Source organism: Streptomyces typhae (assembly GCF_009755605.1).
GTDB classification, from domain to species: Bacteria; Actinomycetota; Actinomycetes; order Streptomycetales; family Streptomycetaceae; genus Streptomyces; species Streptomyces typhae.
Window position 1 is genome coordinate 48,184 of record NZ_WPNZ01000002.1, and the last position, 56,321, is coordinate 104,504.

General features: G+C 73.1%; 50 protein-coding genes (1 of these 50 running past the window's edge). 23 read left to right on the top strand and 27 right to left on the bottom strand.

Annotated elements, in window-relative coordinates; genetic code table 11:
• Positions 1-319: 319 nt before the first annotated feature.
• Together GPA10_RS04190 and GPA10_RS04195 are read left to right on the top strand one after the other, a co-directional pair.
• The gene (locus GPA10_RS04190; RefSeq protein WP_241845324.1) at positions 320-1,363 is read left to right on the top strand and encodes an ATP-binding cassette domain-containing protein; all 1,044 of its coding nucleotides are present in this window, start codon (positions 320-322) and stop codon (positions 1,361-1,363) included.
• On the top strand, positions 1,360-2,214 hold the full coding sequence (locus tag GPA10_RS04195) for an ABC transporter permease (RefSeq protein WP_198351502.1): 855 nt from the start codon (positions 1,360-1,362) through the stop codon (positions 2,212-2,214). Before GPA10_RS04190 ends, GPA10_RS04195 begins: the two co-directional genes overlap by 4 nt.
• 85 nt (positions 2,215-2,299) lie before the next feature.
• Here GPA10_RS04195 and GPA10_RS04200 read toward each other — a convergent pair whose 3' ends face one another.
• Positions 2,300-5,758: an AfsR/SARP family transcriptional regulator gene (locus GPA10_RS04200; protein WP_343040304.1), complete on the bottom strand. Its 3,459-nt coding sequence runs from the start codon at positions 5,756-5,758 to the stop codon at positions 2,300-2,302.
• A gap of 398 nt (positions 5,759-6,156) precedes the next feature.
• Between GPA10_RS04200 and GPA10_RS43305 the strand changes: the two genes are divergently transcribed.
• Positions 6,157-6,279, top strand: a complete 123-nt coding sequence (locus GPA10_RS43305; RefSeq protein ID WP_281364737.1) for a hypothetical protein — start codon at positions 6,157-6,159, stop codon at positions 6,277-6,279.
• Positions 6,276-7,073 carry a site-2 protease family protein gene (locus GPA10_RS04205; RefSeq protein ID WP_058850387.1) on the top strand — a complete coding sequence of 266 codons (798 nt, stop codon included), beginning with the start codon at positions 6,276-6,278 and terminating at the stop codon, positions 7,071-7,073. Before GPA10_RS43305 ends, GPA10_RS04205 begins: the two co-directional genes overlap by 4 nt.
• On the opposite strand, the gene GPA10_RS04210 is transcribed toward GPA10_RS04205, so the two are convergent.
• The 3 genes from GPA10_RS04210 to GPA10_RS04220 form a co-directional block, all read right to left on the bottom strand.
• Positions 7,063-7,266 carry a hypothetical protein gene (locus GPA10_RS04210; RefSeq protein WP_157164306.1) on the bottom strand — a complete coding sequence of 68 codons (204 nt, stop codon included), beginning with the start codon at positions 7,264-7,266 and terminating at the stop codon, positions 7,063-7,065. The genes GPA10_RS04205 and GPA10_RS04210 overlap by 11 nt on opposite strands.
• Positions 7,267-7,370: 104 nt before the next feature.
• Positions 7,371-8,075: an NADPH-dependent F420 reductase gene (npdG, locus tag GPA10_RS04215; protein ID WP_157164307.1), complete on the bottom strand. Its 705-nt coding sequence runs from the start codon at positions 8,073-8,075 to the stop codon at positions 7,371-7,373.
• Between the two features lie 46 nt (positions 8,076-8,121).
• Positions 8,122-9,198, bottom strand: a complete 1,077-nt coding sequence (locus tag GPA10_RS04220; RefSeq protein ID WP_241845320.1) for a sialidase family protein — start codon at positions 9,196-9,198, stop codon at positions 8,122-8,124.
• Between the two features lie 132 nt (positions 9,199-9,330).
• Between GPA10_RS04220 and GPA10_RS04225 the strand changes: the two genes are divergently transcribed.
• Together GPA10_RS04225 and GPA10_RS04230 are read left to right on the top strand one after the other, a co-directional pair.
• Positions 9,331-9,933 carry a hypothetical protein gene (locus tag GPA10_RS04225; RefSeq protein ID WP_157164308.1) on the top strand — a complete coding sequence of 201 codons (603 nt, stop codon included), beginning with the start codon at positions 9,331-9,333 and terminating at the stop codon, positions 9,931-9,933.
• A 105-nt stretch (positions 9,934-10,038) separates the two neighbouring features.
• Entirely contained in the window at positions 10,039-11,307 is a 1,269-nt protein-coding gene (locus GPA10_RS04230; RefSeq protein ID WP_343040305.1) for an MFS transporter, read from the top strand.
• Between the two features lie 194 nt (positions 11,308-11,501).
• Here the strand turns inward: GPA10_RS04230 and GPA10_RS04235 are convergent, their stop codons facing one another.
• Positions 11,502-11,741 (bottom strand): hypothetical protein, encoded by a 240-nt coding sequence (locus GPA10_RS04235; RefSeq protein ID WP_157164309.1) that lies wholly within the window; start codon positions 11,739-11,741, stop codon positions 11,502-11,504.
• Positions 11,742-11,799: 58 nt separating this feature from the next.
• On the opposite strand from GPA10_RS04235, the gene map reads away from it, so the two are divergent.
• Together map and GPA10_RS04245 are read left to right on the top strand one after the other, a co-directional pair.
• Complete coding sequence (map, locus tag GPA10_RS04240) at positions 11,800-12,657, top strand: type I methionyl aminopeptidase (protein ID WP_157164310.1); 858 nt, start codon at positions 11,800-11,802, stop codon at positions 12,655-12,657.
• A 199-nt stretch (positions 12,658-12,856) separates the two neighbouring features.
• Positions 12,857-13,534, top strand: a complete 678-nt coding sequence (locus GPA10_RS04245; protein ID WP_157164311.1) for a biliverdin-producing heme oxygenase — start codon at positions 12,857-12,859, stop codon at positions 13,532-13,534.
• A gap of 103 nt (positions 13,535-13,637) precedes the next feature.
• On the opposite strand, the gene GPA10_RS04250 is transcribed toward GPA10_RS04245, so the two are convergent.
• The 3 genes from GPA10_RS04250 to GPA10_RS04260 all read right to left on the bottom strand — a co-directional run bounded on the left by GPA10_RS04250 (position 13,638) and on the right by GPA10_RS04260 (position 17,789).
• Complete coding sequence (locus GPA10_RS04250) at positions 13,638-14,306, bottom strand: PhzF family phenazine biosynthesis protein (protein ID WP_425505674.1); 669 nt, start codon at positions 14,304-14,306, stop codon at positions 13,638-13,640.
• Between the two features lie 184 nt (positions 14,307-14,490).
• A complete protein-coding gene (locus tag GPA10_RS04255; RefSeq protein ID WP_157164312.1) occupies positions 14,491-16,107 on the bottom strand; it encodes an HtaA domain-containing protein in 1,617 nt (538 codons plus the stop codon).
• A gap of 92 nt (positions 16,108-16,199) precedes the next feature.
• The gene (locus GPA10_RS04260) at positions 16,200-17,789 is read right to left on the bottom strand and encodes an HtaA domain-containing protein (protein WP_343040307.1); all 1,590 of its coding nucleotides are present in this window, start codon (positions 17,787-17,789) and stop codon (positions 16,200-16,202) included.
• Positions 17,790-17,880: 91 nt separating this feature from the next.
• Between GPA10_RS04260 and GPA10_RS04265 the strand changes: the two genes are divergently transcribed.
• The 4 genes from GPA10_RS04265 (at position 17,881) to GPA10_RS04280 (ending at position 21,929) form a co-directional block, all read left to right on the top strand.
• Positions 17,881-18,888 carry a heme/hemin ABC transporter substrate-binding protein gene (locus GPA10_RS04265; protein ID WP_343040308.1) on the top strand — a complete coding sequence of 336 codons (1,008 nt, stop codon included), beginning with the start codon at positions 17,881-17,883 and terminating at the stop codon, positions 18,886-18,888.
• Entirely contained in the window at positions 18,885-19,982 is a 1,098-nt protein-coding gene (locus GPA10_RS04270; protein WP_425505663.1) for a FecCD family ABC transporter permease, read from the top strand. The genes GPA10_RS04265 and GPA10_RS04270 overlap by 4 nt, the downstream gene beginning before the upstream one ends.
• The gene (locus GPA10_RS04275) at positions 19,979-20,863 is read left to right on the top strand and encodes a heme ABC transporter ATP-binding protein (protein ID WP_157164313.1); all 885 of its coding nucleotides are present in this window, start codon (positions 19,979-19,981) and stop codon (positions 20,861-20,863) included. Before GPA10_RS04270 ends, GPA10_RS04275 begins: the two co-directional genes overlap by 4 nt.
• A 91-nt stretch (positions 20,864-20,954) precedes the next feature.
• Positions 20,955-21,929, top strand: coding sequence for an SCO2278 family lipoprotein (locus GPA10_RS04280; protein ID WP_058850375.1), 975 nt, complete (start codon positions 20,955-20,957; stop codon positions 21,927-21,929).
• 12 nt (positions 21,930-21,941) lie between these two features.
• Here GPA10_RS04280 and GPA10_RS04285 read toward each other — a convergent pair whose 3' ends face one another.
• A complete protein-coding gene (locus tag GPA10_RS04285; protein ID WP_058850374.1) occupies positions 21,942-22,700 on the bottom strand; it encodes a bifunctional DNA primase/polymerase in 759 nt (252 codons plus the stop codon).
• A 170-nt stretch (positions 22,701-22,870) separates the two neighbouring features.
• Between GPA10_RS04285 and GPA10_RS04290 the strand changes: the two genes are divergently transcribed.
• The gene (locus GPA10_RS04290; RefSeq protein WP_157164314.1) at positions 22,871-23,701 is read left to right on the top strand and encodes a glycerophosphodiester phosphodiesterase; all 831 of its coding nucleotides are present in this window, start codon (positions 22,871-22,873) and stop codon (positions 23,699-23,701) included.
• Here GPA10_RS04290 and GPA10_RS04295 read toward each other — a convergent pair.
• On the bottom strand, positions 23,688-24,320 hold the full coding sequence (locus tag GPA10_RS04295) for a TetR/AcrR family transcriptional regulator (RefSeq protein WP_058850372.1): 633 nt from the start codon (positions 24,318-24,320) through the stop codon (positions 23,688-23,690). The genes GPA10_RS04290 and GPA10_RS04295 overlap by 14 nt on opposite strands.
• Before the next feature lie 165 nt (positions 24,321-24,485).
• Here GPA10_RS04295 and GPA10_RS04300 point away from each other — a divergent pair, with 165 nt between their 5' ends.
• Positions 24,486-24,716 carry a DUF6243 family protein gene (locus GPA10_RS04300; RefSeq protein WP_246258763.1) on the top strand — a complete coding sequence of 77 codons (231 nt, stop codon included), beginning with the start codon at positions 24,486-24,488 and terminating at the stop codon, positions 24,714-24,716.
• A 128-nt stretch (positions 24,717-24,844) separates the two neighbouring features.
• Positions 24,845-25,672, top strand: a complete 828-nt coding sequence (gene ddaH, locus GPA10_RS04305) for a dimethylargininase (protein ID WP_343040310.1) — start codon at positions 24,845-24,847, stop codon at positions 25,670-25,672.
• Positions 25,673-25,859: 187 nt separating this feature from the next.
• Here the strand turns inward: ddaH and GPA10_RS04310 are convergent, their stop codons facing one another.
• From GPA10_RS04310 to GPA10_RS04325, 4 genes are all read right to left on the bottom strand, one after another.
• Positions 25,860-26,870, bottom strand: coding sequence for a small ribosomal subunit Rsm22 family protein (locus tag GPA10_RS04310; RefSeq protein WP_343040311.1), 1,011 nt, complete (start codon positions 26,868-26,870; stop codon positions 25,860-25,862).
• Between the two features lie 9 nt (positions 26,871-26,879).
• Positions 26,880-28,010, bottom strand: a complete 1,131-nt coding sequence (locus tag GPA10_RS04315; protein WP_425505675.1) for a serine hydrolase domain-containing protein — start codon at positions 28,008-28,010, stop codon at positions 26,880-26,882.
• Positions 28,011-28,021: 11 nt separating this feature from the next.
• Positions 28,022-29,350, bottom strand: coding sequence for a multidrug effflux MFS transporter (locus tag GPA10_RS04320; RefSeq protein ID WP_425505676.1), 1,329 nt, complete (start codon positions 29,348-29,350; stop codon positions 28,022-28,024).
• 416 nt (positions 29,351-29,766) lie between these two features.
• Positions 29,767-31,395: an alkaline phosphatase D family protein gene (locus GPA10_RS04325; protein WP_157164315.1), complete on the bottom strand. Its 1,629-nt coding sequence runs from the start codon at positions 31,393-31,395 to the stop codon at positions 29,767-29,769.
• A 133-nt stretch (positions 31,396-31,528) separates the two neighbouring features.
• Here GPA10_RS04325 and GPA10_RS04330 point away from each other — a divergent pair, with 133 nt between their 5' ends.
• The 3 genes from GPA10_RS04330 to GPA10_RS04340 all read left to right on the top strand — a co-directional run bounded on the left by GPA10_RS04330 (position 31,529) and on the right by GPA10_RS04340 (position 33,985).
• The gene (locus GPA10_RS04330) at positions 31,529-32,359 is read left to right on the top strand and encodes an SDR family oxidoreductase (RefSeq protein WP_157164316.1); all 831 of its coding nucleotides are present in this window, start codon (positions 31,529-31,531) and stop codon (positions 32,357-32,359) included.
• A 182-nt stretch (positions 32,360-32,541) separates the two neighbouring features.
• The gene (locus GPA10_RS04335; protein WP_058845768.1) at positions 32,542-33,006 is read left to right on the top strand and encodes a lamin tail domain-containing protein; all 465 of its coding nucleotides are present in this window, start codon (positions 32,542-32,544) and stop codon (positions 33,004-33,006) included.
• A gap of 94 nt (positions 33,007-33,100) precedes the next feature.
• Positions 33,101-33,985: a PhzF family phenazine biosynthesis protein gene (locus GPA10_RS04340; protein WP_157164317.1), complete on the top strand. Its 885-nt coding sequence runs from the start codon at positions 33,101-33,103 to the stop codon at positions 33,983-33,985.
• Between the two features lie 119 nt (positions 33,986-34,104).
• Here the strand turns inward: GPA10_RS04340 and GPA10_RS04345 are convergent, their stop codons facing one another.
• Positions 34,105-34,431, bottom strand: coding sequence for a hypothetical protein (locus GPA10_RS04345; protein WP_058845770.1), 327 nt, complete (start codon positions 34,429-34,431; stop codon positions 34,105-34,107).
• Positions 34,432-34,515: 84 nt separating this feature from the next.
• Between GPA10_RS04345 and GPA10_RS04350 the strand changes: the two genes are divergently transcribed.
• Positions 34,516-34,929 (top strand): MazG-like family protein, encoded by a 414-nt coding sequence (locus GPA10_RS04350; RefSeq protein WP_246258765.1) that lies wholly within the window; start codon positions 34,516-34,518, stop codon positions 34,927-34,929.
• Positions 34,930-34,940: 11 nt separating this feature from the next.
• Positions 34,941-35,831 (top strand): SAM-dependent methyltransferase, encoded by an 891-nt coding sequence (locus GPA10_RS04355; protein ID WP_157164318.1) that lies wholly within the window; start codon positions 34,941-34,943, stop codon positions 35,829-35,831.
• A 166-nt stretch (positions 35,832-35,997) separates the two neighbouring features.
• On the opposite strand, the gene GPA10_RS04360 is transcribed toward GPA10_RS04355, so the two are convergent.
• Both GPA10_RS04360 and GPA10_RS04365 read right to left on the bottom strand, forming a co-directional pair.
• Positions 35,998-36,921: a phosphotransferase family protein gene (locus tag GPA10_RS04360; protein ID WP_157164319.1), complete on the bottom strand. Its 924-nt coding sequence runs from the start codon at positions 36,919-36,921 to the stop codon at positions 35,998-36,000.
• A 156-nt stretch (positions 36,922-37,077) separates the two neighbouring features.
• Positions 37,078-37,554 carry a hypothetical protein gene (locus tag GPA10_RS04365; protein ID WP_157164320.1) on the bottom strand — a complete coding sequence of 159 codons (477 nt, stop codon included), beginning with the start codon at positions 37,552-37,554 and terminating at the stop codon, positions 37,078-37,080.
• Positions 37,555-37,895: 341 nt separating this feature from the next.
• Here GPA10_RS04365 and GPA10_RS04370 point away from each other — a divergent pair, with 341 nt between their 5' ends.
• The gene (locus GPA10_RS04370; protein WP_058845772.1) at positions 37,896-38,780 is read left to right on the top strand and encodes a glycosyltransferase family 2 protein; all 885 of its coding nucleotides are present in this window, start codon (positions 37,896-37,898) and stop codon (positions 38,778-38,780) included.
• A 16-nt stretch (positions 38,781-38,796) separates the two neighbouring features.
• Here the strand turns inward: GPA10_RS04370 and GPA10_RS04375 are convergent, their stop codons facing one another.
• From GPA10_RS04375 to GPA10_RS04420, 10 genes are all read right to left on the bottom strand, one after another.
• A complete protein-coding gene (locus tag GPA10_RS04375; RefSeq protein WP_157164321.1) occupies positions 38,797-39,351 on the bottom strand; it encodes a hypothetical protein in 555 nt (184 codons plus the stop codon).
• Positions 39,352-39,433: 82 nt separating this feature from the next.
• On the bottom strand, positions 39,434-45,694 hold the full coding sequence (locus tag GPA10_RS04380) for a DNRLRE domain-containing protein (RefSeq protein WP_157164599.1): 6,261 nt from the start codon (positions 45,692-45,694) through the stop codon (positions 39,434-39,436).
• A gap of 282 nt (positions 45,695-45,976) precedes the next feature.
• Positions 45,977-46,630 carry a response regulator transcription factor gene (locus GPA10_RS04385; protein WP_343040314.1) on the bottom strand — a complete coding sequence of 218 codons (654 nt, stop codon included), beginning with the start codon at positions 46,628-46,630 and terminating at the stop codon, positions 45,977-45,979.
• Complete coding sequence (locus GPA10_RS04390; RefSeq protein WP_157164600.1) at positions 46,627-47,610, bottom strand: sensor histidine kinase; 984 nt, start codon at positions 47,608-47,610, stop codon at positions 46,627-46,629. The genes GPA10_RS04385 and GPA10_RS04390 overlap by 4 nt, the downstream gene beginning before the upstream one ends.
• Positions 47,611-48,032: 422 nt before the next feature.
• Positions 48,033-49,022 carry a thioredoxin-disulfide reductase gene (gene trxB / locus GPA10_RS04395; RefSeq protein WP_343040315.1) on the bottom strand — a complete coding sequence of 330 codons (990 nt, stop codon included), beginning with the start codon at positions 49,020-49,022 and terminating at the stop codon, positions 48,033-48,035.
• Positions 49,019-50,263, bottom strand: a complete 1,245-nt coding sequence (locus GPA10_RS04400) for a S8 family peptidase (protein ID WP_157164322.1) — start codon at positions 50,261-50,263, stop codon at positions 49,019-49,021. Before GPA10_RS04400 ends, trxB begins: the two co-directional genes overlap by 4 nt.
• 113 nt (positions 50,264-50,376) lie before the next feature.
• Positions 50,377-50,826, bottom strand: coding sequence for a thioredoxin family protein (locus GPA10_RS04405; RefSeq protein ID WP_058845777.1), 450 nt, complete (start codon positions 50,824-50,826; stop codon positions 50,377-50,379).
• Positions 50,827-50,908: 82 nt separating this feature from the next.
• Positions 50,909-51,262 (bottom strand): rhodanese-like domain-containing protein, encoded by a 354-nt coding sequence (locus tag GPA10_RS04410; protein ID WP_343040316.1) that lies wholly within the window; start codon positions 51,260-51,262, stop codon positions 50,909-50,911.
• A gap of 1 nt (position 51,263) precedes the next feature.
• Positions 51,264-52,637, bottom strand: a complete 1,374-nt coding sequence (locus tag GPA10_RS04415) for a purine-cytosine permease family protein (protein WP_157164323.1) — start codon at positions 52,635-52,637, stop codon at positions 51,264-51,266.
• A 113-nt stretch (positions 52,638-52,750) separates the two neighbouring features.
• A complete protein-coding gene (locus tag GPA10_RS04420; RefSeq protein WP_157164324.1) occupies positions 52,751-53,521 on the bottom strand; it encodes a tRNA-dependent cyclodipeptide synthase in 771 nt (256 codons plus the stop codon).
• Between the two features lie 749 nt (positions 53,522-54,270).
• On the opposite strand from GPA10_RS04420, the gene GPA10_RS04425 reads away from it, so the two are divergent.
• Together GPA10_RS04425 and GPA10_RS04430 are read left to right on the top strand one after the other, a co-directional pair.
• A complete protein-coding gene (locus GPA10_RS04425; RefSeq protein WP_157164325.1) occupies positions 54,271-55,269 on the top strand; it encodes a LysR family transcriptional regulator in 999 nt (332 codons plus the stop codon).
• A gap of 155 nt (positions 55,270-55,424) precedes the next feature.
• Positions 55,425-56,321: the 5' portion of a LysR family transcriptional regulator gene (locus tag GPA10_RS04430; protein WP_058845781.1), read on the top strand. It continues 78 nt past the right edge of the window; 897 of the gene's 975 nt are visible here — the first part of the coding sequence; the start codon lies at positions 55,425-55,427; its stop codon lies beyond the right edge, outside the window.

Here is a 56,321-nt window from a genome sequence, read left to right on the forward strand (position 1 = left end):
CCCCCCCCCCCCCGCGGCGGGGGGCCCCCCCGCCCCGGGGTGGGGTGCCCCCCCGCCGCGGCCCGGACCATCGCGGCACCAAGGGCAGCCCGCCGACCGTCCCCCGTCGGCGGGCTGCCCTCCTCCTCTCCCGACGCCTCCCGGAACCCGTTCCTCCTGGGTGACTTTCCGCCATCCCGGTCCCGGGGCGCCTTGTGCCGCTTCATGGCGTTCTCCACCGACCTGTCACCGTGCTTGTCGGCCTGTTGTCGCCTCTCGCTCCCGCCGCTGTCGGTCGGCTGTCGGCGGATTGTCGGTGGCGACTGCTCTCATGTACGGCATGACAGAAATCGACAACAAGCCCCAACGGGGAACCGGCGGAACGGCGACCGCCGTCTCGGTACGGGGGCTGGTCAAGCACTACGGCGAGACCAAGGCGCTGGACGGCGTCGACGTGGACGTCCGCGAGGGCACGGTCCTCGGCGTCCTCGGGCCCAACGGCGCCGGCAAGACCACGCTCGTGCGCTGCCTCTCCACCCTGATCACCCCCGACTCCGGCTCGGCCTTCGTCGCCGGGTACGACGTGCTGCGCCAGCCCCGCCAGCTGCGCCGCGTCATAGGCCTCACCGGTCAGTACGCCTCGGTGGACGAGAAGCTGACCGGCTGGGACAACCTCTACATGATCGGGCGCCTGCTCGACCTGCCCCGCAAGGAGGCCCGCTCCCGGGCCGACGGCCTGCTCGAGCGGTTCTCGCTCACCGAGGCCGCCAGGCGCCCCGCGCGCACCTACTCGGGAGGCATGCGCCGCCGCCTCGACCTGGCGGCGTCCATGATCGGCCGCCCGGCCGTGCTGTTCCTCGACGAGCCGACGACCGGCCTCGACCCGCGGACGCGCAACGAGGTCTGGGACGAGGTCAAGCGCATGGTCGGTGACGGCGTCACCGTCCTGCTGACCACGCAGTACATGGAAGAGGCCGAGCAGCTCGCGAGCGAGCTCACGGTCGTCGACCGCGGCAAGGTCATCGCGGGCGGCCGCATCGAGGAGCTGAAGGCGAAGGTCGGCGGCCGCACCCTGCGCATCCGCCCGGCCGACCCGGCGCAGCTGCGCCCCACCGCCACGGCCCTCGACGAGTCCGGCCTGACCGGCCTCGCCACCACCACCGTCGACGCCGAGACCGGCGTGGTCCTGGTGCCGATCCTCAGCGACGAGCAGCTCACGGCCGTCGTGTCCACCCTCACCGCGCGCGGCATCACGCTCGCCGACATCGCCACCGAACTGCCCAGCCTGGACGAGGTCTTCCTGTCCCTCACCGGCCACAAGGCCGGCGAGACGCAGGACGCCGCGTCCACGAAGGCCACCGACTTCGAGGAGGTCGCCGCATGAGCGCCACCACGGCCCCGGCGCCCCCCGCGGCGCCCGTCACGCACCCCGTCGGCAAGCCGGGCGCCGACACCCGCATCGGCCTGCGCGGCCATGTGCGGCACACCGGCGCCCTGGTCCGCCGCAATCTGCTGTGGATCAAGGCGGACATGGAGTCGATGATCGACGCCGTGCTCATGCCGATCGTCTTCACCCTGCTGTTCGTGTACGTCTTCGGCGGCTCGGTCGGCCAGTCCCTCGGCGGCGGCCGCGAGGAGTACGTGCAGTACGTGATCCCCGGCCTGATGGCCATGATGGGGATGAATATGGCCATGGGTGTGGGCACGGGCTTCAACCAGGACTTCCAGACCGGGGTGATGGACCGGTTCCGGTCGCTGCCGATCGCGCGGTCCTCGGTGATGGTCGCGAAGATCGTCGTCGAGCTCCTCCGGATGCTCGTCGCCACCGGCATCCTGATGATCGTCGCGCTGATCATCGGCTTCTCCGTGGAGAGCGTCCCGGGCCTGATCGCGGCCGTCGGTCTCGCCATGGCCTTCGGCGTCGGCCTGATGTGGATCTTCCTCACCATGGGTGTCGTGATGAAGAGCGCCCAGGCCATCCAGGGCGTGGGCTTCCTGGTCCTGATGCCGCTGCAGTTCGGCTCGTCGATCTTCGCGCCGACGCAGTCCATGCCGGGCTGGCTCCAGGCGTTCACGGACTACAACCCGCTGTCGTCGCTCGCCGACGCGGCCCGCGGCCTGATGAACGGCGGCGCGCCGATCGCGCACGACGTGTGGGTGACGCTGATCTGGTCGGTCGCCCTGACGGCGGTCATGGCGCCGATCGCGATCCACAAGTTCCGCACCAAGACGTGACCCAGGGCGTGACCCCCCGGTCCCTACAGGTTCTCTCAGGCCTCTGAAGCCTCTCGGGCCTCTCGGGCCGCTGGGGCCTCTCGGGTCACAGCTCCGTCGAGGCGACGGCCCACTCCCAGGTGAGGCCGTCGCCCTCGGTGTAGGCGGCGGCGTACCCCGCGTCGCCGAGCACCGCGCGGACGGCGCGCTCGGCACTGCCCCGGATCTCGCGCTCCAGGGCCACGGGGACATGACCGGGCGGCAGTTGGGCGTCGGCCAGGGCGAGCAGCCGGGCCGCGTCCGCGGCGCGGTCGGCGTCGTGGCAGGCGAGCGCCCTGGCCAGGGTCGCGAGGTGCACGGCGAGCAGCTGCGGCGCGACGAGCTGCGCCAAGGGGTCGGCGGCCTTCCCGACGGCCTCGCGGGCGAAGCCGACCGCCCGCTCGTGATGGCCGTCGACGGTGTCGAGCCAGGCGTGCGAGCCGAGCACGAAGCCCTCGAAGAGCGCGAAGCCGAAGGCCGTGAACTCCTTCTTCAGGAGCGCCAGTTGCTCCCGGGCCTCGGCGGTGCGGCCGGTGCGGCCGAGCAGCCCGACGAGGAAGAGCCTGGCCGCGGGCAGCGCCCCGTTCAGCCGGTTCCCGGCGTCGCCCACCACCTGCCGCAGCAGCGCCTCACCGCGCTCGGCTTCGCCCGCCTCGACCAGGACCGTGCCGAGCCGCGCGGTCAGCAGGGACACCTGCGCCCACGCGCCGAGCGCCGTCGCGTGCTCGATCGCCGCGCGGAAGTCGGCGGCCGCCTTCCGGTACTCCCCGCGCCGCTCGTGCGCCTCGCCGCGTGAGGACAGGGCCTCGGCCGTGCCCCAGGCGTCGCCGAGCCGGGTGTAGATCTCCAGGGCCTCGTCCGCGTCGCTGCGGGCGTCTCCGGCCCAGTCGGTGCGGTTGGCGAGGATGTTGGCGCGCTGCTGGAGCGCACCCGCGAGCTCCCAGGTGAAACCGTACGTACGGCAGGCGGTCACGGTCTCGTCGATGAGACGGCGCAGCCGTTCCACGTCCCCCGTCATCAGGATGGCGAAGAACCACAGGCTGCCCGGACTCCGGCAGGTCTGCGGCAGGCCCGGCCGGTAGGTATCCCTGATGGCGCTCAGCTTCCGCGCGGCCTGCGGGGTGCGCCAGTCGGTGGGGTCCATGTCCATGCAGGAGAGCTGGATGAGGTGGACGCCGCGCCGGGCCTCCAGGAGGACCTCGCCGGACAGCGGGGGCGGGTTGTCCGTGCAGCGCGTGTACAGCGGGGCGGCGGGGGTGACGGGCGGGGCGAACGGGTCGGGGCCGAGCGCCATCACGTCCCGGGACCAGTTCCGTGCCTCCTGGCGCAGGTCGCGGATCAGCCAGAACCACGCCAGGGAGTGCACCAGGCACAGCGCCTCCTGCTCGTCGCGGGCGGCGACGGCGCGGCGCAGGGCGGTGCGCAGGTTCTCGTACTCCGCCTCGAACGCGGCGACGGCCGCGAGCTGCCCGTGCCCGCGCAGCTCCGGGTCGGTGGTGCGCGCGAACTCCCGGAAGTAGGTGAGATGCGCCCGCTCGGCGGCGCCGCGCTCCCCCGCTTCGTCCAGGCGCTCGGCGGCGTACTCGGAGACGGTCTCCAGGAGCCGGTAGCGCATCACGTCGCCGTGCGCGGCGGGCGCGGCCACGACCAGGGACTTGTCGACGAGGGAGCCGAGGACGCGGGCGATGTCGCGGGGGTCGACGTGGCTGCCCGCGCAGACGGCCTCGGCCGCCGCGAGGTCGCAGCCGCCCGCGACGACCGAGAGGCGGCGCAGGACCGCGCGTTCGGCGGTGTCGAGGAGGTCCCAGGACCAGTCGACGACGGCGCGCAGCGTCTGCTGGCGCGGCAGCACCGTGCGGGCCCCGTTGGTCAGGAGCCGGAAGCGGTCGTCGAGGCGGTCGGCGATCTGGCGCGGGGTGAGCATCCGCAGCCGGGCCGCGGCCAGTTCGATGGCGAGCGGCAGACCGTCCAGGCGGCGGCAGATCTCGGCGGCCGCGCGGGCGTCGTCGTCGACCCGGAAACCGGGCCGCGCGGACGCCCCCCGGTCGGCGAGCAGCCGCAGCGCGAACGGTTCCGGCAGCGGTTCGACCGGGTGCAGCAACTCGCCCGGCACGCCGAGGGGTTCGCGGCTGGTGGCGAGCACGGTGACCCCGGGGCACTCGGCGAGGAGCCGCTCCACGAGGGCGGCGGTGGCGTCGACGAGGTGCTCGCAGTTGTCGAGGACGAGCAGCATGCGGCGCGTGCCGCAGTGCTCGGTGAGCCGGTACAGCGGGTCGGCGGCCTTGCGTTCCGCCGCCGCCCGCAGCTCCTCGGCGCCCGCGCCGCGCAGCACCGTCTCGCGGGCGCCGAGCGCGGTCAGGACGGCCTCCGGTACGTCGTCCGGGTCGTCCACGGGCGCGAGTTCGGCCAGCCACACCCCGTCGGGCACGGTGTCGGCCGCCGCCTCGGCGGCTTCCTGGGACAGCCGCGTCTTGCCCGCCCCGCCGGGCCCTGTCAGGGTCACGAGCCGCGCCCGCCCCAGGTCGGCCCGGATCGCGTCGATGTCCCCGGCCCGCCCCACGAAGGAGGTGAGCCGGGCGCGGAGGTTGCCCTGGCCGGGGGTTCTGGCGGGGGCCGGGGGTGCCGCGCCGGTGTGGGGGGCGGTGGCCTCCTGCGCGGCGGCGGCAGCGTCCGGAGGGACGGCGTCCGCGGCCTCCCGGTCCCGGCCCCCGCTACGGCTCCGGTCCCCGCTCCGGTCCCGACCCCCGCTACGGCTCCGGTCCCGACCCCGGTCCTGGTCCTGGTCCTGGTCCTGGTCGGCGTCGCCTTCCGGGCGCAGCAGCTCCGCGTGCAGGGCGCGCAGTTCCGGCCCCGGGTCGGTGCCGAGGCGGTCGGCGAGGGTGCGGCGCACGTCGTCGTACGCGGCCAGCGCCTCCGCCGCGCGGCCGACGTCGCGCAGGGCCCGCAGGCGCAGACTCTGCAGGGCCTCGTCCAGGGGGTGCGAGTCGCACAGGGCGGTCAGTTCGGGAAGGGCCTCGTCCGCCTGGCCGAGGGCCAGGTCGGTGGCGCACCGCGCGCGCCGGGCGTCCAGGCGGCGCGCGGACCAGCGAGCGGCCTCGGCGGTGTGGTCCGGCAGGTCGGCGAAGGCCTCGCCGTGCCAGAGGGCGAGGGCGTCGTCGAGGAGGGTGGCCGCCTTGGCGGGGTCGCCGTCGGCGAGGGCGCGGGTGCCTTCGCCGACCAGGCGCTCGAAGCGGTGGGCGTCGACGTCGTCGGGGGCCGCGCGCAGGTGGTAGCCGCCTTCGGCGGAGGTGACGGCGTCGGCGCCGAGGGCTCTTCGCAACCTGCCCACCAGGGCCTGGAGCGCGCCGGTGGCGTCCGCGGGAGGTGTGTCGCCCCACACCTGGTCGACGAGGAGGGTGACCGGGACGGTGCGGCCGGGGCGGAGGGCCAGTGCGGCGAGCAGGGCGCGCAGGCGGGCGCCGCCGACCGGCACGGTGGTGCCGTCGGGGCGCAGGGCCCGGGTCACGCCTAGAACGCGGTATCGCACGCCCCCATTGTCGCCGTTCCCTCGGCTCGGGGTCCGCGCAGCCCCCACCCGTCGGCCAACGGGGTTCGCGCTCCGCGCGGGGGCGGCGGGTTGGGGTGCCCTCTGCATCAACCGCACCGTAGGCCGGGGCTGTGCCCACCCGTGCCGCCCCTGGCGGCCCAGTTGCCCACAGCAGGGGCGGGAGGGGAGCGCGGGCCAGTGGCCCGCAGCAGGGGCGGGAGGGAGGCGCGGACCGGCTGCCCACCGCAAGGGCGGGAGGGAAGCGCGGACCGGCCGCCCACCGCAAGGGCGGGAGGGAAGCGCGGACCGGCCGCCCACCGCAAGGGCGGGAGCAGGGGCGGGGGACGGCCGCCCACCGCAAGGGCGGGAGCAGGGGCGGGGGACGGCGGGAGGGAAGCATGGACCGGCTGCCCACCGCAGGGACGGGGCGGGAGCGGAGCGCGGACCGGCTGTTCGCCGCAGGGCGGGCGGTAGCCTCGCCGGAGGAGTTCGTCCCGGGCCCGTACGAAGGAGCCGCATGACCACCGCCCCCACCCGGAGCGACCGCCGGGTCAGCCCCGTCTTCCTCGGGATCGCCGCGGTCACCGCGGCCTCGGGCTGGGCGGCCTGGACCGGCTTCGCCGACAACCCGGGCTTCGCCGTCTTCCTCTTCGTCACGGCGGCCTGGATCGTCTCGCTGTGCCTGCACGAGTACGCGCACGCCCGTACCGCCCTGCACAGCGGTGACATCTCCATCGGCGCGAAGGGCTATCTGACCCTCAACCCGCTGAAGTACACGCACGCGCTGCTCAGCATCGTGCTCCCGGTGCTCTTCGTGATCATGGGCGGGATCGGTCTGCCCGGCGGCGCGGTGTTCATCGAGCGCGGCCGCATCCGGGGCCGCTGGCGGCACAGCCTCATCTCGGCGGCGGGCCCGCTGACGAATGTGCTGTTCGCGGTGGTGTGCACGGCGCCGTTCTGGCTGGACGCCCTCGACGGCGTGCCCGACACGTTCCGGTACGCGCTCGCGTTCCTGGCGCTGCTCCAGGTGACGGCGGCGATCCTGAACTTCCTGCCCGTCCCGGGCCTGGACGGCTACGGCGTGATCGAGCCGTGGCTGTCGCTGAGCATCCGCCGCCAGGTGGAGCCGTTCGCGCCGTTCGGTCTGCTCGCGGTGTTCGGCATCCTGTGGATCCCCGAGGTCAACGAAGCGTTCTTCGACGCGGTGGACGCGATCCTGCGCGGCCTCGGCGTGACCGACTGGGACACGTACTGGGGACAGCGCCTCTACCGCTTCTGGCAGGGCACCCCGGACATCCCCTCGATCAGCGGCTAGAGGCCGCGGCCGCGGCCTCGTCGCGCTGCCGCAGGGCCTTCGCGCGGCGGGAGTAGTACAAGGTCATGTTGGACGAGAGCCCCGCGAGCAGCACCCACACGATGCCGAGCCACATGCCCTGGGCGAAGGAGACCACGGCGGCGGCGACGGACAGGACGCAGACGACGAGGGCGTACAGGGCGAGGCGGGGCATGGGGGGCGCTCCTGGGTGCGGCATTCCGGACGGACGTACCGCACCAGTGTCCCCCATGCCCCGCACGGGGCCGTACGCGGCGGGCGGCCAGTGGGGGCCGCGGGCTAGATGTCGGTGACGCGCAGGCCCGCGTGCGCCTTGTAGCGGCGGTTCACCGAGATGAGGTTGGCGACGAGGGACTCCACCTGGTGGGCGTTGCGCAGACGGCCCGCGAAGACGCCGCGCATGCCGGGGATGCGGGCCGCGAGGGCCTGGACCACGTCGGTGTCGGCGCGGCTCTCGCCGAGCACCATCACATCCGTGTCGATCTCCTCGATCGACGCGTCCTGGAGCAGCACCGCCGACAGGTGGTGGAACGCGGCGGTCACCCGGGAGTCGGGCAGGAGCGCGGCGGCCTGCTCGGCGGCGCTGCCCTCCTCGGGCTTCAGGGCGTAGGCGCCCTTCTTGTCGAAGCCGAGCGGGTTGACGCAGTCGACGACGAGCTTGCCGGCGAGGTCCGCGCGCAGCCCTTCGAGGGTCTTCGCGTGGCCGTCCCACGGCACGGCGACGATCACGATGTCGCTGCGCCGCGCGCACTCACTGTTGTCCGCGCCCTCGACGCCGTGGCCGATCTCTGCGGCGGCGGCACCGGCCCGTTCGGCCGCGCGGGAGCCGATGATCACCTTCTGGCCCGCGCGGGCGAGCCGGTAGGCGAGGCCGCGGCCCTGGTCGCCGGTGCCGCCGAGCACGCCCACGACGAGCCCGGACACGTCGGGCAGGTCCCAGGGGTCCTTGGCCGGAGCCTTCTGCGCACTTTCCGTGGAAGTCATGGTCAGACCCTACGTCCGCGCGCTTGCGCCCGGCCGGACCGGCGGTTCAGTTGAGCAGGTGCAGCGGGACGCGCCGGAAGGTGATCGTCTCGTAGGCGCTGAAGTCCCCGGTCTCGTAGAGCAGCCCGAGGGCGCCCGCGTCCAGGCGGGCGAGGTCGGAGTACGCGGCGGGCAGCCCGTCGACCGTGTGGACGACGTGCCAGGTGGTGCCGGAGTCGAAGCTGGCCCGGATGCTCATCAGGGCGCGGAAGCCGGGGTCGGCGGGGCCGGAGTAGAGGAGCACGTCGGGGTCGCGCAGCTGGAGTACCGCGGCCTCGACGACGGGTCCGGTGAGGCCGGCCTGCGGCCGGAAGGGCTTGGCGAGGCTCTCGCCGCCGTCGTGGGAGTGCGCGTCCGCGCGGGTGCCGGGGGCCGGCGAGTCGTTGCGGGTGTTGAAGTAGACACGGCCGTCGGGGAGCTCGGCGGCGGTGGTCTCGTTGACGTTGACGTAGCCGTCGGGGTTGTCGTCGACGTACCCGATGCGCCAGGTCTGCCCGAGGTCGTCGCTCAGCAGGCAGTGCCCGCCGTTGTAGCGGCCCTCGGTGCCGACGTCGCTGCCCGTGGGGGGCAGCGAGTGGTTGGCGGGGACGACGACCCTGCCGCCGGTGAGCTGGATGGCGTGGCCGGGCGTGGTCGCGTACCAGCGCCAGTGGGGCTTCTTCGTCTGCGGGGTGATCTCGCGGGGCGTCGACCAGGTGAGGCCGTCGTCGTCGCTGTGCTGCACCCATACGCGGCGGCCGTCGGCCGCGGCGACCTCGCCGCGCCGGATGGCGGCCTCGGTGGCCTCGGCGGCGTTCCTGACCTGGACGAGCAGGATGCGCCCGGTGTCGAGGACGACGGGTGCGGGGTTCCCCGCGAGGTCGGTGCCGTTGGCGCCGACGACCTGGAGCGGGCCCCAGGTGCGGCCGCCGTCGACGGACCGTTTCAGGACCACGTCGATGTTCCCGAAGTCCTCCTGCGAGCCGACCCGGCCCTCGCAGAAGGCGAGGACGGTGCCGGTGTGCGTGACGACCACGGCGGGGATCCGGAAACTCGCGTACCCCTCGTTCCTCGCGCGGAACGGAACGGACGTCTCGACTGTCACAGCCTGCTCGGTTTGCTCAGCCTGCTCGGTTTGCTCAGATTTACCCATTGGCATTCGTGCCTCTTCCCCATCATGGGGGAATTCGCGGTGAACTCCCGCTGTCGAATCTTCCGTTGAGGCAGTATGCGCCGCATGGACGCCGTACGCGTCGCGCTGTTGCGCGAAGTTCTCGCCGGAACCGAATGGCCGGGTGCCACCAGGCGTTTCGCGGGGGCCCTGCGCTCCAGCGTGGTCCCGCACGGCGGCGGTCTGCTGCTCGTGGGCACCCGGGAGTACGAGCCGTGGCACCTGGCCGCGCATCTGGTGGACGAGGCCGCCTGGTCCGGCACCCCTGAGCTGGCCCCCACCCTCGTACGACACCGGCCGCGCCCGGACGCGCCCGCGCAGCTGGCGGTGGGCCTCGGCCGCATCGAGGCGGCGCGGCGCGGCGAGACGCTGCTCGTGGTGGCGCCCACCGCACCCCCGGAGGACCTCCTCGCCCGGGTGCACGACGCGCGGCGGGCGGGCGCGACGGTGTTCGCGCTCGACGAGCACGAGGGCGACCTGGGAACCCTCGCCCACGAGGCGCTCACGGTGCCGGACGACGCAGGCCTCGACCTGGACACCGTCCAGCACCTGGTGAGCGCGGCGGCGGGCGAGAACGCCGCACCCCCGGCGCGCGGGCGGCGGCGGTTCCGTGACCGGCTCTCCCGCCTCGCGGACCAGCTCACGGCGCCGCCGCCGTCGCGGTGGTGATCCGCGCTCCGCGCCGGGAGGGGCTGTGCGCTGCCCGCGCGGCGGACCCGTGCCCCCGCAAAATCGTTTGCGTGGAGGGCCGTCCGCCGCTGACCATGACCCCTTGTGAAACGCCTCGCCTCCCTGCTGCCCGACCTCTCCCCCTGGCACTCCACCCGCGACTTCCGTCTCCTGTGGGTGCAGGGCCTGGTCACCTACTTCGGCAGCTTCATGGCGATGATCGCCCTGCCGCTCCAGATCAAGCACCTCACCGACTCGCCGCTCGCGGTCGGCGCCATGGGCGCCGTCGAGCTGGTGCCGCTGATCGTCTGCGGTCTGTACGGCGGGGCGCTCGCGGACGCGGTGGACCGCCGCAAGGTGATCCTCCTGACCGAGGCGGCGCTCGGGCTGCTGGCCCTCGTGCTGTTCGTGAACGCGCTCCTGCCGCAGCCGATGCTGTGGCCGCTGTACGTGGTGGCGGCCGGCGTCTCCGGTCTCGCCGGGCTCCAGCGGCCCGCCCTGGACTCGCTGATGGCCCGCATCGTGCCGCACGACCAGCTCACGGCCGCCGCCGCGCTGAACTCGCTGCGCTGGAACGTGGGCGCGATCGCCGGTCCCGCGCTCGCGGGTGTCGTCGTCGCCTACGCGGGTCACGCCAGCGCGTACGCGGTGACCGTGATCGCCTTCGCCGTGTCGGTGGCGCTGTGCACCCGGCTCTCCCCCGCGCCCGCCGCGCACAACGCCGAGAAGCCCTCGCTGCGGGGGCTCGCGGAGGGGGCGCGGTACGCGTGGTCGCGGCCGGTGCTGCTCGGGACGTACGCGATCGACGGGGTGGCGATGCTGTTCGCGTTCCCGAACACGATCTTCCCGTTCCTCGCGGACGACCTGGACGCCGAGTGGTCGCTGGGCCTGATGTACGCGGCCGGGGCCGTCGGCTCGCTGCTCCTCAGCCTCACCAGCGGCTGGACCTCGCGGGTGCGGCGGCACGGGGTGCTCGTGGTGTGCGGGGCGGCGGGGTGGGGCGCCGCCATCACGCTGGCGGGCCTGCTCTCCGACGTCTGGCTGGTGCTGTGCTGTCTGGCGCTCGCCGGTGCGGGCGACATGCTCAGCGGGCTCGGGCGGTCGACGATCTGGAACCAGACCATTCCCGACGGACTTCGGGGGCGGCTCGCGGGGATCGAGGTCCTCTCCTACAGCGTCGGGCCGCAGCTCGGGCAGGTGCGGGCGGGGGCCGCGGCGGGGTGGAGCGGGACGCGGCCCGCGATCTGGTCCGGGGGCCTCGTCTGTGTGGGGGCGGTGGCCGCGCTGACCGCGGCGATGCCCGCGCTGCTGCGGTACGACGCCGCCACGGATGCCGATGCCCGGCTGCGGCGGGACGCGGCTGCCGCCGCGTAGGTCCCGCGGCTCAGCCCCACGCGCCGCGGGCCCGACGCCCGGACCAGGCCCCTTTACGCCGGGTTACGTCGGGTTACGTCGGGCCCTACGTGTCAGCCGCCCGGCGTCGGGGCCGTGCCCACAGGGGGGCCGGCAGGGCGGCCGGCCACCCGGGGGCGGGTGCCAGCCGGGGAGGCCCGCGTCGGGGGTGGGTGTCAGCGGGGGCCCGGGTCGGGGGTCTCGCCCGTGTCGCTGTCGTGCCAGCGCGGGTCCGTGTCCCATTCCAGGTTGCGCTCCCGCGCGCTCTCCATCGCGTGGGTGGCCTCCTCGCGGGAGGCGTAAGGGCCGAACCGGTCCTTGCCGGGGCACTCCGGCCCCTCCTCGACCTTCTTGTGGTCCAGGCAGTAGTACCACTCGCCCGGCTTGCCCACGGTCCGCTTCTTGAACAGCGCCATGTCCTGCTCCTCTCTCTCCCGCCATGCTGCCCCACGTGTGCTCGTTAGACTCGCTGGCATGTCTGGCCAGTCACTGCTCGTACCAGGGGAGCTCTCTCCCACCCGTTCCGTGCCCGGGAACATCCGGCGCCCGGAGTACGTCGGCAAGCCCGCGCCGACGCCGTACAACGGTCCGGAGGTGCAGACCCCGGAGACCGTCGAGCTGATGCGGACCGCGGGCCGCATCGCCGCGCGCGCGATGGCGGAGGCCGCCAAGGCGATCGCGCCCGGCGTGACCACCGACGAGCTCGACCGCATCGCCCACGCGTACATGTGCGACCACGGCGCCTACCCCTCGACGCTCGGCTACCGCGGCTTCCCGAAGTCGCTGTGCTCCTCGGTCAACGAGGTCATCTGCCACGGCATCCCCGACTCCACCGTCCTCAAGGACGGCGACATCATCAACCTGGACGTCACGGCGTACATCGGCGGCGTGCACGGCGACAACAACGCCACGTACCTGGTGGGCGACGTCGACGAGGAGTCGAGGCTGCTCGTCGAGCGCACCCGCGAGTCCCTGAACCGCGCCATCAAGGCGGTCAGGCCCGGCCGCCAGATCAACATCATCGGCCGCGTCATCGAGTCCTACGCCAAGCGCTTCGGCTACGGCGTCGTACGCGACTTCACCGGCCACGGCATCAACTCGTCGTTCCACTCCGGCCTGATCGTCCCGCACTACGACAGCCCGCACGCGACGACGGTCATCCAGCCGGGCATGACCTTCACCATCGAGCCGATGCTGACCCTCGGCACGTACGAGTACGACATGTGGGACGACGGCTGGACCGTCGTGACGAAGGACCGCAAGCGCACCGCGCAGTTCGAGCACACGCTGGTCGTGACGGACACCGGGGCGGAGATCCTCACGCTGCCGTGACCGGTCCCGGACGACGGGACGAAAGAGCCGGGCCCTGTCGGGTCCGGCTTTTTTGATCCATACGCATCCCCCACCACCGACGGGGTATGTTTTTTGCCGACAGGACGTCGGGAACCAGTTGACTTAGGTAAGCCTAACCTTAGATGATCGGTCCTGGCCATCTTGGTTCCCGCCCGTCTATCGGCTCCGGAGGTCCCCCATGGACTCGGCGATCACTCAGCGCCCCTCGTTCTCGACGCTCATCCGCACGGCGTCCCACGAACAGCACACGGAGGCGGAGTCGTCCTCGTTCATGAGCGACCTCCTCGGCGGCCGCCTCGACGTGAGCGCGTACGCGAGGTACACGGAACAGCTCTGGTTCGTCTACCGCGCCCTGGAGGACGCCGCGCAGACCCTGCGCGAGGACCCCGTGGCGGGGCCCTTCATACAGCCCGAGCTGGCGCGCGTCGCCGAGCTCGAGCGGGACCTCGCGCATCTGCGCGGCCCCGACTGGCGCGCGGGCCTCAGCGCCCTGCCCGCCACGGCCGCGTACGCGGCCCGCGTCGAGGAGTGCGCCCGCACGTGGCCCGGCGGCTATGTCGCCCACCACTACACCCGCTATCTCGGGGACCTGTCCGGCGGACAGATCATCCGCGGCAAGGCGGAGCAGACGTGGGGCTTCGCCCGCAAGGGCGACGGAGTGCGGTTCTACGTCTTCGAGGGGATCTCCAACCCCGCCGCGTTCAAGCGGGGTTACCGAGAGCTGCTCGACGGGCTCGACGCCGTCGTCCCGGACGAGCTGGAGAAGCAGCGCATCGTCGACGAGTGCAAGTTCGCGTTCGTCCTGAACACCGCTGTCTTTCGGGAGCTGGGGGGCGAGTTCCCGCTGTCCGCGTAGGAGTTGCTGCCCTGCCGGGCGGGCGTCGATCGCGCTGCGCGCTCGTCCTCAAACGCCGGACGGGCTCAAACGAAACCCCCTACGCCCTGCCGCGCGCTCGTCCTCAAACGCCGGACGGGCTCAATCGAGCCGGGAACGCCACCCTGCCGCCCAGCTCGATGAAGTCGTCGGGGGCCGGCGCCGTCAGGAGTTGGGAGCCGCGGCCCTGGGTGATGTTGAGGGCCCGGCCCAGTTCCTGGGTGAGCTGGAGTGCTGCCGCGCCGGTGGCCTCGTCCTCGACGATGCCGTCCCCGCGGCCGGGGAACCCCCGTGCGCGCACGCGCCCCGCGGCCTCGTCCTCCCACGCCCACGCGTAGACCCACTCCCCGGTGGGCGGCACGGCGAGCGCCTCCACCTCGGCCGCCGTCGCGTACCGGCGCAGCGTCCGCGGCGGCGCCCAGTCGGCCCGCGCCACGATCCAGCTGAACTCCCCGTCCTGCCGCGCCTCGACGACCCCCGCCGCCGTCACCAGCTCCGGCACGTCGAGCAGCCAGGCCGCGCCGACGCACGGGTAGCCCGCGAAGGGCAGCCGACCCGTGGGCGTGTAGATGTCGATCGCGCCGCGCTCCGGGTCGTCCACGAACACGGTCTCGCTGAAGCCGAGTTTGGCGGCCAGCGCCTGCCGGTCCGCCCGCGCGGCCACCCGTGAGCCGTTCCGCACGACCCCGAGTTCGTTGCCGTGCCGTCCGTCCGGCGCGCAGAAGACCCGTACGACGTCGATGCCCTGGTGCACGTCCGGGACACCGGACGTGCCCCGCGCGCCGAGTTCGCTCTCTCCGTTCACTCCGGCATTGAAGCATCACCGGTGGCGCTCGCGCCCCCGTGCCGAAGGCCGACGGCGGGTGGCCCGCGCACCGCGCGCCCGCCACCCGCCGTCGGCCCGGAGTCCTCGCTCCGGCGCACTCCGCCCTTCGCGCCTACGCGTGCCCGTGCGGGCGCAGCGGCCTGCGGCGCGCCGCGTACACCGCTCCGGCCCCGGCCACGACCACCGCGCCCGCGACGCCGAGCAGCGCCCCGGAGGGCGTGTCGGAGCCCGTCGCGGCCAGCGATCCGGCGCCGCCGACGGAACCGCCGCCGCCACCCACGCTGCCGCCGCCGACCGAACCGCCGCCCGCGGCCGCGGCCGCGTCACCGCCGCCCCCGCCGGCCTCGCCGGAGGTACCGGCTCCGCCGTCGGAGGAGGGAGCCGGCGGAAGCGCGGCGTCCGCGGACAGGGCGAGCGCCAGCGTCAGGGGGTCGAGCTTCTCGCCCTTCTTGTACGGCGACCCGTTCTCCTCGCTCTCGAACTGCTTGGCGCCCGCCGCCGTGAGCCGCGTCGGGACCTTGCGGAGCTGGACGACGTCGCCCTGCGCCGCGTACGAGACACCGGACAGGTCGAGCGTCGCGAACTGCACGTCGTCGTTGGTGCCCGCCGGGGTCTTCACGTCCACCGACAGCGTGCCCTTGGTGCCGTTCGCGCGGACCTTGAAGTCGCTGAACCTCATGTCGATGCCGTGGTCCTGGTAGCGGAACCGCACGCTGCCCCCGAAGGACGCGTCGATCTTCCTGGCGTCGGCGTCCCAGGTCGCCTTGGCGTACGGGAAGTCGTATCCGGCGGAGGTCTTCTTGGCGCCCCCGGCGGTCGTCACCCCGCCGCCCGAGGAGATGTAGCGCCGGAAGGACTCCTTCAGGCCCCAGGACAGTTTACCGCCGGCGACCTGGCCGGACGGTGCCCGCCCGCCGGAGCCGCCCGCGCCGGACGTCGGCTTCGGCGCCGGCTTCGTGGGCTTCGGCGCGGGCTTGTCCGAGGGCTTCGGCGACGGCTTGCCGGGCTTGCCCGGCTCACCGGGCTCGCTGGGCTTGCCGGGTGTGCCGGGTGTGGTCCCCGGTGACGGCGCGGGGCCCGCGTTCTTCACGGTCAGCGTGGCCGGGTCGAGCACCTGGCCCTTCCGGTAGATGCCGTCGAACGCCTTCGCGCCCTTCGCGGTGAGCTTCGTCGGGATGTCCTTGAACGTCATCGTGGAGCCGGGGCCGTGCCCCGCCGTGACGCCGGACAGGTCGAGCACGGCCAGGTCGATGTCGTTCTGCTTGGCACCGTTGAGGGAGACGTCGGCCTGGATGGCACCGGTCTTGCCCTTGGTGTGCACCCTGACGTCGGCGATCCTGATGTCGAACTTGTGCACCGTCGAGACGAAGCGGACTTCGCCCTTGAAGGCCGCCTTCATGACGTGGCCCGTCATCTTGTACGTGCCCTTGCCGCCGGTGAAGGTGAACACCCCGTTCCGCGGCGCCTGCTTGGCCCCGCCGGTGACCTTGATCTTCCCGCGCGCCATGCCTGTGACGTAGTCGCGGAAGGACTTCTTGAGACCCCAGTCCAGGGTGCCGTTCTTGAGCGCGAACGCCTGGGGCGCCCGGGGTGCCTCGGCCGCGACCCCCTCGGCGGGAGTGTCCGCCGGGGTGTCGGCGACGGCGGGCAGGGTGAGTGCGGCGGCGCCGAGTACAGCGGCGGTCGCGACGGCCGCTGCGCGGGCTATGGGGCGGCGGGTTGCTGCCATGGTCAGTGTGCTCCTCGAAGGGGGGAAAGGAGGGAGGGGAGGGGGTGCGCGCCTGTCGGTGCGCTTCAGCGGGGTGGTCCCTGGGCTCGGGCTCAGGGATTTTCGGCGGCGCCGGAGGCCTCGGTGGAAGCCTCTGTGGCGTTCTCGGTGGCGGGCTCGGGCCGCCCCTGCCGCCGCTTGCGTACGAGCAGGAAGGCGACGGCGGCGGCGACCAGCAGCGCGGCGGCCGACCCGAGGACGATCGGCAGGGCCTTCGACGAGTCGGAGCCGGAGTCGGAGGAGGAGTCGGAGTCCGCCGAACCGTCGGAGCCCGCCGTGGAACCGGACTTGGCCCCGGCGGGGGACTCCTTCGCGCCGGGCGCGGCCGCGGAGCCGAGGTCGGGCAGGGCAGGCAGTTGGGCGTCGCCGTCGACGGCGACGGCCAGGGACACCGGGTCCATCGCGGTGCCCGGCGGGTAGAGCGAGCCGAACGCCTTGGAGCCGTCGGCGGTGAGCTTCGCGGGGGCCTCGGTGACGGCGATCAGGCCGTCCTTCGGCTTGAGGCCCGTCAGTTCCTTGTCGGTGAAGGTGACGAGCGGGGCCTTCTTCTTCGTGAAGCCCTTGCCCGCGACGTCGGCGTAGAGCGTGCCTTCGCCGTCCCGTACGGCGACGGCGACGCGGCTCAGTCCGATGTCCAGGCCGTGGCCGCCGGTGAAGCGGACGGCTCCGGCGAAGTCGGCGGAGAGCGTGTGCTTCTTCTCGTCGTACGTGCCCTCGCCCTTCGGGAAGCGGAACAGCGCGCCGCCGTCCTGGGCGCCGGACGTGAGCGTCCACTTGCCCTTGGCGATGGACCCGGAGACGTACTCGCGGAACGTGCGGCGCACGCCCCAGTCGACGGCGGCGTCCTCGATGCGCCCCGCGGTCTTCTCCTTGGGCGCGTTCCTGTCCTCGGCCGCGTCCTTGCCCCCGGCCCTGCCCTTGGGGCCGTCCTCGGCCTTGTCCTTCTTGCCGCCCGCGGACCCCGTCACCAGATCGGTCGACAGGCTCACCGGATCGAGCTGGGTGCCCGCCGTGTAGTACCCGGCGAAGGCCTTGGCGCCCTGTGCGGTGAGTGTCGTGGGGAGGGTGGTGAGGGCGATCGGCCCCGTGCCGCCCTTCATGTTGATGCCGGAGACGTTCAGCGTCGCGAGGGGCACCTGGGCGGTCGAGGTGACCTTTCCGGTGCCCTTGTCCTTGCTGATCATGTCGGCGAAGAGGGTGCCGGAGCCGCCCGCGACCTCGACGGTGGGGCGGCTGATCGTCAGGTCGAGGGCGTAGGCGCCGCCCTTCTTGTGCCCGGTGAAGTGCACGCCGCCGCTGAAGGCCGCGGTGAAGGCGCCGGTGTCCGGGTCGTAGGAACCCTTGGCGGAGTGGAAGCGGAACTGGCTGCCGCCGACCGTGGCCGCGCCGCCCTGGAGGTTCCAACTGCCTTTGGCGATGGGCCCGGTGACATAGCTCTGGAAGGACGACTTGATGCCCCAGTCGAGCCTGCCGCCGCTCACCGCCCGCTCCTGCGCGTAAGCCGCGGACGCCGGCAGCAGGGCTCCGGCGAGTCCGGCGACGACGACGGCCGCTCCGGTGCGGACGCGGGCACGGCGGCGCGCTGCCGGCCGACGCGACGAGGGCGGCGAGGACGGCGAAAGCGGCGAGGACGGCGAGGACACAGCACCCCTCCAGGTCTAGATCGCTAAGGTAAGGCTAACCTAATCTAAGACCATTCCTACCGGGAACCCCACGACAGGACGGTGGACTCAGGTGCGCAAGCCGCGCTCACTCCGGACAGTCGGCGCTCTGGCGGCCGTACTCGCGCTCACCCTCGCCGGATGCGGAACGTCCGACGACGACGGTCCGGCGCGCGGCGGCCCCCGGGCGGAGGCGGCCGCCGACCGGGTGGAGCCCCTTCAGGCCGTGCCCGCGCCGAAGTTGCCCGTGACCGTGCGGTCCGCCGACGGCAAGCGGGTCACCGTCGCCGACACCAGCAGGATCGTGCCGCTGACCGGCAGCCTGAACGAGATCGTCTTCACCCTCGGGCTCGGCGGGCGCGTCGTCGCGCGCGACATCACCGCGACCTTCCAGCAGGCCGCGAAACTGCCGGTGGTGACGCGCGCCCACGACGTCTCCGCGGAGAGCGTGCTGTCCCTGAAGCCGACGGTCGTGCTCGCGGACACCACGACGGGCCCCGCCGAGGCGATCGACCAGATCCGCGCGGCGGGCATCCCCCTCGTCGTCCTCGAACCGGCCAAGAGCCTCGCCGACGTGAGCCCCCGCATCGAGGCGGTGGCCGCCGCGCTCGGCGTCCCGAAGGCGGGCGCCGAGCTCACCTCCCGTACGCAGCAGCGGATTTCGAAGGTGCGCAAGTCCGTGCCCGCGGAGGCGAGGAAGCCGCGGGTGGCGTTCCTGTATCTGCGCGGGTCGGCCTCCGTGTATCTCCTCGGCGGGCGCGAGTCGGGTGCGGGTTCCCTGCTCGAAGCGGCGGGGGCGATCGACGCCGGCAAGGCGTCCGGCCTGAAGAAGGACTTCACGGCCATCACGAGCGAGGCCCTGGCCAAGGCGGCGCCGGACGCGATCCTGGTGATGTCGAAGGGCCTCGACTCCGTGGGCGGTACGGACGGCCTTGTGAAGATCCCCGGCGTGGCCGAGACCCCCGCGGGCCTCGACCGCCGCGTCGTGTCCATCGAGGACGGCGTCCTGCTCAACTACGGCCCTCGCACCGACCGGGTGCTCAAGTCCCTGGTGGACCAGCTCTACGAGGACGCGAAGTGACCCTCGTCAGCAGACCGGTGACCAAGGCCCGGGAGACTGACGAGGCCGGGCAGGCACGCGGGACCCGCCGGGGTGCGCCGTACCTCCTCACCGTCGCCCTCGCCGCCGCCCTCGTCCTCCTCGCGCTGCTGTCCGCAGGGATCGGCGCGTACGACATCCCCCTCGGTGACGTGCTCGCCTCCGTGCGGCACCGCGTCGGGCTCGGCGGTCACGCGCTCGACCGGGTCGGCGAGAGCGTGCTGTGGAACGTGCGGCTGCCGCGCGTGACGCTCGCCCTGCTCGTGGGCGCGTCCCTCGGCTGCGCGGGCGCGCTGATGCAGGGCGTGTTCGGCAATCCGCTGGCCGAGCCCGGCGTCATCGGGATCTCCTCGGGCGCGGCGGTCGGCGCGGTCGCCTCGATCGCCCTCGGCCTCACCTTCTTCGGCAACTGGACGGTGACGGTCTGCGCGTTCGTGGCGGGCCTCGCGACGGTCCTGCTCGTGTACGTCCTGTCCCGCGAGGGCGGCCGTACGGAGGTCGTGACGCTGATCCTCACGGGCATCGCGGTGAACGCCTTCGCGGGTGCCCTCATCGGCCTGTTCCTGTTCTTCGCGGACAACGCGCAGGTCACCCAGATCACGTTCTGGCAGCTCGGTTCGCTCGCGCAGGCGACCTGGCCGAAGGTGCTCGCGGTCCTGCCGTGCGCGACGGCCGGGCTGCTCGTCGCGCCGCTGTACGCGCGCAAGCTGGACCTCCTCGCCCTCGGGGAGCGGCCCGCACGCCATCTGGGCGTGGACGTGGAGCGGCTGCGGACGGTGCTCGTCCTCGTGGTGGCGCTCCTGACGGCGGCGGCCGTGGCCGTGGCCGGCATCATCACGTTCGTGGGTCTTCTCGTGCCGCACCTGCTGCGGATGGCCGCCGGTCCGGGCCACCGGTTCCTGGTGCCGGGCAGCGCGCTCGGCGGGGCCGTCGTCCTCGTCGGCGCCGACCTGGCGGCGCGCACCGTCGCGGCGCCCGCGGAGCTGCCGCTCGGCGTGCTCACCGCGCTCTTCGGCAGCCCGTTCTTCTTCTGGCTGCTGCGCAGGACCCGCCGCAGGCAGGGAGGTTGGGCATGATCGCGGCTCTGAGCCGGAGGATCCTCACGGGCCGCGACCGGGCGCTGCCCTCTCCCGCCGCGCCCGGCGATGTGCTCGCGGAGACGGCGGACCTGCGGGTGCTGCTCGGCGGCCGGGAGGTCCTGAAGGGCGTGACGGTGCGGGCCCGCGCGGGCGATGTGCTCGCCCTGGTGGGTCCCAACGGGGCCGGGAAGTCGACCCTGTTGGCCGCCCTGGCCGCCGACCTGCCCGCCGCGTCCGGCACGGTGCGCGTCTGCGGCAGGACCGCCGCGGACTGGGCGGCGCGCGATCTCGCCCTGCGCCGTGCGGTGCTGCCGCAGTCGGCCGTGCTGTCGTTCCCGTTCCCGGTCGAGGACGTCGTGCGGATGGGGCGTGCGCCGTGGGCCGGTACCCGCCGTGCCGACGACGACGACCGGATCGTACGGGCCGCCATGGCGGCCACCGAGGTGGAGGCGTTCGCCGCGCGGCCCTTCTCGGCGCTCAGCGGCGGCGAGCGGGCCCGCGTCGCCCTGGCCCGGGTGCTCGCGCAGAGCGCCCCGCTGCTGCTGCTCGACGAGCCGACGGCGGCGCTCGACCTGCGCCACCAGGAGCTGGTCCTGCGCGTGTGCCGGGAGCGGGCCGCCGCCGGTGACGCGGTGGTGGTCGTCCTGCACGACCTGGGTCTCGCGGCGGCGTACGCGGACCGCGTGGTGGTCCTGGACGGCGGCACGGTCGCCGCCGACGGCGCTCCCGTCGACGTGTTCGACGAGCGGCTCCTCTCGGACGTCTACCGGCAGCCCGTCGAGGTCCTCCCCCATCCGCGGACGGGCACGCTCCTCGTCACGCCCCGGCGGGCGCCCGCACCCGGCGGCCCGACGAAAGGGGACACGGCGGGCGGTTGAGGACGTTGGGCGCACTGCCCCATCCCGGCGTCGGGGCGCCCGCCGGCCCCGATAGGGTTCGGGCCCGGGAAGGGGTAGGTGAAGGTATCCGATGAGCAGGGTTCGCAGGCTCGGCAGGCCGGTCTCGTACGCGGCGGCGGTGGCGGTCCTCTCGCTGGCGGCGAGCGGGTGCGTGACGGTGCACGGCGAGCGGGAGGTCGTGCGCACGGCGACCCGGCCGGAGGCCGCCCGCGCGCTGAAGGACTTCCTCACCGCCTACAACAAGGCGGACAAGGCGTACGACCCGGCCCTGAACGCGTCCCGGGTCACCGGTCCGCTCGGCGCCATCAACCAGGCGGGTCTCAAGGCGCGGCACGCCCAGAACCCGGACGGCAACTCCCACCACGTACCCCTGGAACTGACGGACGTGTCGTACGCCATCCCGAAGAAGGCGGGCTGGCCGCGCTGGTTCGTCGCCGACGCGCTCGCCAACCGCAAGCCGGACGACTACCGCTGGCTGATCGTCTTCACCCGCGCCGACGCGGACGCGCAGTGGGAGGCGACCTATCTGAACCTGGTGCGGCCCGACCGGCTGCCGGAGCTGCGGAAGGACGGGGACGGCCATGTGGAGCCCGTCGCGGTGGACCGGGGCGGCCTCGCGATGGCGCCGCGGCGGCTGGGCTCCGCGTACACGGACTATCTGAAGTCCGGCGGCGACGCCTTCGCGCCGGGGCCGCACACCTCGCAGTGGAAGGCGGCCCGCGACCGCAGCGGGAAGCGGCTCGGTCTCGCCGTGCAGTACATCGACCAGCCGCGGAACGAGGGCTCGTTCGCCCCCGTGGGCCTGCGCACGAAGGACGGCGGCGCGCTGGTGTTCTTCAGCACGCACCACTACGAGAAGCAGACCGCGTCCAAGGGCCTGAACGTCACCGTGCAGCCGGACGTGAAGCCCCTCATGCGGGGCGAGGCCAAGCAGTCCATCACCTTGGAACGCGTCTCGAACCAGGTCGCCCTGGACCCCGAGGGCACGGGCGAGGTGTCCGTCCTGAGCCGGATGCAGGGCCTGGTGGGCGCGAAGGGCGAGTAGACCCGGCGGTCGTCAGCCGCGCTGGGGCCAGGCCGTGCCGGCCGTCGCGTCGTCGCGGGGCTCGCCCGCGTATCGCGCGCACTCGTCGGTGAGGGTCTCCAGGAGGGTGAGCGGGTCGGGCAGCGGGTGCTCCGGGCCACGGACCCAGCGCACGCCGAGGTCGCCCGGGAGCCGGGCGGGCGGCACGAGGACGTACGAACCGCGGCAGTGCCAGCGCAGGCCGGGATGCTCGTCCATGGTCTCCGGATGGCAGTCCAGCTCGCACGGCCACCACTCGTCCTCGTCCTCGGGGGTGCCGCGGGTCGCCGTGAAGAACAGCATCCGGCCCTGGTCGTGCGCGCCCTCGGACTCCGCGACGGGCCCCACGTCCACACCGGCGTCGAGCAGCCGCGCCAGGGCGGCGCGCCCGGCGTCCAGGGGCACGTCGAGGACGTCGTGCACCATGCCGGTCGCGGTGATGAAGTTGGCCCCCGGCTGATGGCGGGCCCAGCGCTCGATCTGCCCGCGGTCGGTCGTGGACTGCGTCTGCCAGGCGAAGGACACCGGGTGCCGGGCGGGCGTGGGACAGCCGATGCGGTCGCACGAACACCGGTAGCCGGCGGGATACGCGGCCGGGGCGATCGGCAGCCCCGCGGCTGCGACGGCGAGCAGCAGCCCCTCCCGGCTCTCGGCGGCGGCCGCGCTGCCGCTGTCCGCGGTGCGCCCGCGCCGACGAAGCCACTGGGAGATCCTGCTCTGCGCGCCGGACGACCGGCCGAACTCCTCGCCCATCTATCCCCTCACCTCGCCATTGTGCGGAACAGCATGACCTATGGTCCCACCATCCTGCTCTCCGGGTGGCCGTAGTCCACATCCGGGGTAGCTGGGGCGATGCCAGCCGCTGGGTGACATAGCGCGTCATTTCACGCTGCGCGTCGAATCGCCCACCTACGGTGTTGGCCATGGTGACTAGGACTGTGCTGACCGGCCTCACCGCCCTGGCGCTCACCGGCCCTGCGGGCTTCCTGGCTCCGCTGGAGTGGGGCGGCGGCCCGCTGACCGTCGACGCGCTGCCGCCGCTCGTCTACACCGCGCACCGCGGCGGCGCCCTGGAAGTGCCGGAGAACAGCATGTCCGGCCTGATGACCGCGTTCGAGCGGGGCACCGCGCAGGTCATCGACGCGGACACCCGGATGCTGCGCGACGGCACGCTCGTGGTGATGCACGACGAGACCCTGGACCGCACGACCTACGCGAGGGGGCCGGTGCGCGGGCTCAGCCGCAAGGAGTGGCAGCAGGTGCGGCTGCGCCCGCCCGCGGGGGTGCCGGGCCGCTGGCGCGCGGAGCGGCCGCCGACGGTCGAGGAGGTGCTCGACCGCTTCGGGGGCCGGGTCGTGCTGATGCTTGAGGCCAAGGACGCGCAGAGCCTGGCCCGGCTCTCCGCGATGATCCACGCCCGCGGTCTCGCCCGGTCGGTGTTCGTGAACACGAACAGACCGTGGGTGGCCCGCAGGGCCCACGACCTGGGCCTCCTCGCGCAGTTGTGGCGTTCGCGGGGCCAGTTGCGCACCGACCGCCCGGAGCGCTGGGCGTCCTTCGTCGACGTCCTCGACGTGGACTACAAGGCACGTGACAGGGATCTCCTGCGCGCGGTCAACTCCGGGGTCCCCCGGGTGTGGGCGCACACGGTGACCACGCCGCGCCAGCGGGACCGGGTGCTGCGGCTCGGCTGCAACGGCGTGATCACGGACGCGCCCGGCCTGCTGTCGCGGACGCCGGTCAGCGGGGCGTGATGCCGTACAGGGCGTACTCGACGAGGGTGTCGGCGTACGCGTGGGTGAGCGTCCCGGTGCGCTGCATCCAGCGCTGGGCGAGCGGTCCGGTCCACAGTTCGAGGGCGATGCGCGGGTCGATGTGGGCGGCGACCTCGCCGCGCTCCTGGCTCGCGCGCAGCCGCTGCACATAGAGCTGGAGCTGCGGTTCGAGCAGCTTCTCGAGGAATTCGGCGCCCAGCTCGGCGTTGACGACGCCCTCGGCGGCCAGGGCGCGGGCGGGGGCGTCGAACTTGGGGTCGGTCATCTCGTCGACGGTGGCGCGCAGCACGAACTTGAGGTCCGCTTCGAGGTCCCCGGTGTCCGGGATGTCGGTGGCGGGCTCGTCGAGGCCCGCCTGCTCGCTGAGCTGGGCGTTGGCCTGGTCGGCGAGGTCGAGGAAGGCGTCGAGCAGGACGGCGCTCTTGGAGGGCCACCAGCGGTAGATGGTCTGCTTGCCGACACCGGCGCGGGCGGCGATCGCCTCGATGGTCATCTTGCCGTAGCCGACCTCGCCGACCAGGGCGAGAGCGGCGTCGTAGATCGCGCGGCGCGAACGCTCGCTGCGGCGGGTGGAGTCAGGGGCGGTTTTCTGAGCCATGCAGTCGAATGTAGCAGCGAAACGAGACGCAACGTCTCACCACGCACCTACCTCCGCCCACGGCCCCCGTAAACCGCTGGACAAGACGCAGCGTCTCGCTTAAAGTCGACAGCAAGCGAGACGAGACGTCTCGCCTATGTTGACGAAGGCACCAGGAGGTACGACATGTCGCGAGGCGGATCCGGAATGCTCGGCGTCGGCGGTACGCGCAGCAATCTCTCCCGCAAGGCCCTGCGCGGCGGACGCGGCTCCGGCCGGGTCGGCGGCGGCCTCAGCCCGCAGGAGCAGAAGCGGGAACTGCTGCGCAAGCTCCAGGAGGGCCGGGGCGACCCGGAGAACCGGGAGGACGGGGCACCGGACAGCGGCGAGGACGGAGCACCGAACAGCGACTCATGAGGCCGGAACATCCGGTTCATGGGCAAATATCGCCCCACGGCTCCGTACGAACGGCTCAGATCACTGCGCGAAGGCTCCTCAGACCGCACCATGGCAGCAACAGCCCCTGCGGTCGTGAGGAGCCTTCGTTGCATCGAGTCGCCCGGCGCGCCACACCCCGGCGCTATCTGATGTGCCCACCGGCACACTTCAAGGTCACGTACTCCATCAATCCGTGGATGGACCCCGCCAAACCCGTCGACGTCCCGCTCGCCGTCGCCCAGTGGGAAGACCTGCGCGATCGGTACCGCTCGCTCGGCCATACCGTCGAGGAGCTCCGCCCGCACCCGGACCTGCCGGACATGGTCTTCGCGGCCAACGGCGCCACCGTCGTCGACGGCCGGGTGCTCGGCGCGAGCTTCGTCCACCCCGAGCGCAGGCCGGAGGCGGCGGCGCACCTGGAGTGGTTCCGCGCCAACGGCTTCACCGAGGTCCACGAGCCGACCCACATCAACGAGGGCGAGGGCGACTTCGCCGTCACCTCCGGGTACGTCCTGGCCGGCCGCGGCTTTCGCGCGAGTCCGCTCTCGCACGGCGAGGCCCAGGAGGTCTTCGGCAGGCCGGTGATCGGCCTCGACCTCGTCGACCCCCGCTACTACCACCTGGACACGGCGCTCGCGGTCCTCGACGACACGACCGACGACGTCATGTACTACCCGGCGGCGTTCTCGCCGGGCAGCCGGGCGGTGCTGCGCCGGCTGTTCCCCGACGCGCTGATCGCCGAGGAGCCGGACGCCGTCGCCCTCGGCCTGAACGCCGTCTCCGACGGCCTGCACGTCCTGCTGCCGCAGGCCGCCGTCGGCCTCTTCGAGCCGCTGCGCGAGCGCGGTTACGAGCCGATCGGCATGGACCTGGGCGAACTGCTCAAGGGCGGCGGCAGCGTGAAGTGCTGCACGCAGGAGCTGCGCCCCGCCTAGGGCCTGGCGCGGCAGCCCCCGAAGGTGCGGGTGGCGGACGACCACCCGCACCCCTTACACGCGGGCCGTGCGGAGCTGTCCCGTACAACGGGACGCTGTGGCGCGGGTCGTACGCCGCCGCCCCATCGGCGCTCCGCGCCTCGTCCTCAAACGCCGGACGGGCTGAATCCTCGCGCCCCCGCGAGGGCTACCCGCCCGCCCCCGCCGGAGGCCACGCGTCGCCCCACGCGGTGTCCCGCGCGGCCCGGTACAGCCCCCCGTGCCGCTTCGTCACCGTCTCGCGGCGCAGCTCGCCCCCGGCCTCGCACAGGTCGAGGAGGACCTGCCCCTTGCGGATCTGGGGCTTGCGGACGACGCGGCGGGCGGCGGGCAGGGCCGGGACGGCGGTGTCGCGGACGGCGGCGACGTAGGAGAACTTCTCGTCCTCGTAGGCGAGGGAGCCGCCCTTGACCTGGCGGTGCAGGGAGGACCGGGCGACGCGGACGGAGAAGTGGCACCAGTCGTCGCCGGGGACGATCGGGCAGGCGGAGCTGTGCGGGCAGGGCGCGGCGACGCGGTACCCGGCGCCGACGAGCCGGTCCCGCGCGGCGATGACCCGGGCGTAGCCGCCGGGCGTGCCGGGCTCGACCACGACGACGGCGTCGGTGGCGGCGCGGGCGGCGGCGTCGACGACCGCGGCCCGGTCGTCGGCGGTGAGCTCGCCGAGGACGTACGACACGGTGACGAGGGCGGCGGCGGGCACGTCGAGGGCGGCGCTGATCCGGGCCCGCTGCCACCGCGCCGCGGCCAGCTCCGCGTTGGCGGCGGCGATCTCACGGCCGAGGGTGAGGGCGGGCTCGGCCCAGTCGAGGACGGTGACGGGCCGCCCGCCGGGCCAGACGGCGTTGACGGCCCAGGTGGCGGCGCCGGTGCCACCGCCGATGTCGACGTGGTCCGCGGGGCTGAAGTCGGCGGGGGCCGCCGCGGCCAGGGCGGCCAGGGCGGAGCGTGCGGCCTCGAACGTGGCGGGCATGCGGTACGCGGCGTACGCGGTGACGTCCGCGCGGTCCCGCAGGACGGGGGCGCCGGTGGGGGTGGTGCCCCGGTAGTTCGCGATCAGCCGGTCCACGGCCTGGGCCGCCGCCTTGGGCGGCAGGTCCTCCAGGAGGCCCGCGAGGGCGGTACGGAGGGTCTCTGCGGGGGAAGCCAGTGCGTGCACCCCGTGAGTTTAGTGGCCGCGCGGAGGCGTGGCCGCCGCGCGGGCCAGGGCCGTGGCGGCGCGGACGCGGGGGCCGTTGTCCGGGGGGCGGCGGCGCGGGTGGACGGTGTTGGCCAGGAGCACCAGGAAGGTGTCCGTGGCCCGGTCGAGGACCAGTGAGGTGCCGGTGAAGCCGGTGTGGCCCGCCGCTCCGCGCCCCGCCAGCTCCCCCATGAACCACGCCTGGTCCACGGCGAAGCCGAGACCGGGCGCGGTCAGCATCAGCTCCACGTGGTCGGGGCCAAGGATCCGGGCCGTGCCGTAGGAGCCGCCGGAGAGCAGGGCCCGGCACAGGATCGCCAGGTCGTGGGCGGTGGCGAAGAGACCGGCGTGCCCGGCCACTCCCCCGAGCGCCCACGCGTTCTCGTCGTGCACCTCGCCCCGCAGCATCCCGCGGTCCGCCTTCGCCCAGGGCAGGCGCTGGTCCTCCGTGGCGGCGGCGCCGGGGCGGGGGCCGAAGGCGGTGGCGGTCATGCCGAGGGGCCGGGTGATGCCGTCGCGGATCAGCAGGTCCAGGCCGCGCCGGGTGACGCGTTCCAGGATCTGCTGGAGGAGGAGCATGTTGAGGTCCGAGTAGCGGTGCGTGCCGATGCCGGCGGACGGCTCCTCGGCGTGCAGGGCCCGCAGCCGCGCCGCGCGGTCCGGCAGGTCGTACAGCGGCAGCTCGGGCCGCAGCCCCGAGGTGTGCGTGAGGAGGTGGCGCACGGTGATGCCGTGCGCCGCGACGCCCGTGCACTCCGGGACGTACCGGGCCACCGGCGCGTCCAGCGCGAGCGTGCCCCGCTCCAGTTGCTGCACGACGGCGACGGTCGTGCACAGCTTGGTGAGGGACGCCAGGTCGAAGGGCGTGTCGACGGTCATCGGGACGCGGAGCTCCGGGGGCAGCTCGACGCCCGCGTCGGTCTCCTCGCTGTACGCGGAGTACCGCACCGCCCAGCCCGTCGCCTCCGCCGCGGCGATCACCGGGCCGCGGCCCGCGAGGACGACGGCCCCGGCGCACCAGGGGCGGGGGCCTTCGGGCAGGGACCGCACGTCGCGTACGAGCCGGTCGATCCCGCCCGGGTCGAGCCCCGCCTCGGCGGCGGAGCCGGGGCGCAGCAGCGGTACGGGGCTCAGCGGTCCGACTTCCGCGACACGGCCTGAAGGCGCTGTCCGGAGTCGCGCAGCGCGGGCTCGTGCCGGTCGGGGGTCCACTGCTCCGGCAGGGTCGCCGTGCCCGTCTCCCCCAGGGTCCCGGTCTCGGTCTCCGCCTGGGGCGGTACCGCCTTGGCGGCCGGGGTCCCGTCCTGCTGGTGGTGGTGCTGCCACGGGCGGCACAGACCCACGAAGCAGGCGGCGGCCGCCAGCGCGCACGCGAGCTGGACGACGGCCATCGGCACGGCCGTGTGCTCGCCCGCGATGCCGACGAGCGGCGAGGCGACGGCGCCGATGAGGAAGGAGGACGTACCGAGGAGCGCGGACGCGGAGCCCGCCGCGTGCCGGGTGCGCATCAGGGCGAGGGCGTTGGTGTTGGGCATGGCGAGGCCCATCGCCGACATCAGCACGAACAGGCCCGCGGCGATCGGCGCGAGCCCGATGTCGTCGCCGAAGACCCCGGTCGTCATCAGGAGCAGCGCGGCCGCGGCGAGCACGATGACGGCGAGCCCGATCCCGAGGGTCTTGTCGAGGCTGACGCGGCCCACGAGGAGCTTGCCGTTGATCTGGCCGACGATGATCAGGCCGATCGAGTTCACGCCGAAGAGCAGGCTGAACGTCTGCGGCGACGCGCCGTAGATCTCCTGGATCACGAACGGCGATGCCGAGATGTATGCGAAGAGCGCCGCGAAGGCGAAGCCGCCCGCGACCATGTAGCCCGTGAACACGCGGTCCGCGAGGAGACCGCGCATCGTGCGCAGCGCCTCGGCGGTGCCGCCGTCGTGCCGGTCGGCCGGGGCCAGGGTCTCCGGCAGGCGGCGCCACACCAGCGCGGTCAGCCCGATGCCGACGACCGTCAGGACGACGAAGATGCCCCGCCAGTCGGTCAGGCGCAGGACCTGGCCGCCGATCAGCGGCGCGACGACCGGGGCGACGCCGGAGATCAGCATCAGCGTGGAGAAGAACCGGGCCATCTCCACGCCGTCGTACAGGTCACGGACGACCGCGCGGGCGATGACGATGGCCGCGGCGCCCGCGAGGCCCTGGAGCAGGCGGAAGGCGATGAGCAGTTCCGCGGTGGGGGCGAGGGCGCAGATCGCGGTCGCGAGGATGTAGACGAGCAGGCCGGCGAGGAGGGGGCGGCGGCGGCCCCACTTGTCGCTCATGGGGCCGACGACGAGCTGGCCGAGGGCCATGCCCATGAGGCACGCCGTCAGGGTGAGCTGGACGGTGGCGGCCGGGGTGTGCAGGGCGTCGGTGACCTGCGGCAGGGCCGGGAGGTACATGTCCATGGAGAGCGGGGGCATGGCGGTGAGGCCGCCGAGTATGAGGGTGACCAGGGCTCCGGTCGCCACGCGCAGGGCGGCGGGGTTCGAGGGTGCCGCTGTCGCCGCGGACCTCGCCGTCCCCGCCGCCCCCGGTATCCGTACCGCGTCCTCGTCCTGTCTCTGGGCCGTCTGCCCGCGCTCCGCCATCGCGCCTCTTCCGGTAGTTGGTGGTGCCCCCTATCTTCTCAGGGCGCGGGGGGTGGTCCTCGCGCTGCGCCCCAGGCCCGCCCCTTTCCCGTAACCAGGGGCGCTGCGCCCCCTGGACCCCCGCCCTGTCGGCGCTGCGCGCCTCGGCCTCAATCGCCGGACGGGCTTGATACTGCGCCGATACGGGGTCTGGGGCGGAGCCCCAGGATCGGAGAAGGGGCGGGACTGGGGCGCCCCGCGAGGGACGGCTACGCCGGCTTCAGGCCCTGGTTGCCGACCTCGGTGATGAAGGAGGCCGCCGTGGTGAGGGGCGCCCCGGGCGTGGTGACGGCGGACACCGTCTTGAAGTCGGCGCGGGCCGACTTCTGACCGAGGGCGACGGTCACGTACCCGCGCCGCCCGTTGTAGAACTTCAGGTGCGGGTTGGCCTTCATGTAGGTGTCCCAGTTGGCGGGCCGCTCCGCCCCGTCCTTGCCGCTGGCGATGGACGTGGCGACGATCTCCGTACCGAGGGTCTTCGAGGACGGCTTGCCGAAGTCGGCCTTGATGTCGAAGGCGTACGCGACGTGCACGTCGCCGGTGAGGACCATGAGGTTGTCGACCCCGGCGGACTTCGCCCCGGCGAGCACCCGGTCGCGGGAGGCGGAGTACCCGTCCCAGGCGTCCATGCTGAGCTTCGCGTCGGCGGTCAGGTCGAGCTTGCGCTCGGAGAACGTGACCTGCTGCGGGACGACGTTCCACAGGGCGCGCGAGCGGCGCCAGCCGTCGATGAGCCAGCGCTCCTGGGTGGCGCCGGTGATGGTCCGGCGCGGGTCGCGCGACTCGGGCCCGGGTGCGTGCGCCTTGTCGCCGTAGGCCTGGTCGGACCGGTACTGGCGGGTGTCGAGGATGTCGAACTGGGCGAGCCTGCCCCAGTCGAGGCGGCGGTAGAGCTGCATGTCGGAGCCGGTGGGCCGCTGCGGAAGGCGCAGCGGCTGGTTCTCCCAGTACGCGCGGTAGGCGGAGGCCCGGCGGAGCAGGAACTCCTCGGGCGGGTTGCCGTTCTCGTCGATGTCGTCGGCGTAGTTGTTCTCGACCTCGTGGTCGTCCCAGGTGACGACGAAGGGGTGCGCGGCGTGCGCGGCCCGCAGATCGGGGTCGGACTTGTAGAGCGCGTACCGGCGCCGGTAGTCGTCGAGGGTCTGCGTCTCGCGGTTGAAGATGTCGGGGAGCGTGCGGTCGGTGTACTTGCGGGCGCCGCCCGCGGCGTTCACCGCGTACTCGTAGAGGTAGTCCCCGAGGTGGAAGACGACGTCGACGTCGTCCTCGGCGAGGTGCTTGAACGCGGTGAAGTAGCCGTCGTGGTAGGCCTGGCAGGACACGGCGGCCAGGGTGAGGCCGGACCTGCTGCCGGCGGGCGGGGCGGTGCGGGTGCGGCCGGTGCCGCTCACCCATCTGCCGGTGCGGAAGCGGAACCAGTACTGCCGGTCGGCGTCGAGGTGGTCGGCCTGGACCCGCACGGAGTGGTTGAACTCCGGGTGCGCGGTGACCGTGCCGCGGCGCACGACGCGGCGGAAGCGGGCGTCACGGGCGAGCTCCCACTGGACGGTGACGCGCTCGGCGGGGAGCCCGCCGTTCAGCTCGAAGGGCTTGGGCGCGAGGCGGGTCCACAGCAGCACGGAGTGCGGCGCCGGGTCCCCGGAGGCGACGCCGAGGGTGAACGGGTCGGCGGGGATGCGGGCGGCGTCCAGCTCGGCCGCGCCCGCCACGCCCGCGGTGGGCAGGTTGACGGCGAACGCCAGGGCCGCGGCCGCGCCGGTTCCGGTCAGGAACCGGCGGCGGCCCAAGTGGCGTGCTGCGGCGCGGAGTTCGGGTGAGTGCTGTCCTGTGGGTGTCATGAGCCCCTCCCCAGAAGATGGTTGCAAGGGGCATTGGAGTGGCTGGGGACGACACCCGCCTGTCACGTACACAACAGCCATATGGCGGGCAGATGAGGTCCATGTGGCGGACCCTCCCGTACCCTGCGTGGCCATGAACGCTGAGCGAACGGCACCTTCGGGCGCCGCCACGGGCCCCGCGCACGCCGAGACGGCCAGGACCGCCGTGGTGACCGGCGCGGGCTCCGGGATCGGGCGCGCCGTCGCCCTCGAACTGCTCCGGGCGGGGTGGTCGGTGGCGCTCGCGGGCCGCCGCGAGGAGACCCTGCGGGAGACCGCGGCCCTGGCCGCCGCGGCCGTCGGCGGACCGCCGGGCGCCGCGGCCCCGGCCCTGTGCGTCCGCGCCGACGTCGCCGTCCCCGACGACGTCGCCGCCCTCTTCGCCGCCGTGCGCGACCGCTTCGGCCGGCTCGACCTGCTCTTCAACAACGCCGGTACGTTCGGTCCGGGCGGCGTCCCCTTCGAGGAGCTTCCCTACGACGCCTGGCGGCACGTCGTCGACACCAATCTGCACGGCGCCTTCCTGTGCGCCCAGGAGGCCTACCGGCAGATGAAGGAGCAGGACCCGCGGGGCGGCCGCATCATCAACAACGGGTCCGTCTCCGCGCACGTCCCGCGCCCGCACTCCGTCGCGTACACGGCCACGAAGCACGCGCTGACGGGCCTGACCAAGTCCCTGTCCCTGGACGGGCGGCCCCACCGCATCGCCGTGAGCCAGATCGACATCGGCAACGCGGCCACCGACATGACCGAGCGGATGCGCTCCGGGATCCTCCAGGCCAACGGGGAACTCGCGGTCGAGCCGGTGATGGACGTGGCCGACGTGGCGCGCACCGTGCGGCACATGGCGGAGCTGCCACTGGAGGCCAACGTGCAGTTCGCGACCGTGGTCGCGACGGCCATGCCGTACATCGGGCGGGGCTGAGCCACCAGGGCCCACCCGGCGGGGCGACGGTCGTGCGTAGACCGGGTGCGACCGATGCAGTACGGCCAGGAGGGCTGAGTTCCCGTCACATGACGGTCATATGCCGGAAGTGGCCCCCGTGGTCGTACAACGTCGGACTATGCTCGCTGCTCTCCACGGAAACTTCACACACGGAGCACACGTTGCGCATACGTTCGACTGCCACAGCCGTCCTCGCCGCCACCGCTGTCGCGGTCCCGCTGCTCGTCGCCACCCCGGCGGCCGCGGCACGGCACCAGGGCGGTCTGCACCTCGGCTACATCCAGTACGACAGTCCGGGCCGGGACTCCAGCTCGCGCTCCTCGGTGAACGGCGAGTGGGTGAACATCCACAACAACGGCCGCAGCGCCGTCCAGCTCAAGGGCTACAAGCTGAAGGACAACACCGGCTACACCTACACCTTCGGCAGCTACAAGATCGGCGCCGGCAAGACGGTGAAGGTCCGCACCGGCAAGGGCACCAACGCCTCCGGCGTGCGGTACTGGGGCCGTGGCTGGCACGTGTGGAACAACACCAGCGACAAGGCCCGGCTGATCAAGCCGAACGGCTCGCAGCTCGACTCGTGCTCGTGGACGACCCGGGACAACGGGTACAAGAACTGCCACTGAGGCACCCGAGGGTGATCACCGCCGCGGTCACCCGGAGGTGAGCACCGCCGCGGTACCGGGAATGCCTCCGGTACCGCGGCGGTTGTCGTGCGGCATGAGCCACAACGACAGTCACGCGAACCGCCCGGACGTGCTGCGCTACACCGCGTTCACCACCGACCCGGAGGGCGGCAACCCGGCCGGGATCGTCCTGGACGCCACCGGCCTCGACGACGCGGTCATGCTCGCCGTGGCGGCCGACGTCGGCTACAGCGAGTCGGCGTTCCTGACCCCGGGCCCCGCCGCCCTCGGCCCGACGGGACGCTCCTTCACCGTGCGGTACTTCAGCCCCCAGGCCGAGGTCCCCTTCTGCGGGCACGCCACCGTCGCCACGGCCGTCGCCCTCGCGGAGCGCGCGGGCCCCGGCGACTTCGTGTTCGACACGCCCGCCGGGACCGTGCCGGTGAGCGTCACCGCGTCCGACGGCGTCCTGCGGGCGACCCTGACGAGCGTGGAGCCCCGGGTGGAGGACGCCGCGCCCGCCGACGTCGAGGAGGCCCTCGCCGCCCTCGGCTGGCGCGCGGACGAGCTCGACCCCGGCCTGCCGCCCCGGATCTCCTTCGCGGGCGCCCGGCACCTGGTCCTCGCGGCGGCGACCCGCGCCCGCCTCGCCGACCTCGCCTACGACTTCGACCGGCTGCGGGCGCTGATGCTGCGGCTCGACCTGACGACCGTCCAGCTCGTCTGGCGCGAGAGCGACACCGTCTTCCACGCCCGCGACCCGTTCCCGGTCGGCGGCGTCGTCGAGGACCCGGCGACGGGCGCCGCCGCGGCGGCCTTCGGCGCGTACGCCCGCGAGCTCGGCCTGGTCCCGGCCGCCGCCGAGCTGACCCTGCACCAGGGCGTGGACATGGGGCGCCCCGGAGTCCTCATGGTGACGCTGCGGGAGGGCGATGCCCGGGTGCGCGTCGCGGGGGCCGCCGTACGCATCCCCGGCTAGGGCGCGCGCATCCCCGGCCAGGGCGTGCGCATCCCCGGCCAGGGCGTGCGCATCCCCGGCCAGGGCGTGCGCATCCCCGGCCAGGGTCCGGCCCGGCCGGCGGGGCGAGGCGCTCCGCGTCAGGCCTGGCCCGTCTCGAAGCGCGAGATCTTCCCGGCTCCGTCCACGGTGAACTGCCACTTCGTGCGCATCTCGCCCCAGGTGTCGTTGCGGTAGCTCACCACGAGCGTCCTGCCGCCGTCCGACTCGGACTCGACGTCCATATGGCCGTTGGACGAGAAGATCTCGCGCTCGGTCCAGTCCTCGACGTCCCGGTCGGAACCGTCGTCGGACATGGTCGCGCCCGGCGAGAGCACGTCCTGGAAGGCCTGCCTGTCGTGCGAGTTCACCGCGCCGACGAAGGCACGGACCGCGGGGTCGCCGAGCCGGTTTGTCTGCATGCTCATGCGCTCACGCTCGCACCGGGTCCGCTGCCCCGCCACCCAGGGGCCCCGCCCCCTGCTCCGGCCGGACATGGCAGGCTGCGCCCCATGGCCGACCCGACCCCCGCCCCCGTGGACCTCTGGCAGACCGTCGCGCTCCTGCACGGCTGGCTGGCGTCCCACGAGCGGCATCCCCCCGAGGAGACCCTCCTGCTGCGCATGCTGAAGCTGTCGGAGGAGGTCGGCGAGGTGGCCCAGGCCGTCATCGGCGCGACCGGCCAGAACCCCCGCAAGGGCACCACGCACAGCTGGGACGACGTCCAGTCGGAGCTGTGCGACGTCGTGATCACGGCCCTGGTGGCCCTGCGCACCCTCACGCCGGAGCCGGAGAAGGTCCTGGACGAGAGGCTGCGGGCCGTCGTCGCGCGCTCGCACGCCACGCAGGCCGCGCAGACCGCGCAGACCGCGCAGACCGCGCAGGCCGCGGAAATCCAGGAGCGTCCGGGCGGCCTGCCGGGTTAGCTTCCCCCACTATGACCTCACCGACCCCTCCCCCCACGGCCACGACCACCGACACCGGCACGAACACCGGCACCGGCATCGGCACGACCACCGGCACCGGTGCCGACACCGGCGATGACGCCGACAGCGGCCCGCCGCGCCTCACCCGTCTCACCTTCCACGGCCCCCTGTCCGAGGCCCGTGCCGCCCGCATCGTCGAGCGGGTCGCCGAACCGCTGCGCCGGGTCCCGGGCGGTGGCACCGTGCTCGATCTCGGGTGCGGATGGGGCGAGTTGATGCTGCGGATCCTGGAGGCGGCCCCGGCGGCCACCGGCGTCGGCGTCGACCTCGACGCGGACGACCTGGAGCGGGGGCGCGCGTCCGCGCGGGCGCGGGGGCTCGACGGCCGTGTCGTCTTCGCCGAGGAGTCCGCGACGGACACGGCACGCGGGCCCGCCGACGTCGTCCTGTGCCTCGGGTCCTCCCACACCCTGCTGCCCGAGGGCGCCCCCGCTCCGCACTCCGCGGACGCGCTGCGCGCCCTGCGCGGCCTCGTCGCCCCCGGCGGGCGCGTCGTACTCGGCGAGGGCTTCTGGCAGCGCACGCCCACCCGGGACGAGTTGGCGGCGATGTGGCCGGACGCCGGTGTCCACGAGCACCTGTACGCGGCGGACCTGGCGGACGCGGCGGTCGCGGCCGGGTTCCGCCCGCAGTGGGTGGAGACGGCGAGCGCGGCGGAGTGGGAGGAGTTCGAGTCCGCCTACCTGGCCGACACCGAGGAGTGGCTGACCGCGTACCCGGCCCACCCGAGGGCGGCGGAGCTGCGCGAGCGGGCAGACCGCCACCGCACCGCCTGGCTGCGCGGCTACCGGCAGGTGCTCGGCCTCGCCTACCTCACGCTGATCCCGGACACCGCCGCCTGAGAGCCGCCCCGCGAGGGGCGCGGGGCTGATGCGATGTGCGGCTCCGCCGCTTGGGCGCGCTCAGCCCGAGAAAAGCCGCAGACGCGTCTGCTCGGTGTCACAGCAGACGCGTCCGCGGCTTTCGTCGTGGCTGGTCGCGCAGTTCCCCGCGCCCCTCACGGGGCACTCAGTGCCCGAACCACGTATCCGCTAGCGCGTCGAGGCGTGGTTCGGTCGGCGCGGGCAGTTCGCGCAGGTACCAAGGCAGGTTCCCGTACACGTGCAGCAACGTGTACGCGAGGAGCAGGCGCGGCTCGAAGCCGCGCCCGTACGCGGCCGTGAACCGGGTGAGCAGGCCGGGTTCCCCGCGGGTGACGAACAGGCCGACGCCCACGAAGTCGTACGCGGGGTCGCCGATCATGGCGGGCTCGAAGTCGAAGAGGCCGGTGAGGCGGTGGCCGTCGGCGGGGTCGACGAGGAGGTGCTGGCGCATGAACTCCGTGTGCAGGAGCGCCGTCCGGGGCGCGGGCGGCGTCGGGACGCCGTCCAGGAAGTCCGGGATCTGCTCCAGCCACTCCTCGGGGAGACCGCGCCGACGCTGCCGGCCGACGGCGTCCGCGCGCTGCCGTTCGGTGAACTCCCGCCAGTCGCCCGGCCCGATGACGTCGGTGAGCGGTGCGTGGTCGAGCGCGTGCAGGACGGCGAGCGCCTCCCCGGCCCGTGCGACGACGCGTTCGCGGTCGGCCGCCGGGATGCCGGGCCAGGCGAGGTGCAGACCGCGGCCGGGGAGCCGGGACATCAGGACGTAGCGCCAGCCGTTCACGTACGCGCCGCTGTCGTGCAATTGCGGGGTGGGGACGGGCAGTCGGCCGTGCACATGGCCGAGTACGCGCGCCTCGGTCACGGCGTCGTTCGCGGCGGCCCCGGGGAAGAGCTTGAGCACGTGCCGCTCGCCGACCGCGTACACGGGCTGCGATCCCTCGCCGTACCGGGTGAGCGGGGCCCCCGCGAGGCCGAGGCGCTCGCACAGGTCCTCGGCGGCGGGCCGCACGACGGCCTCGTCGGGGACGACGGCGTCCCATTCCTCGTCGGTGTCCACAGGGGGCAGCATGATCGGCACGGTAGGCAGGGGACGCGGGGACGGCAACGCGTTTTCGGGCGAGGGCGAGGGCGGCGGCGGGGAGCCACAGGCGAGGGCGGGGCGAAGGCCACGGGCGAAGGCGCCGCGGGCCGCCGTCCGGACCGCGGCGCCCGCCCCGCCGTGACGTCAGAACACGAACGGGCCCGGCGTCTGCGCCGATGTCGCGGCGCAGTTCACCGTGATGCCGAAGACCACGATCTTCAGGGAGCTCGCCGCGAGGCTGTCACCGGAGGCGACGGTGCCGTTCAGCGGTCCCGTGGAGACGGGGCTGCCCGCCGGTATCGCGGGGTTGGCGTTGCCGGTGAACGTCGTGGTGCCGGAGCCGTTCCTGGTGAGCGTGAGCGTGGAGGCGACCGCGCCGGCGCCGACGTCGAGCGGTGCCTTGATCGCCGCCGTCGACACCTCGATGGTGGCCGCGGTGCCGTTCTGGGTGGCCTTGAGCGCCGCGGTACCGGAGCCGAACGAGCCGCAGTCGAATCCGATGGACGCCTCCTGCGGCTCCACCGCGCCCGCGGCCGGGGCCATGACCAGGGCGCCCAGGGCGCCCAGGGCGAGCGCGGTGGTGCCGACGGCCGGAGCGAGGGCGAGTCTGCCGTGCCTCATGGGGGCCTGCCTTCGATGGGGGGAGTGTGGGGAGCCCGCCTTGACTGACGGTCAGTCAGCGGTGCGGGTCGGCGTCATTGAGGCACAGGACCCTTGAGACAACAAGGCACACTCCCATGATTCTTGACATGTCACGGCCAAAATTGGCCATGCGCCAGGGGCCCGCGCCGGAGCGGTGGCCGGCGTGTCAGTGGAGTGAACCCCGAGCCCGCCCCCGACGTGAACGACCCACGTCCCGAATGGATCGCATCGGTGAACGGCTACCATCGCGAATGTCGGACGATATGACCGCAGGTGGCGCAGGGCCGCCGCTCCGGCCGACCTGACCTGGAGGGCTCCGCGTGTCCGAACCGCGCCTGGGTGTGGCCATCGTGACCATGGGCAACCGCCCGAAGGACGTCGACGCCCTGCTCGCGGCCGTGGCCAAGCAGGACGTCGTCCCGACACGCCTGGTCGTCGTCGGCAACGGCACCCAGCTGCCGGACTTCCCCGCCTACCCCGGCGAGGTCACCGCGATAGAGCTCGACGAGAACCTGGGCTGCCCCGGCGGACGCAACGTGGCCCTGCGCCGCCTGCGCGAGTTCGGCGACGTCGACGTGGCGATCGAGCTGGACGACGACGGCCTGCTCGTCGACCCGGACGTGTTCCGCACGGTCCAGCGCCTGTTCGCCGAGGACCCGCGGCTCGGCATCGTCGGCTTCCGCATCGCGGACGAACACGGTGAGACCCAGCGCAGGCACGTGCCGCGGCTGCGCGCGAAGGACCCGATGCGCGGCGGCCTCGTCACGTCCTTCCTGGGCGGCGCGCACGCCTTCTCGATGGAGATGCTCGCGGAGACCGGCGACTGGCCCGCGGACTTCTTCTTCACGCACGAGGAGACGGACCTGGCCTGGCGCGCGCTCGACGCGGACTGGAAGGTCCTGTACGAGCCCTCGCTGCTGCTCCAGCACCCGAAGACGTCCCCCGCCCGGCACGCCGTCTACCACCGCATGACGGCCCGCAACCGCGTGTGGCTGGCCCGCCGCCGGCTGCCCCTGCCCCTGATCCCCCTCTACCTCACGGTCTGGACCCTGCTCACGCTGGCCCGCACCCGGTCCGCCGGGGGCCTGCGCGCCTGGGCGGGCGGCTTCGTGGAGGGCTTCCGTACCTCGGGCGGCGAGCGGCGGCCGATGCGGTGGGCGACGGTGTGGCGGATGACGAAGCTGGGCCGGCCGCCGCTCATCTGACGGAGCCCGGCCTCCGTCAGGGCAGGAACGCCCAGACGAACGCCCCGAGCATCGGCAGGATCAGGACGTCCGTCCACTCGACCCGGAAGTGCCGCCGCACAGGAGCCGCCGCGTCCGTCCCACCGGGCGTGCCCGCCCCGCCCGCCGTGCCCGTGCCGTCCGGCACCGCCCGCCGCACCGCGTTCCGCAGCTCCCGCCGCGCCTGCTCCGCCCTCCGCCCGTCGAACACCGAACGCGTCATCGCCCACGGCAGCACCGTGCCGACGCCCTCGACGCCCAGGGCGCCGCCCTTCCCCGCACGCCCGAGCAGCCGGACGTCGGCGAGGGACGCCTCGTACCGGAAGAACGGGTTGCGGACGGTGAGCCGCTGCTCGTCCCACTCCACGTACGGCGTGAGACCGGTACGGACCAGGACCCACGTCACCCCGCCCGGCAGGGCGAGGGCCAGGACCACGTCCCAGACGTCGCGCGGTCCTGCCCCGCCGTCGTAGAGGAACTGGGCCGCGACCACGGCCATGATCGCGACGATCGCCCACGAGGTACGGCGGACGGGCCTGTTGTAGTAGCGCATGTGCTGATGTGCCTCATTCCCGACTGCCCGGCGGGGGCGCCGCGCGCACGGCGCGGCGCCCCCTGAACGGGCGGACCGATCTCTAGCAGTACCGCATCTTCCAGCTCATCCCGCAGGTGAGCGTGCCGGTCCACGCGTTGCCCGCGTAGTTCCACGCCGTCCTGCGGTACGAGAACCGCTTGGCGTGCCGGCCCCGGCCCGCCGCGCGCTTGCCGCCCCGGGCGAAGCCCTTGCTGGACTTCCACCAGGAGCCCGCGGCGAAGCGGCCCGCGCCGACGCCGACGGCGGTCCAGGCCGCGGACTTCGCCGTCGAGCGCCAGTACTTCTTCGTCCGCCACTTGCCGCGGCGGCCGTCCGCCGCCGCCGTCGCCGCGAACACCGCGACACTGGCGACGGCGCAGGTACCGGCGGAGGCGACGATGCACGCCGCCGTCGCGCCGTAACCGGCGTACGTCCGCCAGTTCTTGCGGACGTGGCGGCCCGCCCGCTTCAGACCGCGCTTGATCTTCTTCCACCACTTGCCGTCGAGGTCGAAGCGGTTGACGGGGTCGCCGCCCACGTACTCGTAGGCGTTGTTGCCGCCGCCGTACACGGGGTCGACGGACAGGAAGCGGCCCGTCGCCGGGTTGTACAGGCGCACGCCCATCAGCGTCAGACCGGTGAGGGTCTCCGCGGAGCGCTGCTTGCCGCCCAGCCAGCTGTAGCGGGCGGCCTGCTGTCCGGCGCGCGGGTTGCCGTACTCGTCGGAGTCGAGCGCGACCGGTGCCTTGCCCTTGTCGAGGGGCAGTTGCAGCGCCACGTCGCCGTGCACGGTGGTGAGCTGGAGGACCGTGTTGCCGCTCTTGTCCGTGGTGGCGGCCAGGTCGCCGGAGGCGGAGTCCACCATCCGGGTCAGGGCGCCGGACGCGGTGTCCTCCACGATCCAGCGGGGGTTGTCGCCGTCGCTGTCGTAGTGGTTGACCTTGGACTGCTCCTTGGTCCAGGTGGTGCCGGAGCCCGCCTCGACCGTCCAGGAGCGGAACCGCAGGGCGGCGTCCAGGTTCCAGGTCTGCCGCTTGCCGTCGGCGCTCTGGCGGTGCACCAGGTCGTTGGCGTAGTAGCCGAGGGTGCCGTTGCCGGGGGCCGTGGTGGTGCGGCCGAAGGCGTCGTAGGCGTGACCGGTGTCGGTGATGCGGTCGGCGCTGTCGTAGGTGTGCTTGGTGGTGGAGCCTCCCGAGGCGGGGCAGTCGGCGCCGGGCGTGCCGGCGGCGGTGGTCAGCGAGGTGCGGTTGGCGCGCTTGTCGAAGGCGTAGGAGCGCCGGGTGCAGACCGTCTCGGCGGTGTCCTCGACGGTCGTCAGACGCCCGGTGGCGTCGTAGCGGTAGCGCTGGTCGGACCAGCCCGCGTGCCCGGTGACCTGGCCGTGGACCGACTCGGTCACGGAGTCGGAGTGGACGGTGGTGCCGTCGCTGTCCCGCGTGTACGTACGGTCCGTCGTCGCGCCGGTGGTGTCCTCGGTCTGGGTGAGGGTGTAGCCGCCGGGCAGCTTCTCGCTCGCCACCGAGCCGTCGGCGTCGTACGTGGCCTGGAACGTGCCCGCGACGGAGTCGGTGGTCCTGGTGGCGAGGCCCCGGGGTTCGGCCGCGGTGTCGTAGGTGTAGGTGACCGTGGAGGGGACCGTGTCGGACACCTTCACCGGGCGGTTCAGGAGGTCGTACTCGGTGGTGGTGGTCCCTCCGTCGGCGTCGGTGTAGGCGATCTGGCGGCCGAGCTTGTCGTACGTCTTGGTGATGCTGCCGCCGGTGGGCGACGTGGTCCTCACCGCCTGGCCGGTGGCCGGGTCGTACTCGGTGGTGGACTCCGGGACCTTCTCGCCGGTGCCGCCGGTGACGGCGACCTTGGTCTGGCGGCCCGCGTCGTCGTAGGACGTGGTGGTCGTGCGGGTCACGCCGTTCGCGGTCTCGGTGACCTTCGCGGGGCTGCCCCACCAGTCGTACTCGGTGGTGGTCGTGGGCAGTTCCTTCGGCTGGGTGCCGCCGCCGGTGATGTCGCCGCCGGGCGAGACGGAGCAGACCAGGTCGGCCCACTCCGGGCGGCCCGCGCAGCGTCCGCTGCCGGTCGCCGACCAGTACGTGGTCACGCGGGTGCCCGCGTCGGCGCCGTTCGCGTCCGGCAGGAGCTGCTTGACCACGCGGCCCTGGGCGTCGTACTCGGTGCTCGTGGTGAGCGCGAGGCCGCCCGGGTCCTGGACGGTTTTCGCGGGCTGCCCCTTGGCCCAGTCGTACACCGTCTGCGTCACCCGGCTCTCGGCGAGCACACCCGGGTGCTCACGCACCTCCGCGCCCGTCGTGGCCTTGGTGACCTGGTCCTTGACCTTCGCGGTGCCGTCCGAGGGCCGCCCCGCGTCGTACTCGTTGACCGTCCTGGCGCGCGCGGCCACCGACGTGCCCGCCGGGACCAGGGTGGTGGTGCCCGACTTGAGGTCGGCCGTCAGCTCGACGCGCCGCAGCGGGCCGAGGTCCTCCAGCTTGCGGGTGCCGTCGTCGTTGTACAGCGAGCGGGTCGCGAGCAGGTCGGCGCGCTCCGCCGACGTCAGCCCGGCGAGGCCCAGGTCGGCCTGCGTCGCCCTGTCGTCGGCGGTCAGGCCGAGGGCGACCGCGCGGTTGGCGGCGCTCAGCTCCCGCACCGTGTTGCCGAACCGGTCGGACTCGGTGGTGGACAGGTGCCCGCCGGGCGTCGCCGAGTTGACCTCGCGGCCGGACACGCCCAGGTAGTGGACGTCCGCCCGCTTGTAGTCGGCGGTGCCGAGCTGGTCGCCGGAGTGCGAGGACGGGACGGCGTCCGCGGGCAGGACCGCCGTCGCGTCCGTCGGGGTGTCGAGCTGCCCCCACGCCTTCACGTCGGAGGCGCCCGCCTTGTACGGGGCCTTGGCGCCGGTCAGCGGCACGTCGTAGACGACGCTGGTGCCCGCGGTGCCCTCCTGCGTGCCGGTGGTGCCCGGCTTCAGGCCGGAGCGGGACGTCTTCAGGAGCATCCCGTCACCGGCGGTGGCGGCGCTGCCCGCCTTGCCGTACGTGAACGTCCACGGCAGTTCGCCGGGCGGGGTGTACTGGGTCACGCGGCCCGCGCCGTCGTAGTCGTACGCGGACTTCAGGGCCGGGGTGATGGCGGGGTTCCACGCCTCGCGGAGGCGTCCCTCGCTGTCGTACGCGTACCGCTGCACGGTCTTGGCGGTCGCCGCGTCGGCGCCCGGGGCGGTGGCCCACAGGCGCAGCTCCTTCACCTGGTGGGTGAAGTCGCCGAGGGAGTCGCCGGTGGCCGTGGTGCGGTCCGCGTACACGAACTCCAGGACGCGGCAGCCCTTGGTGGACGGCGTCGCGGTGCAGGCGGCCGCGGACGCGGCCGACGTGGGCGCGACCACGCGCTTGGGCCGGGCCAGCTTCGTGCCGTCGACGGTCACCGACTCGGACACGACGGTCGTCGTCGAGTTGCCGAGGCCGTCGAGGAGCGTGCTGGAGACCTGCCAGGTGGTGGCGGCGGAGTCGGTGCGCGTGAACTCGGTGACGGTGCCCTCGGTGTCGGTGAGGGTGAACGAGCCGGTGACGGAGCCCTTGAGGGTGAGGTCCTCGGAGCCGGTCTCGGGGATCCAGGCGTTCTTCGCCGCGTTGGCGGTGAAGTGGGTCTCCTCGCCCTCCGCGTCGACGACGGCCACGGCCGTCGCGGAGATCTTCCGCAGGTGCGAGAAGTCGGAGTCGGTCAGCTCGGCGGCGGTGCCCGCCACCCACTGCTTGCCGAAGATCGGCGCCTGACCGTCCTCCTTGGCCTGCTTGCCGCCCTTGTCGGGGGTGCGGGACGAGGCCGTGCGCGTCACCGACAGGTCGAACGCGGAGGCGTCCGTCGCGGACAGCGTGTGGTCACCGGTGAGGAGGTTCACCGAACCGGGACCCGTCTCGGCGCTCGCGGCGTCGGAGGCGTTGCGGTCCACGACGACGGCGAGCGGCGCGGTGCTGCCCGTGGCGTCCTTCGGCCCGGTGAAGTCGGCCTTGATCTGGATGCTGCCGTCGGGGTCGACGGTGTCGGTGGCGTTCCACACCAGCTTGTCGCTGCGGCCCTTGGTCAGGGCGACGGGCCAGCCGCCGAGAGCGCTGCCGCCCGCCTGCACGTCCTTGGCGGGGATGCGCACCCAGTCGTCGGCCTCGGCGCGGCGCCACGAGAACGACACCTTGTCGAACTTCTCCCCGTCGGCCTCCGCGAGCAGCGGCAGGCGGCGCGCGGTGCGCTCACCGTCGGACGGCTGCACGAAACCGCCGGGCCCCGCGTGGAAGGTGTACTCGACGGCCTCGGACTTGTTGTCGGCCTTGTCGACGGCGCGCACCTGGAGGGTGTGCGTGCCGTCCTTGGGCGGCGTCACGGAGATGTTCTTCGCCGCGCCCGAACCGCCGGTGGGCTCCTTCGTCCACGTCACGCCGTCCAGGGACCACTCCAGCCAGTTGTGGTCGGCGCCGGGCGGTGTCACGGTGAACGTGCCGGCCTTGCCCGCCCCCTTCACCCAGGCGCCCTGCGGATAGTCCGCGGACGTGACCTTCGTGGGTGCGGACGGCGCGGAGGTGTCGACCGTGAAGGTCTTCCACGCCGACCAGCCGTTGTTGTAGTGCGTGTTGTCGTACGGGGACGTACGGAACTTGTACGTCTTGCCGTGCGCGAGCACACCCGACGGCACGGTCACCGACGCGACCTGCCCCGACGGCACGAACTTCGACACGAGCACGTTGCCGACCTGCTTGTCGGTGGCGGAGTCGAAGATCTGGAAGGTGCCGTTGACCTTGTCGCCGTCGGCGTCGACGAAGGTGTCGCGCAGCGTCGGCGTCAGGGTGTTGACCATGTACGCGCCGCCGTAGGAGAAGTACGGCGGGCCCGCCTCCTGCTTGGTGCCGGTGCGCGGCCGGTAGTTGTAGGTGACGCTCAGCTTCGGCGGCCGGGACGCGGCGTTCGCGGAGTTGACCCGCTTCCACTGCGCGACCGTGCCCTCGTTGGCGGCGCGCAGCCCCATGTGCCCGCGGGCGGCCTTCGCCGAGGCCCACTCCTGGACGAGGGTCGTCACGTCGGCGTTGATCCAGCCGTCGGGGGCGCTGGTGCACGCGGTGTTGCCGCGCGTCTCGGTCGACGTGGCCTTCTTCGCCGTCATGGCGGGCTGCGCGGTCCAGCGCGACGACGTGGACGCGGCCCCCGCGGACCACACCTCCCACGGCTGCGCCTTGCAGTCCTTCTCGTTGGCGGAGTGGAAGTTCCACAGCGACAGCTTGGCGTCCAGGACGAGCGCGTCCTGCACGGGCCGGGTGTCCCAGGAGATGAACGAACGGGCCGTGCGCGGAGTGCCGTTGGCGTTCTTCGTGCCCGGGTTGCCGAGATCCAGCTCGGTGTCGGTGGACCAGTCCCGGGTCTCGCCCTGCTGGACGTAGGTGTCGAAGACGTTGCCGAGGGCCGAGGTGGAGGGGTCGACGGTGACGGGGTACTTCGTCCCCGGGTCGGCCAGGAACTCCGCGTCCGGCGTGACCACGAGGTCGACGCCGCCCTTCGCCTCGACGGCCTTCATCTTCACCGGGGCGCGGCGGGTGTGCTCGCCGGAGACCGGGTCGACGGTCGCGTCCCACATCACGGGCGCGGGCATGACGGCGGTCTTCTTGTTCTTCCGGTCGGTGAAGGACAGGCTGCCGTCCTTGTGCTCCTCGACCTCCAGGCCCTTGGCGCGCAGCGGCAGCGTGTAGCTGTAGTCCTTCTCCGCCGGCGCACGCCTCAGGTGCACGAACTGCTCGAAGCCGGTGCGGGTCGCCTCGACGACCACGTCGCCGCCGGGGACCGCGTTCTCGTACGTGGCCCGGGTGCCGTCCAGCTTCGGCGCGGGCAGGGAGCCCTGCCACTGGAGGGTGATGCGCTGGTCGCCCTCGCCGAGGGTGACGAGGTCGCGGGCCGCTTCGTCCTCCGCTGCCGTACGGGCGGCGCGGGTGCCGCCCGGCTTGCCCAGTTCCAGGCCGTGCGGGTGGGCCTTGGGCGCCACCGAGCCGTCGTCGTCCTTGACCAGGTCGAGGTCGACGTCACGCCACTGGCCGGTGTCCTCGTCCTCGAACCGGGTCGGTCCCGCGGTGAGTTCGGTGGTGAGGCTGCCGTTCGCGTTGACCCAGGTCGTCGACGTCTCCGTACGCTCGGACAGGGCTTCGACGCGCTTGCCGCCGAGCCGCGCGGCGACGCGTGCGGAGGGGATGTCGGCGGCTGCGGTCACGGACCCCGGCTCGGCCTTGTCCGCGGCGGCCGGCGCGGACGGTGCCGCGGTGGCCTCCTCGGCGCCGTACAGACACGAGACGGCCATGAGCAGCGCGAGGCCGGTGGCGAGCGCCTTGGGGGCCGGGCCGTCGCCGAGCCGCCCGAGCGCGCCGAGTCGGCCGCGCCGTGGGTGTCTTCGGTACCCGGTGTCGTCGGGTATCGGCACGTGTTCGTTGTGGTGCACGGGGGTTCCCTTGCTGTGTGCGGTTGTTGTTGTGGCTGTGGGGGGGTGTGGGGTCTGGTGGCCGCGTGCGGGGTTCGCGGGCAGCACGGCATGGCCGGACGGCGTCGGTACGTGTGTGCCGTCGGCGGTGGGTCCCTCGGGGGGTCAGGGCTCGATCAGGCCCGCTCTGATGGCGTACCGGGTCAGGGCGAGGCGGTCGCGCAGGCCCAGCTTGTGGAGCAGGTTCGCGCGGTGGCGCTCCACGGTCTTGGCGCTGATGGTGAGCAGGTCACCGATCTCCTTCGACGTGTGGCCCTCGGCGACGAGCTTGAGGATCTGCTCCTCGCGGTCGGTGATCGCCTTGCGGGGCAGCGCCCTGCCCTGCCGCGCCAGGTCCAGGTATCTGCGGATCAGCGTGCTCTCCGCGCCCGGGTAGAGGAACGGCTCGTTGCGCATCGCGGACCTGCACGCGGCGACGAGGTCGCGGTCGGCGACGGACTTGAGCACGTACCCGCACGCCCCGGCCCGCAGGGCCTCGAAGAAGTACTGCTCGTTGTCGTACATCGTCAGGATCAGGATGCGCGGCGGGTCCGGAAGCCGGGACAGCTCACGCGCCGCCTGGATCCCGGTGAGCCGCGGCATGGCGACGTCCAGGACGGCCAGGTCCACGCCCTCGCTCCGGGCCAGGTCCACGGCTCGCGCGCCGTCGCCCGCCTCGGCGACGACGGCGAGGTCGGGTTCCCCGTCGAGGATGAGGCGGACCCCTCGGCGTACGAGGGCGTGGTCGTCGGCGAGGAGGATCCTCACGGGGGCGGTCACGTGGGGGCTCCTTGGGAGGTGGGGGTGCCGTCGTGGGCGGTCGCTGTGGTGCGGTCGGCCGGGAGTGTCCGTACGGGCACGCGCAGGCGTACTTCCGTGCCGCTGCCCGCCGGGCCCGCCGCCACCGCGAGGTGGGCGCCCGCCAGCAGGGCGCGCTCGCGCATGCCGCGCATCCCGGCGCCCTCGGTGGCGCCCCGCATGCCGCGGCCCGCGTCGCGGACGACGAGTTCCACGGCGTCCGGCGCGCACCGCAGCTCCAGGTCCGCGCAACCGACGCCCGCGTGCCGGGCGGCGTTGGTGAGCGCTTCCTGCGCCACCCGGTAGACGACGAGTTCGGCGTCCTGCCCGAGCCGCGGCGGGCCCCCGTCGAACCGGTGCCGGACGGTGAGCCCCGATTCGCTGAACTCCCCGGCGAGTGCCCGCAGGCCGCTCACCAGGCCCAGGTCCTCCAGGACGCCGGGGCGCAGGCGCCGGGCGATGCGGCGGATCTCGTCCAGGCTGGCCCGGGTGGTCTCCTGCGCGGCGCTCAGCTCCTCGCGCAGCGGATCCGGGGCCCGGTCGGCGGCCCGCTTCACCTGGAGGAGCACGGCGGTCAGGGTCTGCCCCACCTCGTCGTGCAGCTCGCGGGCGACCCGGCGGCGCTCGGCCTCCTGGGCGGACAGGGCGCGGGCGCTGCTGGTGGCGCGTTCGCTCTCCAAGCGGTCCAGCATGGCGTTGAAGGTGCCGATGAGCGCGGCCACCTCGCCGTGCCCGGTGACGGCGGGCCGCTTGCCGGGGCGCAGCAGATCGGCGGCGGTCATGGCCCGGCTCAGCCGCTTCAAAGGGGCGAGTCCGACGCGCAGGAGCACGGCGTTGGCGACGAGCATGGCGGCGACCCCGCCGAGCACGACCAGCGCCTCACCGAAGTGGACCGGGCTGGAGACGGTCACCATGGGGCTGAGGAGCAGCAGCGCGGCGACCACGAGCACGACGGCGTTCATCAGGAAGATCCGCCAGAACAGCGAAACCGACCTCGCCACCGACCTCGACACCGACACCGACCCCGACACCGTTTCCTCGTCCCCTCACGCTTTCCGCCGCAACCGCACCCCCATCCTCCCGGACCGGACGCAAGCCGACGTACCCCGTCGAACCGGTCCAGCTTGGACGAGAGGGCGGCCCGGATCCATCCGTGACGACACCCATTCCGGCGCCGGTCCGCGCGCGGGGTGGTCGGAGCGCCCCCGGAGACGGTGTACGATCTTCATGTAACTCCGGTGCACGACACGGGAGTCACGCGTCTGTGGTCCAAGGAAAGACGCCCATCATCCGATGGGAAATGCAGGTGCAAGGCCTGCCGGGCGCTCCAGCACACGAGGGGCCCTCACCGATCCGGTGAGGGCCCCTCGTCCTGTGCCGGGGTTCACACCCCTCGGCCCAGAAGGAGATCCGCCTCACCGGACCCGGCCGCGGAGGCGTCCCCGAGGGACGCCAGATACCGCTCGGCGTCGAGAGCCGCCGCGCAGCCGGTGCCCGCCGCGGTGACGGCCTGGCGGTAGGTGTGGTCGACGACGTCGCCCGCGCCGAAGACACCGGGGACGTTGGTGGCGGTCGTCGGCGCGCGCACCGCGAGATAGCCCTGGTCGTCCAGGTCGAGCTGCCCGGCGAACAGGCTCGTGCGCGGGTCGTGCCCGATGGCGATGAACAGGCCCGTGACGTCGAGGGGCATGACGTCGCCGGTACGGGTGTTGCAGACGGTGATGCCCGCGAGCCGGTCGGTGCCGTGGATGCCCGTCACCTCGGTGTCGAAGCAGAAGGTGATCCTGGGGTCGGCGAACGCCCTGCTCTGCATGGCCTTGGAGGCCCGCAGGGTGTCGCGCCGGTGGATGACGGTGACGGACCTGGCGTAGCGGGTGAGGAAGGTGGCCTCTTCGAGCGCGGTGTCGCCGCCCCCGACGACGGCGAGGTCGTGGCCCCGGAAGAAGAACCCGTCGCACGTGGCGCACCAGGACACGCCCCGCCCCGACAGCTCGTCCTCGTTCGGCAGGCCGAGCTTGCGGTAGCCGGACCCGGTGGCGACGATCACGGTCCGGGCGAAGTGGACGCCGCCGTGGGAGTCGGTGACGGACTTGACGGGCCCCGCGAGGTCGACGGCGACGACCTCGTCCTCGACGAGGCGGGCCCCGAACCGCTCGGCCTGGGCCCGCATGCCGTCCATCAGCTCGGTGCCCTGGACGCCCTCGGGGAAGCCGGGGAAGTTCTCGACGTCCGTCGTCGTCATGAGGGCGCCGCCGCTGTAGAGCGAGCCGCAGAACACCAGGGGCCGGAGGTCGGCGCGGGCGGTGTAGAGCGCGGCCGTGTACCCGGCGGGGCCGGAACCGATGACGACCGTGTGGTGGAGTTCGGCGTTCACCGCAGGCCTCCGCGGTGGGCAGAGGGGGCGTCGGCTCCCGCGTAGAGGAGGAGGTTCTTGGCGTCCGCCCCGGGGTTGCCCACCTTGTCCTTGGTCGCGGCCGCGGCGAGGGCCTCGTCCAGGTCGCCCGGTGTGGCGCCGGGCTTCTCGGCGAGGTGCGTGGCCGCGGTCCCCGCGGCGAGGGCGGACGCGGCGGAGGTTCCGGTGAGGCGGGTGAAAGCGGTGTTGTACGCGGCGCCCGCTGCGGGCACCGCGTCCCCCGGCGCGAACAGGTGGACGCAGGGTCCGGTGTTGGACGTGCTCGTCCTGGAGTCGTTCCTGTCGGTGGCGGCGACGGTGATGCCCGTGGTCTGCCGGGCCGGCGTCACCGAGCAGGCGTCGTCGCCCTCGGCACCGGCGCTGCCCGCGGCGGTGGTGTAGGCGATGCCCTTCTGCGTCATCTCGTACAGCTGCGCGTCGAGGAAGGTGGTGGGCGGCCCGGAGAAGCCCAGATTGACGACGGCGGGCTTCTCGGCGTGCGCCGTGATCCAGTCGACGGCGGACGCCAGGTGCTCCAGGCGGCCGACGCCGCGGCAGTCGAAGGCCCGGACGGACTCGACGAGCGCCTTCTTGGCGACGCCGGTGCGCTGCCCCGCCACGATCGAGGCGGAGGCCGTGCCGTGTCCGTTGCAGTCCCGCGCTCCTCCCGGTACGCGGTCGACGGCGTCGTAGGCGCCGCGCGCCCGGCCGCCGAACTCGCTGTGGCCGACGCGTACGCCGGTGTCCACTATGTACACGTGCACGCCGCGGGCCGGGTTGCGGGCTCTGTACGAGCCGTCGAGCGGCAGGTCCCGCTGGTCGACGCGGTCCAGGGCCCAGGAGGCCGTCGGAGCGGCGCCCGCCCGCGCGCCCCGGGCGCTGCCCGCGACCCGGAAGTCGCGGTCGGCGGTGACCGAGCTGACCCGGGTGTCCCGGTAGTACTTCGTCACCTCGTCCGGGGTGAGGGTCACCGAGAAGCCCTGGAGCGCCGCGTGATAGACCCGGCGGAGGTCCCCGCCGTTCTTGGCGGTCATGTCCTTCGCGGTGGCGGTGACCGCTTCCTCCGTGGCGTCGGTGCCGCTGACGCGGACCACGTACACGTCTTCCTGTTCCCGGGCGGCGGCGCCGGTGTCGGCGGCCTGTGCCTGCCCGAGCAGGGGGAGGACCAGAGCCGTGGCGCCGACTGCCCCGGTGACGCAGCGGAGCAGGGTCTTCGATGTCATCGCTTGCCTTTCGGTGGGGGGAGGCGTGCGGCGCACGCGCCGGCGCACGGGGGCGCCGACGCGTGCGGTAGGTGGATGGACGGGTGGGATCGGTGCCCGGGTGCGGCAGCGGGTCAGAGGGCGTTCAGCCAGGCCCGCAGCGGACCGGGACCGTCGAAGCCCTCGTGGCGGCTGCCCGCTTCCACACCCTTCTGGATGTTCAGGAGGGTGGGGATGTACCGGACGTTGTACTTCTGGGAGATGGGCCGGTTCTTGTCGACGTTGACGCGCGCGAGGACCCACTTGTCCCCGTCCTGGTTGTGGAACTTCTCCAGGTGCGGCTTCATCTGCTTGCACGGGCCGCACCAGTCCGCGTAGAAGTCCAGGACCACGGGGCGCTGCTCGGACATCTTCAGGACCTCGGGGAAGTTCTGCGAGGTCACGTCGATCACCGTGGCGGCGGCACCGACCGGTGCGTCCGCCGCGGGTGCCGACAACGGCGCCGATTCGGCGGCGGCGGGCAGGGCGACGGCGCCCAGGAGGGCCGCCGTCAGCGCCACGGAGACGGCTGTTCTGCGGAACATTGCGTGTCCTTTCGATCGGCGAGCGCGCGGTGCGGCGCCCTCGCGTGGGGGGTGTCCGGCATCCGGCCGGCCGGGGGTCGGGTCACGGACTGCCGGACTCCGTCGGCAGTTCGCCCCTGACCCAGTCCTCTATTCCTTCGCGGTACTTGCGGACGTCGGTGTAGCCCAGCTCCACCAGCCGGGCCCCCACCAACTCGCTGTTGCGGCAGGGCACGTTGGCGCAGTACACGACGATCGGCACCGCGGGGTCGGGCAGGAGGCCCCCGGCGAGTTCGTCGGTGAACCGGGCCGCGTCCTCGTAGGGGAAGCCGGGGATGTTGAGGGCTCCCGGCAGGTGCTCGCGCGCGTAGTAGTCGGCGGGCATCGTGTCGACGACGGTGACGTTCCCCGCCTCCATCTCCTTGCGCAGTTCGTCGCGTTTCACGAGCGGCAGCACGTCAGCCTCCGGATCTGGTCAGGTCGGTTTCCGCTGGGGGGAGCACGTCCGCGCCGGGCGCCCTGCGCGCCATGCGGGCCTTGCGCGCCATGAGGGCCTTGCCGGCCGCGATGTAGAGGAGCAGGGCCGCGAGCACCGAGTTGATCGCGGGAATCCCGGCGTCCAGGTACTTGCCGACGGCGGAGCCGAAGGCCCAGCACACCAGCGAGAGCGGCATCCAGTCGGCCGTCGGCGGGGGCATCGTGCCGGCGGCCCTGGCGCGGTCGAGTCCGGGGCGGAACTGCCGGACCACGTAGTACTCGGCGATGATGATCCCGGCCACGGGCGGCGCGAGGACGCCGATGGTCTCCAGGAAGTCGGTGAAGTTGTCGACGATGCCGACGGCGGAGAGCGCCGTGCCGGCCGCGCCGATCACCCAGGTGACACCGCGGCGGCTGATCCTCCGGCCGAAGAGCACGTCGACGGAGTTCACGAGTCCCAGCGACGACGAGTACAGGTTCCAGTCGTTGATCTTGAGGATCGCGGTGGCGAGGACGAGCGTGCCGAGCAGCCCCGATGAGGAGGTGATGATGCCGACGATGTCGACGGACCTCGCGGCCTGCGCGAGCAGGACCGCCGTCAGGCCGATCAGGTACTCGCCGAGCGTCACGCTGATCAGCGTCTGCTTGACGACGTCGGCGGGACGCCGGTTGAACCGGGTCATGTCGGGCGTCATGATCGCGCCGAGGATGAAGGCGCCGGAGACCAGCGTGGTGCCCTCCGCCAGGGACAGCGGCGGACCGGGCGGCGGCGCGGCCATCAGGTCGGCCAGGGAGTGCCCGGCCAGCGTGTCGATGATCGAGTAGCCCGCGAGGAACAGGAAGGCGGGGACGGTGAGATAGGCCGTCCACGCCATCATGGTGAAGCCGAAGACGGTGATGACGGTGATGACGGCGCCGCCGATCAGCGCCCACGCCCACTCCGGCGTGCCGCCCGCGAGGTCGTGCATGCCGCGCGCGAACACCCCGTTCTGCACGCCGAACCAGCCCGCGAGGCTCAGCGCGATGAGCAGACCGACCAGGGCCGAGCCCTTGCGCCCGAATCCGGACCAACGGGCGAGCACCGAGACGGAGACGCCCTCGCGGACTCCGGCGATGCCGAGGAGGATCGTGACGACCTCCAGCATCACGGAGCCGACCGTGATGGCGATGACGGCGTCCGTGAAGGACATCCCGAAGCCGAGGACGGCACCGACGAGGAACTGCTGGAAGGAGGAGACCTGCCCGAAGCGCTGCACGGCTACGGAGAGCCAGGAACAGCGGGCGTGTTCGGGGACTCTGACCAGCGCGTAGTCGTCGAACGCGGCATCCTCCCGGCCCTTGCCGGTGCCTCTCATCCCACTCCTGCCGCTCTTGCCGCTTCCGCCGCTCCTGCCGCTCTTGCCGCTTCCGCCGCTCCTGCCGCTCTTGCCGCTTCCGCCACTCCTGCCGGTTCTGCCGGTCCTGCCGCTCACCGGCTTGCCACCTTGGTCTCGCCGAGCGCCGAGGGCTCCGCCTGGATGTCCTGTTCCGGCTCGGTGACCACGAGGAACCCTTGCCCGGGTGCGGGCTTCCAGGACAGGAGCCCCGCGTAGAAGCGCTCCAGGAACACCACGCGCTGGTGGTAGACGAACATGGACCCGCCGCCTCCCCCGGCCCCGGATGCGCCCCCGGAGGTGCCCCCGGAGCCGACTGCGACGATTCCGCCGGAGTCGGTGAAGAGGGGAAGTTCGGCGAGGAAATAGCGCACCGCGAGCCGCAATTGCTCACGCGTGGGCTTCGCGCCCCGCGGCAGCTTCCGGTCGAGCACCCAGTGGGTGGCTTCGAGACACGCGACACGGAAAGCAGCGTCCCTCTCGAAAAGAGCGGTCGCGGCCGCGAGGAGTTCGCAGTAGCGGCGGTTTCCGCGCAGTTGCTCCATGCCCAGAATGCACTGCTGCGGCTCGGGAACACCCAGCGTGCGCAGGGCCGTCAGCACTTTGTTGTGCGTGTACTGGCCCTGCCGCCGTGCTTTGTGCCGGGCCCGCTCCGGTGAATATCCGCAGGCTTCCATCGTGTACGCGGACACCGTGTCCGGAATGAAGAAGTGGCAGCTCCCGAAACGCCGTAGAGCCCAACGCGCCAGCTCGGTCAGCCTGGTGGTGCTGAAATAGCTGTTGAAGGGGCTGACGCCGATGCACGCATGGCCTGCGGTGGGCAGGACCCTGCCGCACCCCTCGGTAAGTGGTTCTTCGTTGAACATTCCTGGACCTCGCCAACGGGCCTCTCCAACGACGGCCTCTCCAACGACAGGGACGGCCACCACCCGCCGCGGTCATGACCTGACGGCCCGGGGCAGCCAGCAAGATGGTCGCGCCCGCCCAATGGCCCGGGTAGTGCCGACGGGGTTATGCCACGCAGGCATACCTGACAGCGCCACGCCATGCCGTACCGCATTCCGGCGGCCTGCAGAATCGCGCCGCCTTTCCGCATTGCGCGACTTGGTCTCGATTCGGGGCCCGGCCCGGACGCCGCGCGGGGCGCAGAATAGTACGTACCAATTAACCCGGCGGAGGAAATCGGCGATGTAATCCCCGCCCACCTCTGGCGCTACTGACCTGGGCAACCGTATATTCGGGCCGCAGAGTTGCATCAACGCGATGCTGCACCGACCCACTCCCCTTTACGGCCCCCGGCTCGCACAACCCGCATGCCGCCACCGCCACTGCCGCCGCCTCCGCCCTTGCCACCGCTTGCGGCGCGCGGCGACGCGCACACCGGGACGGATGCGACCGCACCCGCGATCGCACCGGTGTCGACACCCGGCAGGGGCGCCGGCACCGAGACCGGCACCTGCACCTGCACCGAGACCGGCACCGGCACCGGCACCGGCGGACGCCCCGCAGAGGAAACGGCCGGGGAAACAGCCGGGAAAACAGCCAGGGAACCCCCTCGCCCCCGTCGCGCTCCCCTCCCCCACACCCACCCCCACACCCGGCTCGCCAACTTGTCATGAACCTTGAAATCCACGACTTACGCATCCTCCGAGCCATCGCCGAGACGGGCAGCATCGCCGGAGCCGCGCGACAGCTCGGCACCGGCCAGAGCAATGTCAGCCGCCACCTCCAGCGCATCGAACGCGCCGCCGGGACACCCCTGTTCAGGCGGCACCACGGCGGCACCGCCCCGACGACCGCGGGCAGGATCCTGCTCTGCGGCGCGCAGACCCTGCTGTCCCAGTTCGACAGCCTCCTGTCGGCGGTGGCCGCCCATACACGCGGTGAGGCCGCGGCGGACGGAGTGCGCATCGGCTCGATCCGCCACCCGGTGCTCCCGGCCGTCGCGGGTGCGATCCACTCACTGCTGCCCGACGCGGCGCTGCGCGTACGCACCGACGACTCCAGTGCCGTCCTGCTCGAAGCCCTCCGGGCGCAGGACCTGGACGTGGCGGTGCTGCGACGGCTCCCGCTGCTCGACCCGCCGCTGCCCGACGACGTCGAGTCCGCCGTGATCGCCCCCGAGTGCCTGTGCGCCGGCGTCGGCACCGGCCATCGGCTCGCCGCCGGGACATCCGCCGGGACGCCCGCCGGGGCGTCCGTGGGCATGCCTGCGGGGGTGTCCCCAGAGGTGTCCGCAGGGATGTCCGCTGAGATGTCCGCCGGGGTGCCCTTGGGGATGTCCGTCGGGATGTCCGACCTCGCGTCGGAGACCTGTGTCATGACCGGTTCCCGTACCAGCCCGTTGCGGCGGCACTTCCTTGCCGCCGCCACCGCGTACGGCGGAACCGTCCCGGAACTGGCCTGGGCCCCCGACGAGTCCGTCGCCACAGCGCTGGCCTGCGCGTCGGCAGCCGTCCACATCACCTACCCGCCGCCCGCGCCGACACCGGGCGTGGTGTACCGCCCGCTGCGCGACGAGGCGGCCCGCTCCCAAATCGTCCTCGCCTGGACATGCTCCAGCAGCGTCGCCCGGCACGCCTCGTCGCTGGCGGAGGCGGCGCGCAATGCGTAGCCGCGGGCGCGGCTGCGGTCCGCTGCCACAGGGCGGTGACGGCGGCGCGCACGGCGGCCCGCTCCCGCTCGGACAGATGGCGAATAGGTCACCACCACTACAGCCGACGCCGCCCACCGTCTCCCCGGAACCATCACGAAAGCACGGTTACCCCCATGGACCTGACGATCCGCCACTTACGCGGCCTGTGTGCCATCGCCGACCACGGAAGCCTCAACCAGGCGGCCCTGTCCCTCGGCCTGCCGCAGCCCGCGCTCAGCCGTCAACTCCGCCGCGTCGAGCAGCTCATGGGGGGCGACCTCTTCGTGCGGGGCGTGCACGGGGCGCAGCCCACACCGCTCGGCGCGGTCGTACTCGCGCACGCCGAGAACATCCTCGGCCAGTTGGACGACCTGGGGACGCAACTGCGCACGCACCAGGTCCACCGGCGCGAGACACTCCGGATCGGCTGGGCGACGAGCACGCTGTACGAGCCGCTGCTGCGATGTCTGCGCGCACTGCCCTGCGGCGCGGAACGCCCCCGGGTCGTGACGGTCGGCTCCTCACGCGAGCTCTACGAACTCCTGCGCATCGGCGAGATCGACATCGCCCTTGACGACCGTACGGCCACGGACGGCTGCGCGGCGGACCGGAACGTGGCGGAGATCGCGTGCGCCGAGACCCCGATGCTGGCGGCCCTGCCGGCCGACCACCCGCTCACGACGGCCCCGCTCCTGACGATGCGCCGGCTGGCACCCGAGGAGTGGATCTCCTGCTCGGGCCCGGACGGTTGCGTGGACTGGCTGCGCGGCATCTGCTCCGCCTTCGGCTTCGCGCCCCGCATAGGCCACGACATCGCCGTGACCGGCCCCCGCTCGGCGGTCATCCGCGACCAGCGCTCCGTGGCCCTGTGGCAGGCCATGCGCGCCCCCGGCCCCGGGGTCGCCCTCCGTGCGATAGCCGACCTCGACCTCCACGCCCACCAGTACCTGGTCTTCCGCACAAGCAGCCCGTACGCCCCACACGTCCCAGCACTCGCCCAACAACTGACACGGGAGCACCGCGCACTCCTA

Excerpts from the sequence above, each read along its gene's own strand:
- GPA10_RS04425 (WP_157164325.1), top strand. The coding sequence starts at position 54,271 with ATGAACCTTGAAATCCACGACTTACGCATCCTCCGAGCCATCGCCGAG.
- GPA10_RS04415 (WP_157164323.1), bottom strand. The coding sequence starts at position 52,637 with ATGAGAGGCACCGGCAAGGGCCGGGAGGATGCCGCGTTCGACGACTAC.
- GPA10_RS43305 (WP_281364737.1), top strand. The coding sequence starts at position 6,157 with ATGGACCGGCTGCCCACCGCAGGGACGGGGCGGGAGCGGAGCGCGGAC.
- GPA10_RS04300 (WP_246258763.1), top strand. The coding sequence starts at position 24,486 with ATGTCGCGAGGCGGATCCGGAATGCTCGGCGTCGGCGGTACGCGCAGC.
- GPA10_RS04360 (WP_157164319.1), bottom strand. The coding sequence starts at position 36,921 with ATGCTGCCCCCTGTGGACACCGACGAGGAATGGGACGCCGTCGTCCCC.
- GPA10_RS04205 (WP_058850387.1), top strand. The coding sequence starts at position 6,276 with ATGACCACCGCCCCCACCCGGAGCGACCGCCGGGTCAGCCCCGTCTTC.
- GPA10_RS04295 (WP_058850372.1), bottom strand. The coding sequence starts at position 24,320 with ATGGCTCAGAAAACCGCCCCTGACTCCACCCGCCGCAGCGAGCGTTCG.
- GPA10_RS04380 (WP_157164599.1), bottom strand. The coding sequence starts at position 45,694 with ATGGCCGTCTCGTGTCTGTACGGCGCCGAGGAGGCCACCGCGGCACCG.
- GPA10_RS04290 (WP_157164314.1), top strand. The coding sequence starts at position 22,871 with ATGGTGACTAGGACTGTGCTGACCGGCCTCACCGCCCTGGCGCTCACC.
- GPA10_RS04350 (WP_246258765.1), top strand. The coding sequence starts at position 34,516 with ATGGCCGACCCGACCCCCGCCCCCGTGGACCTCTGGCAGACCGTCGCG.
- GPA10_RS04245 (WP_157164311.1), top strand. The coding sequence starts at position 12,857 with ATGGACTCGGCGATCACTCAGCGCCCCTCGTTCTCGACGCTCATCCGC.
- GPA10_RS04225 (WP_157164308.1), top strand. The coding sequence starts at position 9,331 with ATGGACGCCGTACGCGTCGCGCTGTTGCGCGAAGTTCTCGCCGGAACC.
- GPA10_RS04390 (WP_157164600.1), bottom strand. The coding sequence starts at position 47,610 with ATGAACGCCGTCGTGCTCGTGGTCGCCGCGCTGCTGCTCCTCAGCCCC.
- GPA10_RS04330 (WP_157164316.1), top strand. The coding sequence starts at position 31,529 with ATGAACGCTGAGCGAACGGCACCTTCGGGCGCCGCCACGGGCCCCGCG.
- GPA10_RS04280 (WP_058850375.1), top strand. The coding sequence starts at position 20,955 with ATGAGCAGGGTTCGCAGGCTCGGCAGGCCGGTCTCGTACGCGGCGGCG.
- GPA10_RS04405 (WP_058845777.1), bottom strand. The coding sequence starts at position 50,826 with ATGTTCCGCAGAACAGCCGTCTCCGTGGCGCTGACGGCGGCCCTCCTG.
- GPA10_RS04345 (WP_058845770.1), bottom strand. The coding sequence starts at position 34,431 with ATGAGCATGCAGACAAACCGGCTCGGCGACCCCGCGGTCCGTGCCTTC.
- GPA10_RS04420 (WP_157164324.1), bottom strand. The coding sequence starts at position 53,521 with ATGTTCAACGAAGAACCACTTACCGAGGGGTGCGGCAGGGTCCTGCCC.
- GPA10_RS04325 (WP_157164315.1), bottom strand. The coding sequence starts at position 31,395 with ATGACACCCACAGGACAGCACTCACCCGAACTCCGCGCCGCAGCACGC.
- map (WP_157164310.1), top strand. The coding sequence starts at position 11,800 with ATGTCTGGCCAGTCACTGCTCGTACCAGGGGAGCTCTCTCCCACCCGT.
- GPA10_RS04235 (WP_157164309.1), bottom strand. The coding sequence starts at position 11,741 with ATGGCGCTGTTCAAGAAGCGGACCGTGGGCAAGCCGGGCGAGTGGTAC.
- GPA10_RS04355 (WP_157164318.1), top strand. The coding sequence starts at position 34,941 with ATGACCTCACCGACCCCTCCCCCCACGGCCACGACCACCGACACCGGC.
- GPA10_RS04210 (WP_157164306.1), bottom strand. The coding sequence starts at position 7,266 with ATGCCCCGCCTCGCCCTGTACGCCCTCGTCGTCTGCGTCCTGTCCGTC.
- npdG (WP_157164307.1), bottom strand. The coding sequence starts at position 8,075 with ATGACTTCCACGGAAAGTGCGCAGAAGGCTCCGGCCAAGGACCCCTGG.
- GPA10_RS04285 (WP_058850374.1), bottom strand. The coding sequence starts at position 22,700 with ATGGGCGAGGAGTTCGGCCGGTCGTCCGGCGCGCAGAGCAGGATCTCC.
- GPA10_RS04375 (WP_157164321.1), bottom strand. The coding sequence starts at position 39,351 with ATGCGCTACTACAACAGGCCCGTCCGCCGTACCTCGTGGGCGATCGTC.
- GPA10_RS04365 (WP_157164320.1), bottom strand. The coding sequence starts at position 37,554 with ATGAGGCACGGCAGACTCGCCCTCGCTCCGGCCGTCGGCACCACCGCG.
- GPA10_RS04400 (WP_157164322.1), bottom strand. The coding sequence starts at position 50,263 with ATGACATCGAAGACCCTGCTCCGCTGCGTCACCGGGGCAGTCGGCGCC.
- GPA10_RS04320 (WP_425505676.1), bottom strand. The coding sequence starts at position 29,350 with ATGCCCCCGCTCTCCATGGACATGTACCTCCCGGCCCTGCCGCAGGTC.
- GPA10_RS04255 (WP_157164312.1), bottom strand. The coding sequence starts at position 16,107 with ATGGCAGCAACCCGCCGCCCCATAGCCCGCGCAGCGGCCGTCGCGACC.
- GPA10_RS04340 (WP_157164317.1), top strand. The coding sequence starts at position 33,101 with ATGAGCCACAACGACAGTCACGCGAACCGCCCGGACGTGCTGCGCTAC.
- GPA10_RS04190 (WP_241845324.1), top strand. The coding sequence starts at position 320 with ATGACAGAAATCGACAACAAGCCCCAACGGGGAACCGGCGGAACGGCG.
- GPA10_RS04195 (WP_198351502.1), top strand. The coding sequence starts at position 1,360 with ATGAGCGCCACCACGGCCCCGGCGCCCCCCGCGGCGCCCGTCACGCAC.
- GPA10_RS04275 (WP_157164313.1), top strand. The coding sequence starts at position 19,979 with ATGATCGCGGCTCTGAGCCGGAGGATCCTCACGGGCCGCGACCGGGCG.